At 59.8% G+C, this 56,707-nt stretch carries 56 protein-coding genes and 1 tRNA gene (2 of these 57 running past the window's edge); 40 read left to right on the top strand and 17 right to left on the bottom strand.

Features of this window, described 5'->3' with window-relative positions:
* The 8 genes from pgeF to Q0837_RS14140 form a co-directional block, all read left to right on the top strand.
* Positions 1–709, top strand: partial view of a peptidoglycan editing factor PgeF gene (gene pgeF / locus Q0837_RS14175; RefSeq protein WP_298470436.1) — the 3' portion only. Its footprint begins 47 nt before the window's first position; only the last 709 of its 756 coding nucleotides appear in the window; its start codon lies off the left edge, out of view; its stop codon occupies positions 707–709.
* Between the two features lie 134 nt (positions 710–843).
* On the top strand, positions 844–975 hold the full coding sequence (locus Q0837_RS14170) for a hypothetical protein (RefSeq protein ID WP_298470435.1): 132 nt from the start codon (positions 844–846) through the stop codon (positions 973–975).
* Entirely contained in the window at positions 968–1,501 is a 534-nt protein-coding gene (gene petA, locus Q0837_RS14165; protein ID WP_298470433.1) for a ubiquinol-cytochrome c reductase iron-sulfur subunit, read from the top strand. Before Q0837_RS14170 ends, petA begins: the two co-directional genes overlap by 8 nt.
* A 57-nt stretch (positions 1,502–1,558) precedes the next feature.
* Positions 1,559–2,920 (top strand): cytochrome b/b6, encoded by a 1,362-nt coding sequence (locus tag Q0837_RS14160; RefSeq protein WP_298470431.1) that lies wholly within the window; start codon positions 1,559–1,561, stop codon positions 2,918–2,920.
* Between the two features lie 51 nt (positions 2,921–2,971).
* On the top strand, positions 2,972–3,823 hold the full coding sequence (locus Q0837_RS14155) for a cytochrome c1 (RefSeq protein ID WP_298470430.1): 852 nt from the start codon (positions 2,972–2,974) through the stop codon (positions 3,821–3,823).
* Positions 3,824–3,901: 78 nt separating this feature from the next.
* Positions 3,902–4,453, top strand: coding sequence for an adenine phosphoribosyltransferase (locus Q0837_RS14150; RefSeq protein ID WP_298470429.1), 552 nt, complete (start codon positions 3,902–3,904; stop codon positions 4,451–4,453).
* 79 nt (positions 4,454–4,532) lie between these two features.
* Positions 4,533–6,431: a sodium:proton antiporter gene (locus tag Q0837_RS14145; protein ID WP_298470428.1), complete on the top strand. Its 1,899-nt coding sequence runs from the start codon at positions 4,533–4,535 to the stop codon at positions 6,429–6,431.
* Positions 6,432–6,457: 26 nt separating this feature from the next.
* Complete coding sequence (locus Q0837_RS14140; protein WP_298470427.1) at positions 6,458–7,060, top strand: OmpA family protein; 603 nt, start codon at positions 6,458–6,460, stop codon at positions 7,058–7,060.
* On the opposite strand, the gene Q0837_RS14135 is transcribed toward Q0837_RS14140, so the two are convergent.
* The 4 genes from Q0837_RS14135 to Q0837_RS14120 all read right to left on the bottom strand — a co-directional run bounded on the left by Q0837_RS14135 (position 7,040) and on the right by Q0837_RS14120 (position 10,778).
* Positions 7,040–7,777: a 3'(2'),5'-bisphosphate nucleotidase CysQ gene (locus Q0837_RS14135; protein ID WP_298470425.1), complete on the bottom strand. Its 738-nt coding sequence runs from the start codon at positions 7,775–7,777 to the stop codon at positions 7,040–7,042. The genes Q0837_RS14140 and Q0837_RS14135 overlap by 21 nt on opposite strands.
* Before the next feature lie 11 nt (positions 7,778–7,788).
* The gene (gene cysN, locus Q0837_RS14130) at positions 7,789–9,705 is read right to left on the bottom strand and encodes a sulfate adenylyltransferase subunit CysN (protein ID WP_298470423.1); all 1,917 of its coding nucleotides are present in this window, start codon (positions 9,703–9,705) and stop codon (positions 7,789–7,791) included.
* Positions 9,705–10,607, bottom strand: coding sequence for a sulfate adenylyltransferase subunit CysD (cysD, locus tag Q0837_RS14125; RefSeq protein WP_298470422.1), 903 nt, complete (start codon positions 10,605–10,607; stop codon positions 9,705–9,707). The genes cysN and cysD overlap by 1 nt, the downstream gene beginning before the upstream one ends.
* A 97-nt stretch (positions 10,608–10,704) precedes the next feature.
* Positions 10,705–10,778 (bottom strand) — tRNA-Gly (locus Q0837_RS14120).
* Between the two features lie 304 nt (positions 10,779–11,082).
* Between Q0837_RS14120 and Q0837_RS14115 the strand changes: the two genes are divergently transcribed.
* Both Q0837_RS14115 and Q0837_RS14110 read left to right on the top strand, forming a co-directional pair.
* On the top strand, positions 11,083–12,201 hold the full coding sequence (locus Q0837_RS14115; RefSeq protein ID WP_298470420.1) for a bifunctional nicotinamide-nucleotide adenylyltransferase/Nudix hydroxylase: 1,119 nt from the start codon (positions 11,083–11,085) through the stop codon (positions 12,199–12,201).
* A 60-nt stretch (positions 12,202–12,261) separates the two neighbouring features.
* Positions 12,262–13,644 carry a nicotinate phosphoribosyltransferase gene (locus tag Q0837_RS14110; protein WP_298470418.1) on the top strand — a complete coding sequence of 461 codons (1,383 nt, stop codon included), beginning with the start codon at positions 12,262–12,264 and terminating at the stop codon, positions 13,642–13,644.
* Here Q0837_RS14110 and panC read toward each other — a convergent pair.
* Positions 13,641–14,495 carry a pantoate--beta-alanine ligase gene (panC, locus tag Q0837_RS14105; protein ID WP_298470417.1) on the bottom strand — a complete coding sequence of 285 codons (855 nt, stop codon included), beginning with the start codon at positions 14,493–14,495 and terminating at the stop codon, positions 13,641–13,643. The two genes, Q0837_RS14110 and panC, sit on opposite strands and share 4 nt — an antisense overlap.
* A 122-nt stretch (positions 14,496–14,617) precedes the next feature.
* On the opposite strand from panC, the gene Q0837_RS14100 reads away from it, so the two are divergent.
* From Q0837_RS14100 to Q0837_RS14065, 8 genes are all read left to right on the top strand, one after another.
* Positions 14,618–15,427 carry a division plane positioning ATPase MipZ gene (locus Q0837_RS14100; RefSeq protein ID WP_298471764.1) on the top strand — a complete coding sequence of 270 codons (810 nt, stop codon included), beginning with the start codon at positions 14,618–14,620 and terminating at the stop codon, positions 15,425–15,427.
* Between the two features lie 4 nt (positions 15,428–15,431).
* Positions 15,432–15,788: a J domain-containing protein gene (locus tag Q0837_RS14095; RefSeq protein ID WP_298470414.1), complete on the top strand. Its 357-nt coding sequence runs from the start codon at positions 15,432–15,434 to the stop codon at positions 15,786–15,788.
* A 77-nt stretch (positions 15,789–15,865) separates the two neighbouring features.
* A complete protein-coding gene (gene pgmG, locus Q0837_RS14090; RefSeq protein WP_298470413.1) occupies positions 15,866–17,281 on the top strand; it encodes a phosphoglucomutase/phosphomannomutase PgmG in 1,416 nt (471 codons plus the stop codon).
* 54 nt (positions 17,282–17,335) lie between these two features.
* A complete protein-coding gene (locus Q0837_RS14085) occupies positions 17,336–19,042 on the top strand; it encodes an Hsp70 family protein (protein WP_298470411.1) in 1,707 nt (568 codons plus the stop codon).
* Complete coding sequence (locus Q0837_RS14080) at positions 19,039–20,685, top strand: hypothetical protein (protein WP_298470410.1); 1,647 nt, start codon at positions 19,039–19,041, stop codon at positions 20,683–20,685. Before Q0837_RS14085 ends, Q0837_RS14080 begins: the two co-directional genes overlap by 4 nt.
* Before the next feature lie 64 nt (positions 20,686–20,749).
* Entirely contained in the window at positions 20,750–21,595 is an 846-nt protein-coding gene (locus Q0837_RS14075) for a DUF2059 domain-containing protein (protein WP_298470409.1), read from the top strand.
* Positions 21,596–21,610: 15 nt separating this feature from the next.
* Complete coding sequence (locus tag Q0837_RS14070) at positions 21,611–22,549, top strand: DUF2059 domain-containing protein (protein ID WP_298470407.1); 939 nt, start codon at positions 21,611–21,613, stop codon at positions 22,547–22,549.
* A 7-nt stretch (positions 22,550–22,556) separates the two neighbouring features.
* Positions 22,557–25,028 carry a ligase-associated DNA damage response DEXH box helicase gene (locus Q0837_RS14065; protein WP_298470405.1) on the top strand — a complete coding sequence of 824 codons (2,472 nt, stop codon included), beginning with the start codon at positions 22,557–22,559 and terminating at the stop codon, positions 25,026–25,028.
* Here Q0837_RS14065 and Q0837_RS14060 read toward each other — a convergent pair.
* The 6 genes from Q0837_RS14060 to Q0837_RS14035 form a co-directional block, all read right to left on the bottom strand.
* Positions 25,025–25,564, bottom strand: coding sequence for a hypothetical protein (locus tag Q0837_RS14060; RefSeq protein WP_298470403.1), 540 nt, complete (start codon positions 25,562–25,564; stop codon positions 25,025–25,027). The two genes, Q0837_RS14065 and Q0837_RS14060, sit on opposite strands and share 4 nt — an antisense overlap.
* Positions 25,565–25,656: 92 nt before the next feature.
* Positions 25,657–26,103: a biopolymer transporter ExbD gene (locus tag Q0837_RS14055; RefSeq protein WP_298470402.1), complete on the bottom strand. Its 447-nt coding sequence runs from the start codon at positions 26,101–26,103 to the stop codon at positions 25,657–25,659.
* Between the two features lie 478 nt (positions 26,104–26,581).
* Positions 26,582–27,040, bottom strand: coding sequence for a biopolymer transporter ExbD (locus tag Q0837_RS14050; RefSeq protein ID WP_298470400.1), 459 nt, complete (start codon positions 27,038–27,040; stop codon positions 26,582–26,584).
* A gap of 33 nt (positions 27,041–27,073) precedes the next feature.
* Complete coding sequence (locus Q0837_RS14045) at positions 27,074–27,604, bottom strand: biopolymer transporter ExbD (protein WP_298470398.1); 531 nt, start codon at positions 27,602–27,604, stop codon at positions 27,074–27,076.
* 116 nt (positions 27,605–27,720) lie between these two features.
* The gene (locus Q0837_RS14040) at positions 27,721–28,500 is read right to left on the bottom strand and encodes a MotA/TolQ/ExbB proton channel family protein (RefSeq protein ID WP_298470396.1); all 780 of its coding nucleotides are present in this window, start codon (positions 28,498–28,500) and stop codon (positions 27,721–27,723) included.
* A gap of 71 nt (positions 28,501–28,571) precedes the next feature.
* Positions 28,572–29,228: an energy transducer TonB gene (locus Q0837_RS14035; protein WP_298470394.1), complete on the bottom strand. Its 657-nt coding sequence runs from the start codon at positions 29,226–29,228 to the stop codon at positions 28,572–28,574.
* 521 nt (positions 29,229–29,749) lie between these two features.
* Between Q0837_RS14035 and Q0837_RS14030 the strand changes: the two genes are divergently transcribed.
* Complete coding sequence (locus tag Q0837_RS14030) at positions 29,750–30,502, top strand: hypothetical protein (RefSeq protein WP_298470393.1); 753 nt, start codon at positions 29,750–29,752, stop codon at positions 30,500–30,502.
* Between the two features lie 60 nt (positions 30,503–30,562).
* Positions 30,563–31,885, top strand: coding sequence for a homoserine dehydrogenase (locus Q0837_RS14025; RefSeq protein ID WP_298470391.1), 1,323 nt, complete (start codon positions 30,563–30,565; stop codon positions 31,883–31,885).
* A gap of 3 nt (positions 31,886–31,888) precedes the next feature.
* Here the strand turns inward: Q0837_RS14025 and Q0837_RS14020 are convergent, their stop codons facing one another.
* Positions 31,889–32,536, bottom strand: coding sequence for a hypothetical protein (locus tag Q0837_RS14020; RefSeq protein ID WP_298470389.1), 648 nt, complete (start codon positions 32,534–32,536; stop codon positions 31,889–31,891).
* Positions 32,537–32,539: 3 nt separating this feature from the next.
* Complete coding sequence (locus Q0837_RS14015; protein ID WP_298470388.1) at positions 32,540–33,121, bottom strand: hypothetical protein; 582 nt, start codon at positions 33,119–33,121, stop codon at positions 32,540–32,542.
* A 130-nt stretch (positions 33,122–33,251) separates the two neighbouring features.
* Between Q0837_RS14015 and glpX the strand changes: the two genes are divergently transcribed.
* The 5 genes from glpX (at position 33,252) to Q0837_RS13990 (ending at position 37,261) form a co-directional block, all read left to right on the top strand.
* Entirely contained in the window at positions 33,252–34,268 is a 1,017-nt protein-coding gene (gene glpX, locus Q0837_RS14010) for a class II fructose-bisphosphatase (RefSeq protein ID WP_298471761.1), read from the top strand.
* Between the two features lie 333 nt (positions 34,269–34,601).
* Positions 34,602–35,123, top strand: a complete 522-nt coding sequence (locus Q0837_RS14005) for a hypothetical protein (RefSeq protein WP_298470386.1) — start codon at positions 34,602–34,604, stop codon at positions 35,121–35,123.
* Positions 35,124–35,173: 50 nt separating this feature from the next.
* A complete protein-coding gene (locus Q0837_RS14000; protein WP_298470385.1) occupies positions 35,174–35,854 on the top strand; it encodes a hypothetical protein in 681 nt (226 codons plus the stop codon).
* Between the two features lie 109 nt (positions 35,855–35,963).
* Positions 35,964–36,899 (top strand): ribose-phosphate pyrophosphokinase, encoded by a 936-nt coding sequence (locus Q0837_RS13995; protein ID WP_298470384.1) that lies wholly within the window; start codon positions 35,964–35,966, stop codon positions 36,897–36,899.
* A gap of 2 nt (positions 36,900–36,901) precedes the next feature.
* The gene (locus Q0837_RS13990; RefSeq protein ID WP_298471759.1) at positions 36,902–37,261 is read left to right on the top strand and encodes a ribose-phosphate pyrophosphokinase; all 360 of its coding nucleotides are present in this window, start codon (positions 36,902–36,904) and stop codon (positions 37,259–37,261) included.
* Positions 37,262–37,265: 4 nt separating this feature from the next.
* On the opposite strand, the gene Q0837_RS13985 is transcribed toward Q0837_RS13990, so the two are convergent.
* The gene (locus Q0837_RS13985; RefSeq protein WP_298470383.1) at positions 37,266–38,240 is read right to left on the bottom strand and encodes a helix-turn-helix domain-containing protein; all 975 of its coding nucleotides are present in this window, start codon (positions 38,238–38,240) and stop codon (positions 37,266–37,268) included.
* Positions 38,241–38,426: 186 nt separating this feature from the next.
* Between Q0837_RS13985 and Q0837_RS13980 the strand changes: the two genes are divergently transcribed.
* The 12 genes from Q0837_RS13980 (at position 38,427) to Q0837_RS13925 (ending at position 49,879) form a co-directional block, all read left to right on the top strand.
* Positions 38,427–39,206, top strand: a complete 780-nt coding sequence (locus tag Q0837_RS13980) for an inositol monophosphatase family protein (RefSeq protein WP_298470382.1) — start codon at positions 38,427–38,429, stop codon at positions 39,204–39,206.
* A 181-nt stretch (positions 39,207–39,387) separates the two neighbouring features.
* Complete coding sequence (locus Q0837_RS13975) at positions 39,388–40,086, top strand: hypothetical protein (RefSeq protein ID WP_298470381.1); 699 nt, start codon at positions 39,388–39,390, stop codon at positions 40,084–40,086.
* A gap of 253 nt (positions 40,087–40,339) precedes the next feature.
* Positions 40,340–40,543, top strand: coding sequence for a 50S ribosomal protein L35 (rpmI, locus tag Q0837_RS13970; protein ID WP_298470379.1), 204 nt, complete (start codon positions 40,340–40,342; stop codon positions 40,541–40,543).
* 55 nt (positions 40,544–40,598) lie between these two features.
* The gene (gene rplT, locus Q0837_RS13965; protein WP_298470377.1) at positions 40,599–40,958 is read left to right on the top strand and encodes a 50S ribosomal protein L20; all 360 of its coding nucleotides are present in this window, start codon (positions 40,599–40,601) and stop codon (positions 40,956–40,958) included.
* Positions 40,959–41,078: 120 nt separating this feature from the next.
* Positions 41,079–41,981 (top strand): AraC family transcriptional regulator, encoded by a 903-nt coding sequence (locus Q0837_RS13960; RefSeq protein WP_298470375.1) that lies wholly within the window; start codon positions 41,079–41,081, stop codon positions 41,979–41,981.
* A 24-nt stretch (positions 41,982–42,005) separates the two neighbouring features.
* On the top strand, positions 42,006–42,902 hold the full coding sequence (locus Q0837_RS13955) for an AraC family transcriptional regulator (protein ID WP_298470373.1): 897 nt from the start codon (positions 42,006–42,008) through the stop codon (positions 42,900–42,902).
* A 112-nt stretch (positions 42,903–43,014) separates the two neighbouring features.
* Positions 43,015–44,115 carry a phenylalanine--tRNA ligase subunit alpha gene (pheS, locus tag Q0837_RS13950; protein WP_298470371.1) on the top strand — a complete coding sequence of 367 codons (1,101 nt, stop codon included), beginning with the start codon at positions 43,015–43,017 and terminating at the stop codon, positions 44,113–44,115.
* Positions 44,112–46,490: a phenylalanine--tRNA ligase subunit beta gene (pheT, locus tag Q0837_RS13945; RefSeq protein ID WP_298470370.1), complete on the top strand. Its 2,379-nt coding sequence runs from the start codon at positions 44,112–44,114 to the stop codon at positions 46,488–46,490. Before pheS ends, pheT begins: the two co-directional genes overlap by 4 nt.
* Positions 46,491–46,508: 18 nt before the next feature.
* The gene (locus Q0837_RS13940; RefSeq protein ID WP_298470368.1) at positions 46,509–48,041 is read left to right on the top strand and encodes a peptide chain release factor 3; all 1,533 of its coding nucleotides are present in this window, start codon (positions 46,509–46,511) and stop codon (positions 48,039–48,041) included.
* A gap of 37 nt (positions 48,042–48,078) precedes the next feature.
* Complete coding sequence (locus Q0837_RS13935) at positions 48,079–48,960, top strand: alpha/beta hydrolase (protein WP_298470365.1); 882 nt, start codon at positions 48,079–48,081, stop codon at positions 48,958–48,960.
* Between the two features lie 50 nt (positions 48,961–49,010).
* Complete coding sequence (locus tag Q0837_RS13930; RefSeq protein ID WP_298470363.1) at positions 49,011–49,322, top strand: GFA family protein; 312 nt, start codon at positions 49,011–49,013, stop codon at positions 49,320–49,322.
* Positions 49,322–49,879 carry a pyridoxamine 5'-phosphate oxidase family protein gene (locus Q0837_RS13925; RefSeq protein WP_298470361.1) on the top strand — a complete coding sequence of 186 codons (558 nt, stop codon included), beginning with the start codon at positions 49,322–49,324 and terminating at the stop codon, positions 49,877–49,879. The genes Q0837_RS13930 and Q0837_RS13925 overlap by 1 nt, the downstream gene beginning before the upstream one ends.
* A 144-nt stretch (positions 49,880–50,023) precedes the next feature.
* Here the strand turns inward: Q0837_RS13925 and Q0837_RS13920 are convergent, their stop codons facing one another.
* The 3 genes from Q0837_RS13920 to Q0837_RS13910 all read right to left on the bottom strand — a co-directional run bounded on the left by Q0837_RS13920 (position 50,024) and on the right by Q0837_RS13910 (position 52,159).
* Positions 50,024–50,659 (bottom strand): hypothetical protein, encoded by a 636-nt coding sequence (locus tag Q0837_RS13920; protein ID WP_298470359.1) that lies wholly within the window; start codon positions 50,657–50,659, stop codon positions 50,024–50,026.
* A 129-nt stretch (positions 50,660–50,788) separates the two neighbouring features.
* On the bottom strand, positions 50,789–51,097 hold the full coding sequence (locus Q0837_RS13915; protein WP_298470357.1) for a hypothetical protein: 309 nt from the start codon (positions 51,095–51,097) through the stop codon (positions 50,789–50,791).
* Between the two features lie 78 nt (positions 51,098–51,175).
* Positions 51,176–52,159 carry an IS1595 family transposase gene (locus Q0837_RS13910; RefSeq protein ID WP_298470355.1) on the bottom strand — a complete coding sequence of 328 codons (984 nt, stop codon included), beginning with the start codon at positions 52,157–52,159 and terminating at the stop codon, positions 51,176–51,178.
* A 205-nt stretch (positions 52,160–52,364) separates the two neighbouring features.
* Between Q0837_RS13910 and Q0837_RS13905 the strand changes: the two genes are divergently transcribed.
* The 3 genes from Q0837_RS13905 to Q0837_RS13895 all read left to right on the top strand — a co-directional run.
* Positions 52,365–52,703 carry a P-II family nitrogen regulator gene (locus Q0837_RS13905; protein WP_298470354.1) on the top strand — a complete coding sequence of 113 codons (339 nt, stop codon included), beginning with the start codon at positions 52,365–52,367 and terminating at the stop codon, positions 52,701–52,703.
* 16 nt (positions 52,704–52,719) lie between these two features.
* On the top strand, positions 52,720–54,096 hold the full coding sequence (amt, locus tag Q0837_RS13900; protein WP_298470352.1) for an ammonium transporter: 1,377 nt from the start codon (positions 52,720–52,722) through the stop codon (positions 54,094–54,096).
* Between the two features lie 260 nt (positions 54,097–54,356).
* On the top strand, positions 54,357–56,707 hold the 5' portion of the coding sequence (locus Q0837_RS13895; RefSeq protein ID WP_298470350.1) for a TonB-dependent receptor. It continues 43 nt past the right edge of the window; only the first 2,351 of its 2,394 coding nucleotides appear in the window; its start codon is at positions 54,357–54,359; its stop codon lies beyond the right edge, outside the window.

Here is a 56,707-nt window from a genome sequence, read left to right as displayed (position 1 = left end):
TCCGCATGGCTTTTTTGGCCACGGAGGCGGGCTGCACCAATTCGGCTATGGCGGACCGGGTCTGGTGGAGGAGGTGGGCGCAACTCGTGCTGCCGCCGCGAGTGCTTTGGTAGCTGGCGCGCCAATTGTTACCCCGCATCAGGTCCACTCGCCCGATGTCGTAACCGTTACCGATGAATGGGATGATGCTCCCGAGGGCCGCCCCGTTGCGGATGCTGTGGTGACAGCGAGGCGCGGCATTGTGCTCGGCATAGTGACAGCCGATTGCGGCCCGGTTTTGTTTGCGGACAGGCAGGCAGGTGTTGTCGCTGCGGCCCATGCCGGGTGGCGCGGGGCGCATGGCGGCGTTCTGGAAAACACAATCGCGGCGATGGAAGCGCTCGGCGCGAGCCGCGCTACCATCGCTGCCGCGATCGGCCCGACCATCGCGCAGGCAAGCTATGAAGTCGATGCGCCGTTCCGAGAGAACTTTGGCGAGCAAGACGGCAAGCACTTCGCCGCTGCTCCGGATCGGGCTGGCAGTCCGCGCTGGCAATTCGACCTTCCCAGCTACATCACTGAAAAACTGGCGTTTTGCGGGATCGACAAAATTTCGGACTGCGCCTGGGATACATTCTCACATCCCGAGCGTTACTATTCCTACAGACGAGCCGTTTCCAGCGGTGAGCCAAATTATGGCCGCCAAATCAGCCTGATAGCTTTGGGTTGATCTGTCTCTCCCCGCTGGCTTGCAGCAAAGCGAACAAGGGATGCCGAAAAGACGGTTGGACTCTACGAAGATTGTGGTTATTTGCGCCGCGCCGACGTTTGCTAAAGGCCAATCAAAGGCTACGGACCGTTCCCATGGATGGTCCCATCGTTTCGGCGAGGGATGATTTCAACATGATGCCGCACTGGCGCTCGATCCAGCGTGGCAAGATGAGCAGGGTAAAGAACAATGGCTTCAGCTGGGGCTGGTACCGCAGACATGATTGAAGATGAAGGTGTCCGTCGTCGCGACTGGATCCACATCGCAGCAATTGGCACGGCCGGAGTTGGCGGCGCGGCGACATTGTTCCCGCTCGTAAGCCAGATGGCCCCGTCGAAGGACGTGCTCGCCGAAAGCACGACCGATGTTGACATCTCCGCGATCCAGCCGGGTCAGAGCATCAAGGCGGTGTTTCGCAAGCAGCCGTTGTTTGTAAAGCGCCTGACACCAGAAGAGATTGCCGCGGCCAAGGCCGATGACGGCGCCAATATGCGCGACCCTGAAACGCTGGCCGATAGGACGAAGGAAGGCAACGAAGCCATCCTCGTTACGCTCGGCGTTTGCACGCACCTCGGCTGTGTGCCGCTCGGCGCAGCCGAAGGCGAGAACAAAGGCGAATATGGTGGGTACTTCTGTCCCTGCCACGGATCGCACTACGATGTCGCCGGACGCATCCGTAAAGGACCGGCGCCGACTAACCTCGCTGTGCCGGAATTTGAGTTCACTACCGAAAGCACCATCCGCGTCGGATGATCGTGCGTATCTGATCCGATTATTTTGATTTCACGCTGAAAAAGTCGAGAGAACGTTATGAGTTTCGCCTGGGCAAAGCAGTACGAGCCGCAAACCGGTTTCACCAAATGGATTGACGAGAAGCTGCCGCTTCCGCGTCTGGTGTATAACGCGGTTGGTGCTGGCTATCCGGTGCCGCGCAACCTCAACTACATGTGGAATTTCGGCGTGCTCGCCGGGTTCTTCCTGGTGGTCCAGATTGTCACCGGCGTTGTCCTTGCGATGCACTACGCTGCCAACACCGAAGTCGCATTCGGCACCGTTGAGCACATTATGCGCAACGTGAACTCGGGTTGGCTGATGCGTTATGCGCACGCCAACGGAGCGAGCTTCTTCTTCATTGTGATCTACCTCCACATCTTCCGCGGGTTCTATTATTCGTCCTACAAGGCGCCGCGCGAGATGATTTGGTTGCTCGGCGTGGTGATCTTCCTGTTGATGATGGCCACCGCCTTTATGGGCTACGTGCTTCCATGGGGTCAGATGAGCTTCTGGGGTGCCAAGGTGATTACCGGCCTGTTCGGTGCGATCCCACTTGTTGGTGAGCCGCTCCAGGTGTGGCTGGTTGGTGGTTTCGCCCCTGACAACGCCGCTTTGAACCGCTTCTTCTCGCTGCACTTCCTGCTGCCGTTCGTAATCGCCGGGGTGGTAATCCTCCACATCTGGGCGCTGCACATTCCGGGCTCCTCGAACCCCACCGGCATCGAAGTGAAGAAGGAAAGCGACACTGTACCGTTCCACCCGTATTACACGGCCAAGGATGGCTTCGGGCTCGGTGTGATCCTGATCTTCTTCGCCTTCATGGTGTTCTTCCTGCCGAACATGCTCGGCCACCCGGATAACTATATCGAAGCGAACCCGCTTTCGACGCCGGCGCTGATCGTGCCCGAATGGTACTTCTACCCGTTCTACGCGATCCTGCGCGCCTTTACCGGCGACCTCACCATCCCGTTCACCGGCATCGTCCTGATCCAGGCCAAGCTTCTCGGCGTGATCGCCATGTTCGGCTCGATCCTGCTTTGGTTCTTCCTGCCATGGCTCGACAAGAGCCCGGTGCGTTCCGGCCATTACCGTCCGTTGTTCCAGCGCTTCTTCTGGTTCGGGTTCATCCCGTGCATGGCCGCGCTGTTCTACCTGGGCGGGGCGCCTGCTGAAGAGCCCTATGTGGTGCTCAGCCAGATCGCCACGGCATACTACTTCCTTCATTTCCTGGTGATCCTGCCGATCATCAGTCAGATCGAAGTGCCCAAGCCGCTGCCGTTCTCGATCACCGAAGCGGTGCTCGGCAAGGACGACGACGCTCCGGGTAAGCAGGCTGAAGCTCCGGCTTCAAAGCCCGCTGGCGATCTGCCCGACGGTTCTTTGCAGCCAGCCGAGTAATCGGCTGGTAAAGCCACCCATTCTGATCCGATAACGAGAAAGAATTCGGTCATGACAATTCGCCTTGGAGGCATCATCGCCGGTCTAGTGATCACAGGCATTCTGGTCTTGTGGTCGCTCATCCCCGGCCTCATCAATTACGCCCCGCCAGAGCGCGGAGACTATTACGTCTTCAAGCAAAAGCCGAAGGCGCCTGAGGGCGGGTTTTCGTTCGACGGGCCGCTGGGCAAGTGGGATGTAGCGCAATTGCAGCGCGGATATCAGGTGTACAAGGAAGTCTGCTCTTCCTGTCACAGCCTGAAATTTGTCGCGTTCCGGAACCTCCAGGAACTGACTTATTCCGAAGCCGAAGTGCGCGCCGAGGCAGCTACCTGGTTCGTACCGGGTGTCGACCCGGTCACCGGCGAAGCGACAACGCGCGCTGGCGAACCGACCGACTATTTCCCAAGTCCCTATCCCAACGATGTCGCTGCAGCTGCCGCGAACAACAACGCGATCCCGCCCGATCTTTCGTTGATCACGAAAGCGCGCAAAGACGGTTCGAACTATGTCTATTCGCTGCTCGCCGGGTATGGTGAGCCAGACCCGGAACTGCAGAAGCTGTCTCCCGAGTTTGAGACCCCCGCAGGACTTTACTTCAACCCGTACTTCCCGAACGTGAATCTCGCGATGGCACCGCCGATCGCGGTCGATGGTCTGGTAACCTATGCCGACGGGACCGAAGCGACCATTGATCAGATGTCGCAAGACGTCACCGCCTTCCTGACTTGGACCGCCGAGCCTTCACTGGTGCAGCGCAAGCAAACCGGCTGGTTCGTGATTGGCTTCCTGCTATTCGCTACCGCTCTGGCCTTCCTATCCTACAAGCAGGTCTGGGCCGGGAAGAAACCCAAGAAAAAATAGGCAAATTGTTGCGTTGAATTGAGCGGCGCTCCATCGTCCCAACCGGATGGTGGAGCGCTTTGCATTGGGGGACAGACGATGAACGCAGCGCCACTTTCACCAGCAGAATTGCAAGCTCTGGTTCGCACTGTTCCCGATTTTCCTGAGCCGGGCATTCAGTTCCGCGACATCACCACGCTGATTGGTCACCCTCACGGGCTTTCGTCCAGTATGCACCATCTTTCGGAGATGGCGCGCGCCGCAGAGGCGCAGAAAATTGCAGGGATGGAGGCGCGCGGATTCATCTTCGGCGCAGCGGTTGCAGTGCAGTTGGGCGTGGGATTTGTGCCGGTGCGCAAACCCGGCAAACTGCCGGTTGCAACCATCGGTGTCGACTACGCGCTCGAATACGGGACCGATCGGTTGGAGATGGATCCTGCGGGCGTCGAAGCCGATGAGAGCGTGGTCATCGTCGACGATCTGATTGCGACCGGCGGAACCGCACTGGCGACCGTACAATTGCTCCGCGATGCGGGCGCGAAGGTGGATCAGGCATTGTTCGTCATAGACCTGCCGGACCTCGGCGGTGCAGCAAAACTGCGCGACGCTGGCGTCCAAGTTCGCACGCTGCTTGAATTCGAAGGCGACTAACCGATAGACGCGTATCCGACTGTTTCGGAACCGTGCTCCCGGGCCAACCATTGTCTAAGCGAGGACGCTGACCAAACCTATGGAATCCCAAGCCCTAGTCATTGCCATGATCGGCGCTCTCGGTATCGGGGCGCAGTGGGTCGCTTGGCGCACGGGCTGGCCAGCCATCGTCTTGATGCTCGCGGCGGGTTTCCTTGCCGGGCCTGTTGCCGGAGAGTTCGGCTTCCGCTTGCTCGATCCCGAGGCCGCGTTTGGGGATCTGCTTGAGCCAGCGATCGGGATCGGCGTTGCGCTGATCCTGTTCGAAGGCGGGCTGAGTCTCGACTTGCGCGAATTGCGGCATTCTGGCGTCGCAGTTTGGCGACTTGCGACTGTAGGGGTCCTTGTGGGCTGGGCACTCGGTGCCGCTGCCGGGTTCTATATCGCGGGTATGGTCTGGCCCGTCGCAATCCTGTTTGGCGGCATATTGATCGTGACTGGACCGACCGTGGTGATCCCGCTGCTGAGGCAATCCAATATCCAGACAAGGCCGGCGTCGATCCTGAAATGGGAAGGGATCGTCAACGATCCGACCGGGGCGCTGTGCGCCGTGATCGCCTACGAGTATTTCCGCAAGGTCGCCGAAACGCCCGACGCCTCGCTGGTCGAAGTGGTGCCGCCGCTGATCATTGCCGCGATCATCGCGGGCTTGATCGGTTACGCCGCGGCTCGCCTGATCGCATACCTCTTCCCGCGCGGGGCCGTGCCGGAATATCTCAAGGTTCCGGTTCTCTTCACCACGGTGATCGGCGTGTTTGTGGTCACCAACAAGATCGAGCACGAAGCAGGGTTGGTCGCCGTGACGGTAATGGGTGTCGCGCTCGCGAATATGGGTGTCACCAGCCTGCGTTCGATCCACCCGTTCAAAGAGAATATCGCCGTACTGTTGGTGTCTGGCATCTTCATCCTGCTGGCATCGAGCCTGCAGGTCTCCGATCTCCAATATCTCAACTGGCGCTTCCTTGGGTTCCTGCTCGCCCTCCTGTTTCTGGTCCGCCCGCTCACGGTACTGGTCAGCCTGGCGTTCACGGACATTCCGTGGAACGAGCGCTTCTTCATCGCCTGGATTGCTCCGCGCGGAATCGTGTTGGTCGCGATCTCGGGCCTGTTTGCGCTGCGGTTGACCGACCTTGGCTATAGCGACGGCAACATCCTGATCGGGCTGAGCTTCGCGGTGGTGGTGACGACCATCATCGCCCACGGTTTCTCAGTCGACCTTGTAGCGAAGTGGCTCAAGGTGAAGGGAACGTCGCGTCCCGGCCTGCTGATTGTTGGTTCAACGCCATGGACGATTGCGTTGGCATTGCAGCTCCAGAAGCTTGGCACGCCGATCATGATTGTCGACCCCAGCTGGCAACGTTTGGGCGCAGCCCGGCGCGAAGGACTCCCATTCTATCACGGCGAAATCCTGAACGAAGCGACCGAGCACAACCTCGATCTTGCACCCTTTCAGGTGCTGGTCGCGGCCACCGATAACGAGGCCTACAACGCGCTCGTCTGCAACGAATTCGCGCATGAGATCGGCCGGGACAGCGTGTACCAGCTCGGCGAAAGCGTCGATGAGGACGACAAACACGCCTTGCCGGAAAGCATTCGGGGTCGCGCGCTGTTTGAAAGCGGGTTTGGGGTGACCGACGTCAACGACCGGCAGCAGCAAGGCTGGGTGTTCCGCAAGACCAAGCTGTCCGACGAGTTTGACTTCGAAGACGCGCAGGAAAAACTGCCCGACAGCGCCAACATGCTGCTGCTAGTTCGAAACAGCGGTACGCTGCGCTTTTTCACCCATGCCGCTGTGCCTGAGCCACGCGCGGGCGATACGATACTCTCGTTCTCGCCGCCGCAATTGAAGACGCCTGAAGATATGGCGGCGAAACGCGCGGCCAAGGAAGCGGGCAAAAGCAGCGGCGCAGAGGCGACAGCCAAGCCGCAATCGACGTAAAGGTCGCGGTGAGGAGCGAGGATGTCATGAAACCACAGTCGATCATAGCAGCGTGTGCGGCTCTGGGCTTGCTCGCAGCGTGTGACTCCCGGCCCGAAGGCGAAGACACTTCGCCGGAAGACACGACAGCCTCACCGAAGCCCGAAGAACCGGTTTCGATCCTGAGGCCTGATGTCGAGAAACCCGACCTGCCGCCTCCGCCATTGGAGCCGCTCAACGCGGTGATCGGATTTCCAGATGGCGGGACCAATCTTGATGCCGGCGCCGTGGCTGCGCTCGAGACAGTGCTGGCTTCGGAACAATTGAGCAGCGGCGCGCCGATTGTGCTGCGCGCACACAGCGATTCAGGTGGCACCGATGAAGCGAACGCCGATGCGTCGGAAGCGCGCGGTCTCGCCGTCGCTGGGTGGCTTATCGAGAAGGGCGTGGCTGAGGAACGCATCGATGTGATTGTGTTCGGAGAACAGAACCCGGTTGAGCCCAACGCGTTGCCCGATGGTTCGGCGAACGAAGCGGGGCGTGCAGCGAACCGCCGGGTCGAAGTGCTGATCGTGCCGCCCGCCGCTGCCAACGCAGAACCGGCTGCTTCGCAAGCCGATACCGAAGCGTCAGGCGCAGTCAGCGACTGATTGCAGCGCGCGTTCGGCCCATTCAGGGCGGCAGATCAGCAAGTCAGGTAAGTACGGGTCTTGCCGGTTGTAGACCATCGGCGATCCATCAATGCGCGAACAATGCAATCCGTGCGCAAGAGCCACCGCGACTGGCGCGCAGCTGTCCCATTCATACTGGCCGCCCGAATGCAGATAGATTTCCGCTTCGCCGCGTACGATCGCCATCGCCTTCGCTCCGGCTGAGCCCATCGGTACAAGATCACCGCCTATCAGTTCAGCGAACTCCACCGCTTCCTTGGCTGGGCGTGAACGGCTTACTACGAGCCGTGGTCGCGCGGGTGCATCGGGAAGCGGAGTAATCTGATCGGTCCGCAAGACAAGGCCGCCGTCCAAACCCGGCAGCGCAACCGCGCCGGTGGTTGCTACACCATCGATAGCTAGGCCGACATGCACCGCCCAGTCCGAACGTGCCTCGCCATATTCGCGCGTGCCATCAACCGGGTCGACGATCCATACGCGGCTTTGCGAACAGCGGGCGGTGTCGTCCTTTTCCTCTTCGGACAGCAAGCCATCCTCGGGCCGCGCTGCGCCGATAGCATGACAAAGGAACTCGTTGGCGGTCGCATCGCCCGCACTGCCGAGTGCCTTGCCTTCAAACACGCCGCTGCCCCGAACATCGAGCAGGATGCGTCCGGCGACCTCGGCAAGATGCGCGGCCAGTTCGGCGTCGGTCATATCGCTCGGCTTCATTTGAGCGGCATAATCTGCTGGACGATGTAATCCGCAGCTTCGGCAGGCGTCATCTCGACCGTGTTGACGCGGATCTCCGCCGTTTCCGGTTCTTCATACGGGCTGTCGATCCCGGTGAAGTTCTTTAGCTCACCGTCGCGTGCCTTCTTGTACAGGCCCTTCACATCGCGAGCTTCCGCGACTTCCAGCGGGGTGTCGACGAACACTTCGATAAACTCTCCTTCGCCCATCATCTCACGCACCATCCGTCGCTCGGCGCGGAAGGGTGAGATGAATGCGGTGAGGACAATCAGCCCGGCATCGGTCATCAGCTTCGCAACTTCACCGATACGACGGATATTCTCGATCCGGTCCGCTTCGGTAAAGCCGAGATCCTTGTTCAGCCCGTGGCGGACATTGTCGCCGTCGAGCAAGAAAGTGTGGCGGTTCATCAGGTTGAGACGTTTCTCGACCTCATTGGCGATGGTCGATTTGCCGGAACCGGAAAGGCCGGTGAACCACAGCACGCGCGGGGTCTGGTTCTTCAGGCCTGCGTGATCCTCACGCGAAACCGTGGTTGCCTGCCAGTGGACATTCTGCGCGCGGCGCAGGCTGAAATGGATCATCCCTGCTGCGACCGTCGCGTTGGTGAACTTGTCGATCAGGATGAATCCGCCGAGCTGGCGGCTGGTTGAGTAAGGTTCAAAAGTGATTGGCCGGTCGGTGCGCATCTCTGCGACGCCAATGCCGTTCAGCTCCAGCGTCTTGGCGGCCAAGTGCTCGAAACTGCCCATGCAGATTTCATATTTCGGCTCGGCAATTGTCGCCGTGACCATCTGCGATCCGAGCTTGAGCCAGTATCCACGTCCGGGCTTCAGCGCGGTCTCGTCCATCCAGACCAGCGAGGTTTCGAACTGGTCGGAGGCTTCGGGCGGATTGTCAGCCGCCGCGATCACGTCGCCCCGACTGCAATCGATTTCGTCTTCCAGCGTGATCGTGACCGATTGGCCGGCTACTGCCTCGTCCAGATCGCCGTCGAATGTCGCGATGGTCTTGACCGTGCTGGTTTTGCCCGCCGGGACCACGCGAACCTTGTCACCGGGCTTGATCGTACCCTGACTGATAAGGCCAGCAAAGCCGCGGAAGTCGAGATTGGGACGATTGACCCACTGCACGGGCATGCGGAAACTGCGTTCCTGAGCAGCGGTTTCTGCCAGCTCGACCGTCTCGAGGTGATGGATCAGTGAAGGGCCATCATACCAAGGCGTGTTCGCGGATGGAGCTTGGACAATATTGTCGCCCTTGAAGCCCGAAATCGGGATCGCGGTGAAATCTTCGATTCCGATCGTCTCGGCGAAGTCCCGGTAGTTGCTTACAATATCGTCGAAGGTGGCCTGATCGTAATCGACCAGATCCATCTTGTTCACCGCCAGCACCAAGTGCCGGATGCCGAGCATATGGGTGATGAAGGAGTGACGCTGCGTCTGTTCAAGCACGCCTTTGCGCGCATCGACGAGGATCACCGCGCAATCGGCGGTCGATGCGCCGGTCACCATGTTGCGAGTGTACTGCACGTGGCCGGGCGTATCTGCGACGATGAACTTGCGCTTTTCAGTCGTGAAAAAGCGATAGGCTACGTCGATGGTTATGCCCTGTTCTCGTTCCGCTGCGAGGCCATCGACAAGCAGGGCAAAGTCGATTTCGTCGCCCTGAGTACCGACCTTTTTGCTGTCGGTTTCGAGCGCGGCGAGCTGGTCCTCGAAGATCATCTTAGAATCGTAAAGCAGCCGTCCGATCAGCGTCGATTTGCCGTCATCCACGCTGCCGCAAGTGATGAAGCGCAGCAGGCTTTTGTGCTGATGCTGGTCCAGATAGGCGTCAATATCTTCGGCAATCAGCGCATCGGTCTGGAAGCTGGAATCCTGAGTATTCATCAGAAGTACCCCTCCTGCTTTTTGTCTTCCATCGAAGCGGACTGGCCTTTGTCGATCGCGCGGCCCTGTCGCTCAGACCCGGTCGCCAACAGCATTTCCTGAATGATCAAATTCATATCAGTCGCGTCGCTTTCAGTCGCGCCGGTCAGGGGGTAGCAGCCCAATGTTCGGAACCGCACCGAACGTTCGACCACTTCTTCGCCATCTTTAAACCGGAAGCGATCGTCATCGACCACCAGGATCAGCCCGTCCCGCGTCACAGTCGGGCGTTTCTCCGACATGTAGAGCGGCACGATGTCGATCTTCTCGAGCGCAATATATTGCCAGATGTCGAGCTCGGTCCAGTTCGAGATCGGGAAGACTCGGATGCTCTCATCCTTGTTCTTCTTGGCGTTGTAGAGGTTCCACAGCTCGGGGCGCTGGTTCTTTGGGTCCCAGCGGTGCGACGCGGTGCGAAAGCTGAAAACGCGCTCCTTCGCTCTCGCTTTTTCCTCGTCCCGTCGCCCGCCGCCGAACGCTGCGTCAAAACCGTGTTCAGTCAGCGCACGCTTTAGCGGATCGGTCAGTTGTGCCTGCGAATAAAGCGCGCTGCCGGTGTCGAACGGGTTGATCCCCTGTTCCTCGGCGTCCTCGTTCTGCGAAACGATCAGCTCCAGCCCGTATTCCTTCACCGTCTTGTCACGGTGATCGAGCAGCGCCTGAAAATCCCAACCGGATGCGACATGCAGCATCGGGAAGGGCGGCGGTGCAGGGTAAAACGCCTTGCGCGCGAGGTGCAGCATGACGGACGAATCCTTGCCGACCGAATACAGCATGACGGGCCTCTCAGCCTCGGCCACGACTTCGCGGAAGATATGGATACTTTCGGCTTCGAGCCGTTCGAGATGGGTGAGCGTGCGCATGAAAAGTCAGCTAGACGTGTTGCAGCGCAAAACAACCATAGAAATGGTTGCGCATCCCCAAGTTTGAGGCCCGGCATTGGTCGAAATGGGAATTCCTTGGAGCGGGTAGGGGGAATCGAACCCCCCTAGCCAGCTTGGAAGGCTGGAGCATTACCACTATGCTATACCCGCCCGCTCTGGAGCAGCGCCATTGCCATTGTTAGCGCCGCCGCGTCAATCTGGTTTTTGCCTCAAGCGCCGGCGTTCGCATCCGCTCACTTGGCTTTCCTCGCTCACGCGGCCTGAAGGCCGCATCGCTGCGGGCGCGCAGTCGCGCTTGCGGACCCTTGCGGGTCTGTGAACCTTTTCATCATTCACTTTTTTGCAACACATGCTCGTGATTGTGCGTTTGACCGGGCGCAGCGCCCGGCGCATATCAATCCAAGGTGATCGGGGAGTCTGATCGCCGCTTACATCAATCGAGGGAGTCTCGATCATGGCAGATAAGGCCAAAAGTCCCGCCAAGGCTGGCAAATCCAATGTGGCACCCAAGCAGACCAAAGCGTCTTTTGGAGTTTTCATCGGACGCTTCCAACCCCTTCACATCGGTCACGAACACGTCATCCGGCAAGCGCTGGAGCAAGTCGATCGGCTGATCGTTCTGGTCGGTTCCGCTAATGTCGCGCGTGACCCGCGCAATCCGTTCACATTCAAAGAGCGCGAGCACATGATCCGCTCTGCCTTCGCTTATGAGATGGCGAAAGAGCGGCTCATCGTCGAACCGCTCGACGATCACCTCTATTCCGACACCGCTTGGACCGCAGAAGTGCAGCGGCGGGTGCACGATATCGTTCTGGCTGAGGGCAACAATGGTTTCGCCGCCAACGGGCTTGATGATTTCGCGATCTCGCTCGCAGGGTTCGGCAAGGACAAGTCGTCCTTCTACCTCAAGCTGTTTCCGACCTGGGGCAATATCCAGATCGAAAGCCAGTTCGGCACTTTCAGCAGCTCTGACATTCGTGAGCGCTATTTCGCGCGGCTGTGCGATATTCCGGCGCAAGTGCTGTCCTCCGGGGTCATCGAACAGCTGGAAGAGTTCAAGCTAAGCGATGAGTTCAAGGCCCTGCTGGCCGAACGCGAATATCTCGACGCGTATCCAGAAGAATGGGGCGAAGGACCGTTCGTTACCGCCGATGCGGTGGTGATCCAGTCGGGTCATATCCTGTTGGTCGAGCGCGGACGGCTGCCGGGCAAAGGGCTGCTTGCGCTACCCGGAGGCTTCGTCAATCGCGACGAGCGCATTCGAGACGGGGCTGTTCGCGAGCTGCGCGAGGAAACCGGTATTTCGGACAACAAAGGCCAGATCCCGCCCGCAATGCTCGCGAGCTTTATCGAGGACAGCCGTACCCGCGTGTTCGATGCGCCGCAGCGCAGTTTGCGAGGCCGGATCATCACCCACGCCTTCCTGTTCCGCCTGCCAGAACGACGCAAATTGTTCGACGTGAAGGGCGGAGACGATGCCGCGCATGCGCGCTGGTATCGCCTTGGCGAGCTCGAACCGCAGATGCTGTTTGAAGACCACTGGTCGATCATCGAGCAGATGGCCGACCTCTAATTCCCAACGCTGCCGGGGAGCCCGGCGGCACATTCCCAAGCCATGTGAGGAGTTCACATCATGACCAATCTTATTCTCGCGACCGACAGCTACAAACAGAGCCACTTCCGCCAATACCCGCCCGAAGCGCGCGCGATCAGCGCCTATGGCGAAGCGCGACCCAATCCGTTTTCGGAAGAAGTGCTGTTCTTCGGCTTGCAGCCATTCCTGATCGACTATCTGAACAAACCGATCACACAGCGCGATATCGAGGAAGCCGCCGAGATTTGCGCCGCGCACGGCGTGCCGTTCAACCGCGAAGGTTGGCAGGCGGTGCTCGACGATCACGGCGGATACCTACCGCTGGAAATCAGCGCGCTGCCGGAAGGAACCATCGTACGGAGCGGAGTGCCACTGTTTCAGGCCGTCAACACCGATGACCGGATGCCTTGGCTCACCACTTTCATCGAGACAGCACTGCTGCGGAGCGTGTGGTATCCGACCACGGTAGCGACGCTCAGCTGGAAATGCGCGCAGATCATTGGCGCAGGGCTGGAGAAAAGCTCGGACGATCCGGAAGGCCAACTGCCGTTCAAGCTGCACGATTTCGGCGCACGCGGTGTCAGTTCTGGGGAGAGCGCAGCTATTGGCGGCATGGCGCACCTCGTCAACTTCGCCGGGACCGACACTCTCGAAGGGATAATGGCAGCGCGCCGATACTACGGGGCCGACATGCCGGGATTCTCGATTCCTGCGGCTGAACACTCGACCATGACAAGCTGGGGCAAGACCCGTGAGGAAGCGGCCTATGCAAACATGCTCGACGCATTCGAAGGTGAGGGCGCGCTCGTTGCCGTGGTGTCGGACAGCTACGATCTCGACAATGCGGTCGAGAATATCTGGGGCGGATCGCTTAAGGAGCATGTGCTCAGCCGCAAGGGCACTCTGGTCGTGCGGCCAGATAGCGGCGATCCCGTCGAGACCCCGGCCCGGACCTTGGCCAAGCTGTGGGATATCTTTGGTGGTACCACCAATGCCAAGGGATACCGCGTGCTCAATGATCGCGTTCGCGTGATTCAGGGAGACGGGATGAATGTCGATAGCATCGCCCGGCTGATCGACCGTGTGATCGCCGATGGCTTCGCGGTCGATAACATCGCGTTCGGCATGGGCGGCGGGCTGCTGCAATCGGTCACCCGCGACACTTTGCGCTTCGCGATGAAGGCCAACGCGATGCGCGATGGCGAGGGAGTGTGGCACGATGTGTCGAAGAACCCCGCGACCGATCCTGGTAAGGCTAGCAAGGCCGGGCGTCAGGCTGTGGTTGTCGAAGATGGGCGGTTGACTGCACGGCAGCTCGACAGCGTTGATGCGCCGCAGGATCAACTCCAGCCAGTATGGCGCAACGGAGAAATGCTGCGACGCTTCACTTTCGATGAGGTGCGTGAACGGGCGCGCCGCTAGTTCACCGCCATATTGTCGATCAGGCGGGTGCCTCCGATCCGGGCTGCAACGAGCAACCGGGCAGGGGCACCCGTCAGTGTGTCCAGCGACACCAGCGAACTCGCATCCGCGAGCTCGGCGTAGTCGACGCTCGCAAACCCTGCGTCGATCAGGGCACCTTTGAGCGCCTTAAGCGATTGCGCCACATTATCGCCGCCTTCGATCTGCGAAATTGCCTGCTTCATCGCCGCTGGGAGCCTCGCGGCTGCCGTCCGGTCCTTCTGCGACAAATACCGATTGCGGCTGCTCATCGCCAAGCCATCTGCCTCGCGGACAGTAGAGACCCCGATGATCGAGTGCACATGGGGCAAGACCAGATCGAGATCGCGCGCCATCGCTCTGATCACGGCCAGTTGTTGCCAATCCTTTTCACCGAAGAAAGCCATATCGGGTCGGACCTGATTGAACAGCTTGCACACGACCGTCGCCACCCCGTCAAAGTGTCCGGGCCTGTCCGCGCCGCAAAACCCGTCGCTGACGCCGCTGACCGAGATGTTGGTGACGAAGCCGCCCGGATACATCACATCAACCGTCGGAGCCCATAACAACGCGCATCCCTCGCTCTCGAGCATTGCGGAATCCTCCGCCAACTGGCGCGGATAGGCGTCGAGATCTTCGTTCGGGCCGAACTGCGTGGGATTGACGAAGATTGACGCGACCACATGATCGCACGCCTCGCGGGCGCGCCGGACCAATGTCAGATGCCCTTCGTGCAACGCGCCCATGGTAGGCACCAGACCGACGGTTTCGCCGCCTGCGCGCAATTTCGCTACCGATTCTCGTAATGCTTCGAGTGTGTTTGCTGTTTGCACCCGGGACACCCCTCCGATACGTGTTGACCATATGCTTAGCCCGCTGTCATGGCGCGGCCAAGTTTATGTGATCACTCCAGCCAAGAGGTTTCGTAGGCACCGTGACCGATGCCCATTCCGCAATGCCCAAGCCCGCGCATCGGATCGTGTTCGCCAATGAAAAGGGTGGCACGGGCAAATCGACGACGGCGGTGCACATCGCGGTGGCGCTGAGCTATCTCGGCGCGAAAGTCGTCGCGCTTGATCTCGATCCGCGGCAGCGCACGACGCACCGCTACATGGAGAACCGCGCGGCGACCCAGGAAAAGCGCGGTATCACGCTGCCGACGCCAGAATGCGAAGTGTTCAAAGGCCGCAGCGAGCAGGCGTTGATGCTGGCGATGGACCGGTTGGGGCAGGGCCAGGACTTCCTGATCATCGACAATCCTGGACGCGACGATCCATTTGCCCGTACTGCCGTCGAGAACGCCGACACGCTCGTTACGCCGATGAATGACAGCTTCGTCGATTTCGACCTGATCGGGCAAGTCGATGCCGAGACGTTCAAAGTCAAGAAGCTCTCGTTCTTCGCAGAATTGATCTGGGAAGCGCGGGTGAAGCGCAGCCGCGCTACGATTGAGCAGCGCCGCCCCGAAATGGACTGGGTGGTCGTCCGCAACCGCACTGGCCATGTCGAAGCGCGCAATCAGGCGAGGATCGAGAAGGCTCTTGCTGAGATGTCGAAGCGGGTCGGCTTTCGGGTCACTCACGGACTGTCCGAACGCGTGATCTATCGCGAACTATTCCCGTCGGGACTGACCTTGCTCGACAAGGGGCATCTCGGCGAGCTTGGTACCAGCCATCTGGTTGCGCGGCAGGAACTTCGGTCTTTGCTCAAGGCGCTGCATTTGCCCGAATTTTCTCGCGGCCAATCGCAAATGGCGCTAACCTGATCGCATGCTCAAAATTGCGATTATACTTGCCGTTGTCTGTTTGCTCTGGCGCTGGGCGCTTGGATCCTGGCCGTGGGAGGCGCTGCGCGGCAAGCCGACGCGCAGTCAGGCAATCTTCAAGGCGCGCAAGTTGCTTGGCGTTGAAGAAGGCGCCAATCACGAACAGATCAAGGCGGCCCACAAACGGCTGATCACCATGGTTCACCCGGATCGCGGCGGCAGTTCCTCGGCAGTCCATGAGGCCAATGCGGCACGCGATCTGTTGCTCGATGAATTACCGGATAAAGGGGCAGCTATCCGCGTCGACGCTGATGCTGAAGAACCTCCACGCGATCCACCGCGCGGCCCATCGCAGGATTGAAATATTTTGAGGCCGATCCTCAGCCGCGCTAGGACAAAGTGCATCAAGTAAACAATCACATCAGGACTTCCGCAGCCATGAAACACAATTTCGACCCGACCGTGCTGCGCGAATATGATATTCGCGGAATCATCGGAGAGACTTTGGGTCCTGACGATGCACGCGCGATCGGCCGCGGGTTCGGCTCGCTTTTGCGCGAGGCTGGAGGCGATACAGTCGCGGTTGGCTATGATGGGCGGGTCAGCTCACCCATGCTCGAACACGCATTGGTCGAGGGTCTGACTGCCAGCGGTTGCAATGTTGTGCGTATCGGCATGGGGGCGACCCCGATGCTGTATTACGCGGAGGCCTCATCCGAACAGGTGCACGGCGGCATTCAGATAACTGGCAGCCACAATCCCCCCAATTACAACGGCTTCAAAATGGTATTTCAGGGTCGGCCGTTCTTCGGGGCCGACATCCAGAAGCTCGGGGAAATCGGTGCTGCTGGGCAATGGCTCGATGGAGCCGGAAGTGTCTCCGAATGCGACATCCTGAGCGAGTATGTCGAGCGTATGCTCGAGGGGCTGGCTGGGATCGACGATGCGACGTTGAGTGATGTCAAGGTCGGTTGGGACGCTGGCAACGGGGCTGCCGGCCCCGCGCTCGAAGCGCTCGCCGCGAAGCTTCCCGGGGAGCATCATCTGCTCTTTACTGAAGTCGACGGACATTTTCCCAATCACCACCCTGATCCAACTGTTGAGGAGAATCTGGCTGATCTTCGCGCGCTCGTCGCGGAGAAGAACCTCGACTTCGGAGTGGCTTTTGACGGCGATGGCGACCGGATCGGTGCGATCGATGGCGAAGGCCGAGTGATCTGGGGCGATCAGCTGCTGATGATCTATGCCGAGGACCTGCTCAAAACTCACCAAAACGCGACGATTATTGCCGATGTGAAGGCCAGCCGCGCGCTGTTCGATCATGTCGCGGCGCATGGCGGGCAGCCGCTGATGTGGAAAACCGGGCACTCGCTAATTAAGTCCAAAATGAAGGAAACAGGCTCTCCGCTGGCGGGCGAGATGAGCGGACACGTGTTTTTCGCCGACACCTATTACGGGTTTGACGATGCGCTTTACGCCGGGTTGCGCCTGCTTGCCGCGTCCGCACGGTTGGGCAAATCGGTGACCGAGCTGAAATCGGCCATGCCGGATATGCTCAACACGCCTGAGATGCGGTTTCAGGTGGATGAGAGCCGCAAATTCCCTGCAATGGCAGAAATTTCCGAGCGGCTTACGACCAGCCCCGGCCCCGATGTCGAAGAGGTCAACGCAACCGATGGTGTGCGGGTGAACACCAAGGATGGCTGGTGGCTGCTGCGTGCATCCAACACCCAAGACGTGCTGGTAGCCCGCGCCGAAAGCGACAGCGAGGAAGGCCTCGAACGCCTGCTTGCTTCAATCGACGAGCAATTGGCGCTGTCAGGCTTGGAGCGCGGGGAAAGCGTGGGACACTGACGATCTGCAATTTTATTGGATTGTTCTTTACCGTCTTCGCGATAAGACACTGTCATGATTGTTGGAATTGATCTGGGGACGACCAACAGTGCGGTCGCGATCTGGCGTGATGGGGAAGCGCAACTGATTCCCAACGCGCTTGGCAAGGAATTGACGCCTTCTGCGGTGTCACTCGACAAGAGTGGGCAGAGCTGGGTTGGCGAAGCTGCGATGGACCGGATGGCCACGCATCCGCGCGACACGGCTACCAGCTTCAAACGGATGATGGGGACCGAGGCCGAGACGACGCTTGGCAAGACCACGCTTCGCGCTGAAGATCTCTCCGCGATGATTCTGCGATCCTTGGTCGATGATGTTGAGGCTCATACCGGAGAGCGCCCCAGCGAGGCGGTGATCACCGTTCCCGCCTATTTCAATGAAAAGCAGCGGCGGGCAACGCGGCGCGCGGGTGAGATTGCCGGGCTGGAAGTCAAGCGCCTGATCAATGAACCCACCGCTGCGGCGCTCGCATTCGGCCTGCATGACCGCGGTGACCGTCAACCATTCCTGGTCTTCGACCTTGGCGGGGGGACCTTCGACGTATCGATCGTCGAAATGTTCGCAGGGATCGTAGAAGTCCGCGCCTCGGCGGGCGACAACCGGCTTGGCGGCGACGATTTCGACAGCGTGATGGTGCAACTGGCCGAGCCGCTGCTGGGCGATCTTTCGGAGTTCGACAAGTTACCGACCGCACAGCGCGATGCGTTGATGCGGCTTGCAGCAGAGCGGACGCGCCGGGCATTGTCTTCCGCCGCAGCGGCCAACTTTACCGTCACGACCGGCGATATACAGGCCAATGCCACGGTCTCGACAGAGGCTTTCGAAGAAGCGGCGGCGGGGCTTGTCCGGCGCTTGCGCGATCCGGTGATCCGGGCCCTGCGCGATTGCCACATTGATGTGAAAACTCTTTCCGATATCGTCCTTGTCGGTGGAGCGACACGGATGCCGGTTGTGCGCAAGGCGCTGACCCGGATGTTTGGCCGATTTCCGAACAGTCAGGTTCATCCTGATCATGCGGTTGCCCTAGGTGCAGCGATCCAGGCGGGCCTCATTTCCGGGGGAGATGGGCTTGAGGAGATCCGCATCACCGATGTGGCGCCGTTTACCCTCGGCGTGGACACGGCCACGCAGGATCAGCATGGCCGCATGCATGACGGTATTTTCGCCCCGATCATCGAACGCAACACGCCTGTGCCAGTAAGCCGGATTGAAGTGTTCAACACGATTGCGGACAATCAGCGTGAAATCCGGTTTGGCATCTTTCAGGGCGAAGCACGCGATGTGACGAAGAACGTGAAGCTGGGCGAATTGAAAGCGCCGGTCCCGCCGCGCCCAGCCGGTGAAGTGCTGGCCGAAGTGCGGTTCACTTACGATACGAGCGGCCTGCTCGAAGTTGATCTCCATGTCCCTGCATCGGGATTGACCCGCAATCTTGTGATAGTCGACGACGATGACAAGCGCAGCCAGAAAGACATCACCAAGAGCCGGAAGATGCTCGAAAAGCTGAAAGTGCATCCGCGCGACGAGGCGGAGAATGTCGCCCTGCTGACGCGGGCGGAACGCGCTTATGAAGGCTTCATTGGTCCGCAGCGCGATTTCATTGGCCAGTGGCTGACAGAGTTCAAGGGCGCACTTGAAAAGCAGGATCCGCGCCTGATTTCGGAGGCCCGCGATGCGTTGGTCAAGGTGCTCGATGAGCTGGAAGGCAATTCCCCGCTATGAGCCGCTTTCCGTGGAAAGCACTGGGCATCGACGAAACGCGTGACGAAGGTGCAATCCGAAAGGCCTATGCCGATGCGCTGCGAAAGCTTGATCTCGACAAGGATGTAGATGGCTATGCGCAATTGCGCCGCGCGCGCGACGAGGCGCTTTGGCTGGCGTCGCAGGACGAAGCAGACGACGGTGATTATGGTCTCGGGTCGCTCGATGATGATCTTCCCGACCTTGATGCTTCGAACATTCGTTTTGGTGCCGGCGATCCAGTAAGTTCAGAGTCACTCGACTGGAGCGAAGTCACGGTTGAGTCTGCGGGATCGGGCAGTTTCGAAGATGGCGCTCTAGACCATGCACACGTGCCCGAGGAGGAACTCACCGAAACCCAAAAGCGTGCTCGTACCGCTTGGGAAGGGCTGTGGGACATCCTCTTTCCAGACGGTGAATACAGCGATGATGCCATCACGCTGGAGCAGCTCGACGATGGCAATGCTTCTCTAAAGACCCTGATCGAGCATGCCGATCAGTGCGAGATTTCAGAACACGACGCGCTAGATCATGGGCTCGCCCAATTGTTCGCGGAAACCTGGCCGCGATCCGCTCCGTTTGTCGAGCTTGCAGCGGCTTCATTTCATTGGCTCGATGAATCAGGCCAGATCGAAGAGCGCCCCGCGCTCATGTTCCTTAACCAGCGACTGCAGGGAATGCAGTTCCACGAAGAAGTCCAGCAGGAGGATCACCCGCTCAACAAAGCGTGGGTCGAACTGAGCAGACCGGGCAGCGTGACGTTCCTCGGTCGGCTCAAGGTAAAGCGCGACGAGATCGACAGGTTGCTGGTCGGAATTCGCGAGAGCTATCCCGAGATAGAGACCTTTCTCGATGGTGAGCGGGTGGCATCCTGGGAACGGGCACCCCATTCAGCCGGTCCAACGATCGTGCAATGGTTTGTTGTCATTCTGGTTGTGGTTCAGGCGCTCAGGTTCTTTGCTGGAATGGACAGCACCCCCGACTTTGACGCACCTCTGGTGTCAGCGCCTGCGCAGGTGCCAGCACCACCGGATTTGACCGAGGTGGAGATCAACGAGAGGTTGTCGGCGCTGTTTGGAGAGGGCACCACGATGCGGACTGTCAGTTCGATCGACCCGGTCTTTGCCGATCAGCTGCGCAATATCATCGACATGGAACGCTATGACTTGAGGACGATCGAGGGGTTCGTTCGCCGCCGCGCAGTCGAATCCGGTGCCATCGCCGAATTCGATGAACTGGTGGCCCTTGGCGAACTCAAGAGAATGTGGATGACCGTTGCTGCCTCGCAATCGGCGGATATGTGCAGGAATGTGATGGCAGCGGACTTTGAAAGCGTCCCTTTGGAACTGGGCGATGCGCAGCGCATGCGCGAAAGACAGCTGCTCCGGAAGATGCTTGACGCAGGCATCCTGAGTCATCTGGGCCGACCCGAAGCCAGCTCCTTCAGCGTGCCTGGCTGGGCGGTGGAAGAGACGATGAATCGGAGCAGGCTTTCGCAATCGCAGGTAAGCCGCGCGCTCAGCGATCCCAATGACAGCCTGCGTTGTCAGGTCGAACGCACGCTGTTGGGCATTGTGCTCGAACAGCCGGGCCGCATTTCCCCCGAACTGCTCCGCGCGCTTTAGTCGAGGACTGGAACGCAGCGGGCGCGTAGGGCATTAGAGTCACAAGACATACGGGAGCATTCCAATGATCAAGCGCGCCATTTTCGCAACCACCGCCAGCCTCGCACTCCTCGCCGCAGCGCCGCTCGCGGCGCAGGACGAGAGCGCTTCAGCGGAATCCGAAGAGCTTGCGAACATGTTCGGCAATATGTTCGGCAATGCCGAGCCGCTATCGCCTGAGCAGGAAGCGCGAATGCCGGCGGCGCAGCAGGTCGTGGAAAAGATCTTCCCGGCGGGCACCTATGCCAAGATGATGAACGATACGATGAAGCCGATGATGGACGGCATGATGGGATCGTTCATGGATTTGCCGATCAATGAGATCGCCAAGCTGACCGGGCTCTACACCGATGACATGCCGGAACTGGGCGAAGGCTCCGTGAATGAGATCATGGCGATCCTTGATCCTGCTTTTGAGGACCGCACCAAGCTGATCAGCGATGTAACGATCCAGTTGGTCACCGACACGATGACGCAGATCGAGCCGGGCTACCGAGCCGGTCTAGCGCGGGCTTATGCGGTGCGCTTTGAAGCATCGGAATTGGCCGACCTCAACGCCTATTTTACAACGCCAACCGGCGCGAAATATGCCGGGGAGTCGATGCTGATCTACACTGATCCGCAGGTCATGAGCGCAATGAATGAGATGATGCCCGCAATGATGGGCATGATGCCGGAGATGATGGAGCAGATCGCTGCGGCGAGCGAACAATTTCCGCCCGCCCGCACATTTTCGGATTTGAGTGACGAAGAGAAGGCAAAGCTCGCGGAGCTGCTTGGCACGACCGAAGACGCTCTGGCGGAGAAGGAACCCTCGAATGTTGAGGGTGAGGACGACGTGGCCGTCGATGCCACCTGTGCTCAGACTTGAACCGGGGGTGAGAAAATGAAGACCCAAATGTTTCGATCGATGGCGACCACCTGCCTAGCCATAGCGTTGCCACTAGCAGCGCAGGCGCAAGATGCCGTCGCCGAAGAAGAGTCCGTCAATATTGAGGCCGATGGTGACGTTGCCGAAGAGGACCCCACCTTTGTCTTCAAGACTGAAGAAGAGGAGGAGCTTGAATCTTTCGAGCGCGAAATGACCGAGGCTTTCGCCATCTTCAGCGAGATATTCAAAACTGAGCCGCTCACCCCTGAACAAGAGGCGCTGCTGCCACTGGCGCAGCAAGTAAGCGACAAGATCGTTCCCGAAGGCTCAATGGGCACCGCGATGGATCAGATGATGGAGCCGATGATGGAGCTCATCGCAGCCGAAGCAAGCGGTGATACTCACACGCGCCTGGCTGAAGTCAGCGGCGTTGAGCTGGACGAACTCTACCTGCTGGATGAAACGGCGACCGAAGCAGCACTGGCTGCATTCGACCCGAATTTCGACGAACGCAACAAGGCGCTTAGCGGAGTGATCGGCTCAATGGTCACTCAGATGTTCGAAGCGATGGAGCCGTCTTATCGCGAAGCGCTTTCGCGGGCGCTGACGCTGCGGTTTGACGAAGCTGAAATGAACGAGCTGCTTGGCTTCTTCGCGACGCCGATTGGAGCGAAGTTCGCCAAGGAGAGCTTTCTTGTCCACTACGATCCGCAGATGATGGCTGTGATGGAGCAGATGGGACCGGCGATGGTCGAAATCCTGCCGGGGATGATGGAGGAATTCGAAAAGATCGAATCCGATATCGGCAATACCCGCACCTTCAGCGAATTGAGCGAAGCCGAGCGGGCAGAGGTAGCGCGATTGCTTGAAAAGCCGGTGAGCGAACTGGATGCACTCGTGCCGCAGACGGACGTTGAAGTGCTCGAGGAGAGCGACGAAGAAGGCGTGGTCTGACGGTGCTATGAGCGGGGCAAGCGCGCCCGAAATCCCTCCCGAAATCGCCGATTGGTTCGACGCGCGAGGCTGGCGCGTGCGGCGGCACCAAGCCGACATGTTGGCAAAGGCTCGCGAAGGCCGCCACGCGCTGCTCGTTGCAGACACCGGAGCGGGCAAAACGCTCGCCGGATTTCTGGCCACTCTGTGCGATTTTACACCTTCCTCCGGGGAACTGCCGCCAGACGACCTGCACACGCTCTATGTCTCGCCGCTCAAGGCGCTTGCGCATGATGTGAAACGCAACCTGCTGACGCCGATCGAGGAGATCGGACTGCCGATCACGGTTGAGACCCGCAGCGGCGATACGTCGCCCGATCGTAAGAAACGCCAGCGCACCAAACCGCCGCATGTGATGCTGACGACGCCTGAGAGCTTGTCGCTGCTGTTGTCGTATCCGGAAAGTTTGGAGTTGTTTCGCGGTCTCAAGCGGATCGTGATCGATGAGGTGCATGCTTTCGCCACCGGAAAGCGCGGAGACTTGTTGGCGCTAGCACTCGCCCGGCTGAACACTATCGCACCCGACGCGCAGCGGGTGGCGCTCTCAGCGACGCTCGCCAATCCGCTCAGCTTTCAGGAATGGCTCGCGCCACAACCGGTGGACGTGACAGGCGAAATCCATGCAGCCGATCTGGTGCTGGGCGAGACGGGTGCCGAACCCGAGGTCGAAATCCTGCTGCCGATCGAAGAGCGCGTGCCGTGGGGCGGGCATGCGGGGCGTTGGGCGGTCGATCAGCTTTACGAGGCGATCAAGGCTAATCGCACCACCCTAGTCTTCACCAACACGCGCTTTCTGGCCGAGTTCATCTTCCAGTGCCTGTGGGATGTGAACGAGGATAACCTACCCATCGGTGTGCATCACGGCAGCCTGTCGAAGGAAGCGCGGCGCAAGGTCGAGGACGCTATGGCGGCGGGCGAATTGCGCGGCCTGGTGTGTACCGCCAGCCTCGATCTCGGCGTCGACTGGGGCGATATCGACCTCGTCGTTCAGATGGGGGCGCCCAAAGGCAGCTCTCGCCTGCTCCAGCGGATCGGGCGTGCAGGACACCGGCTCGATACGCCCAGCCGGGCGGTGCTGGTGCCCGGGAATCGGTTCGAATTCCTCGAGGCTATGGCGGCCAAAGACGCAGTGGACGAAGGCCAGCGCGACGGTGAGGAATTCCGCGCGGGCGGGCTTGATGTGCTGGCGCAGCACGTGATGGCGTGCGCCTGCGCCGCGCCGTTCCATGAGGATTATCTGCTCGCCGAAATCCGCTCGTCTCTGGCCTATGCATGGGTGGATGACGAGGTATTCCAGCGCGTCCTCTCCTTTGTCGAGAATGGCGGATACGCCCTGCGCGCCTATGACAAATTCAAGCGGATTGTGCGCAGCAAGGATGGCGTATGGCGGCTCGCGCATCCGCAGCAGGCGCAGCGCCACCGGATGAATGCCGGGATCATCGTCGATAGCGAGATGCTGACGGTGCGGTTCAAGAATGGACGGCAGCTGGGCAAGGTCGAAGAGCGGTTCGCCGCACAGCTATCGGCTGGTGACACGTTCTTCTTTGCCGGGATGAGCCTGGAGGTCGAAAGCGTGAAGGACATGGATGTGATCGTACGCGCTGCAAAAACGAGCGCCACAATCCCGTCCTATGGCGGCCTGCGCCTGCCGCTCACCACGCATCTGGCAAGCCGGGTGCAGGACATGCTCGATGATCGCGCGGGCTGGGGGCGTTTCCCGGACGATGTGCGCGAATGGCTTGAAGTGCAGGATTGTCGCAGCCGCCTGCCCAAGCCGGGTGAATTGCTGGTCGAGAGCTTCCCGCATGGCGGCAAGCACTACACGGCGTATTACACCTTCGAAGGATGGAACGCGAACCAGAGCCTCGGCATGCTGATCACACGGCGAATGGAAGATCGCGGGTTGCTGCCCGGCGGCTTCGTGGCGAATGACTACACTCTGGCTGTGTGGGGACTTAAGCCGGTGGCCGATCCCGCGCCGCTGCTCTCACCCGACATCCTGACACATGAATTTACCGATTGGGTGACGGAGTCGCACTTGCTGCGCCGCGCCTTTCGCGAAGTCGCGGTGATCAGCGGGCTGGTCGAACGCCAGCATCCCGGTAAGCGGAAGACTGGCAAGCAGGTCACTTTCTCGACCGACTTGATCTATGATGTGCTGAAGAAATACGAGCCGGATCATGTACTGCTGGAGGCCGCATGGGCCGATGCGCGGGCCCGGATGACGGACGTGGGACGATTGGCAGATTTGCTCGAACGTTCGCAGCGCGAATTGGTGCATGTCGAGCTTGAGCGGGTCTCGCCGCTGGCGGTGCCGGTGATGACGATGATCGGCCGCGAAGCCGTGCCGCAGGGTGCCGTCGATGACGAGCTGCTGCTGGAGGCTGAGACTTTGGTAGGCGAGGCTATGCGGATCGATCCTCCGTTGGAGGGGGACTAACGCGCTCCGTGCACCAAGAATCGAGGTTCGCACTCGCCCACACCAAGCGGTGCAGGGTAAGGCGTTACCGGCGTTGCATTTGGGTCGATCCAGATAACATGCGTCATCGCCAGTATCCCATTTGCGCCCCGACTGGACCATCGTCCGTTCCCAAAGCTGCAGTATTTCTCCATTCCAGCGATTCGAAAATGCGCTCCACTCTGCGTCAGGATTAGAAGGATCCGAGCGCTCAGGTCATAACTAGCGTCGGCTTCTGGCTCGAAGTCCACAACAGCTTTTCCGTCCATATCGGAAACTGCATCCAACAAGGTAACCAATTGACCAGCGCTGATGGGCTCTCCGTTCCAACGCATAGTGTCATCTTCTGCGAACGTCAGTTGATTGACGGTTGGAGCAAGCTCAGATTCCGTTTGAGCCTTCGAAACGATAAGCGGGTGCTGTGTTTCGCCGTCCCAGAGATCGACCATGAAAGCATGCGGGATAGGCTTGAACAGAATTACCCCGATCGCGCAGAGACAAACGGCGAGCAGAGCCATCGGCCGTGTATCGATTGTGCTGATCGGCGCTCCATGCTCGAACCGCTTGGGGTGGAAGGGGCGGCGTGGTGACCGCCCCTTGGGCCGGAAGCTCAAGAACCGAAATCCTTGTGCTGCGCGTTGCCGACGAATGCGAAGGTCTGTGCGCCTTCTTCCTTGATCAGCGCGATGGTGCGGGCCGACGTGTCATAGCTCGCGAGCGCAGCTGGCTCGAAGCGTAGCAGCGGTTGTTCTTCCATCGCGCTTGCTGCGGCGACCTGGGTGCGCAGTTGGTCCCGAGTAACTGCCGCACCGTTCCAAAGTAGCTCGTCATTGGCGGTGATGAAGACAGTGTTGGTTTCTGGGTCGAGGACGCATTGCGGGCAGGGCTTGTCAGTTGGTAGATCGACGGTCGTCTGGTGCGTCTGCACCGGGATGGCGAGGATCAGCATGATCAGCAGCACCAGCAGAACGTCGATAAACGGGGTGACGTTCATATCTCCCATTGCGCGGGCTTTCTTTGGGGCGAAGCCATTCGGACGGACGATCTTCTTTGGCATATTCTCTCTCCTCATCTGGCAACGGCTTTGCCATGCATCACCATCGCAAAGAGAGACTGTATATCATAACTAATAGGTTGCCTAACGCGTACCTTTTTTGTTGCGCACTCGCGTACGCGAGTGCGATTTCCTCGCTCACGCGACCTGAAGGTCGCGTCGCTGCGGGCGGGCGGTCGGCCTTGCAGCGGCTCACGCCGCCGGTTTAGTTTGCATTTGGTCGGTCACGAAGTGCCCGCAAGGCCGGAGCCGAAGTCGAAGACGCAGGCATGCAAAGCACACCTGCAAGGCCGTCGCGCCCTCTGGCGCGGGAAGCAAAGCTGGCCGTAGGCCTACCCACACGGGCCGGGTGGCCCGCGCCCGGCGGATGAGGGCGAAACACAGACTCCCCAAGATACGCTGCTCCTCGAAGAGCAAACAAAAAGGGCGGCTCCGATTGCTCGGGCCGCCCTTTTCAAATTCAGTGCAGATTTGATCCGCGTTAGCGGCTGCCGCCCACCGATGGGCCACCGCTGCCGAATTGACGGTACTTTTCGTTACCGACAAATCCGAACTTGGTGACGCCCGACTGCTTGATGATCTGCAGCACGCGGGCCGAGATATCGTAGCTGGCCAGCGCTTCCGGCTCGAACTGCAGTTCCGGTTCCACCGACATACTTGTTGTTTCTGCCAGCAGGGTGACGAGTTGGCCTTGGTTCACAGGCTCTGCGTTCCAGAGAATCTGATCGGTCGCAGTCAGAACGAGCTTGTTCTTGACCGGATCAATCTGGATGTCCTGCGGCGGCGGGTTGCCTTGCGGCAGGTCGATATCGACCGAGTGTGTCGCCACAGGAATGGTGATGATGAACATGATCAACAGCACGAGCAAAACGTCGATCAGCGGCGTCATGTTCATGTCGAGCATCGGCTCACCGTCGAGGTTGCCTCCGGACATACCCATGTCAGTTACTCCTTAAATCGGTTCGACGCTGCATCAGATACCCGGTTCGACCGGGTTCGAAATGAAGCCGACGGTTGGATAACCAGCCGCCTGAACGTTGTAGATGGCTCCGGCAACACAGCGCCACGGTGCGCGCTTGTCGGCACGAATGTGGACCTGCGGAATTGCGTCCGGATTTTCCATGATCGCTTCCGGACCACCAGCTGCCTGCACGATAGCGTCAAGTCGATTGAACGCCTGATCGTAGAGTTCTTGCGATGTCACCGGTGAGATATTGTTAAAATACACCCGGCACTCGCCGTTGCGCGCGGGTAGATCAAAACCCGGTTCACCAGCGCTAAGGCCGGCTGAGTCTGTCGTGCTGATCGTGAGAAGCAGGTTTTCAACCTTGTTCTTCGATTCGATCGATTCGAACACCGGGATCTCAAGCTTTTCGATCGTCTGGATCGCCACCGGAACCGCGATGAGGAAGATGATCAGAAGCACCAGCATGACGTCCACAAGCGGCGTCGTGTTGATGTCGGACATCGGGGTCTCGCCACCGCCTCCCGTCGAAATCGCCATTATGAATTCCTATCCTGAATTATCGTCATTTTTGAACGGCCAGTTGGCACGGTGCCTCAGCCTGGCTTGGTGGGGAGCGCACATTGGATGCGCTCCCCGCTCAATTCGTTCAGGCCTTACTTGGCGCCAGCAGGCTTGGCTGGGGCAGGCTTGGCAGCCGGCTTCTTGGCAGCAGGTGCAGCTGTCACGGCAGGCTTAACCGCGCCGTCCGAGCTGATGTACGCCAGGATATCGGTCGAGAAGCTGTTGAGCAGCTCGCCGATGCGGCGGTTACGGCTCTGCAGCCAGTTAAACGCAAGCACTGCAGGCACAGCCACGAGCAGACCAATCGCGGTCATGATCAGGGCTTCACCAACCGGACCGGCAACCTTGTCGATCGAGGCCGAACCTTCGATGCCGATGTTGATCAGAGCGCGGTAGATGCCGATCACGGTGCCGAGCAGACCGATGAACGGCGCGGTCGCGCCAACCGATGCGAGGAACGGCAGGCCGCCCGAAAGCGCGTAGTTGATCGAGTCTTCCGAACGCTGCAGCGAACCGTGCATGTAGTCATGCGCTTCGAGGCTGTCGGTCATTTTGCTGTGCTTTTCTTGAGCGTCGACGGCGTCGTCGGCGATCTGGCGCCATGCGCTGTTCTTCTCGAGCTTGGTCGCGCCTTCTTTAAGCGATCCGGCACGCCAGAAAGACGTCTGAACGCCCTTGTACTGACGCATCACCTTGTTCTGTTCGAACAGCTTGGTGAACAGGATGTAGAATGAGCCGACGCTCATAATGACCATGACGGCGAGGATCGACCAGGCGACCGGGCCGCCTTCTTCCATCGCTTCCCAGAAGCCAAACTTGCTCTCCGGTGCGGCTTCGGCGGCTGCAGCAGCCAACAGATAGGTTACGTTCATTGCGAAAAGTCCTCTTGAAAGAATAGTCCCGTTGGCCCCGGGCTCGCCTTGAGCCCGAAGCCGTTATGTTATCAATTTAAGCGGTATGTGATCCCGGTGCTGTATCGGCCCGTCGTCGGGTTTCCGGCGCGGTCAAGAGCCGGGTCGAACCTGGCATAGCGCTCCATCCCGCGGCAAGCCGCCTGATCGAGAACGCTTGAACCACTGGACCGAGTGACAGAGCAGCTGCTGACGCGGCCATTTGCACCAATAACCACTGCGACGCCGACGGTTCCTTCAACTTCCTCTCGCAAAGCGCGCGAGGGGTAGTTTTCCTGGATCCGGCGTGACCAGCGATTGAGACCTTTCGGCGATGCATCGCGAGCCAGCGAAGGTGCTGGAGGCGGCGGCGGCGGTGCTGGCGGCGCGATTGGAGCAGGCGGCGGAATCGTCAGCGCAGGCGGAGCAGGCGGCGGAATCGTCGGCTGCGTCTGAATCTGCGGAGGCGTCGGCGCGATGCTAATCGGCGGCGGCGGTGCTACTGGCGGCGGCGGTGCAACCTCTTCTGGCTGCTCCGGCGGCGGTTCGTCCGGTTCCTCAGGGGGCGGGGGCTCCTCAATGTCGACGGTGGTAACTCGCTCGATCACAGCCTGAGCGCCTTTAATCGCCAGGCCCGAGATGAGCAGCCACCCGATCAACACGTGGATCAGTGCCACGATCGCGATGGAAACAACTTTGTTTCCACCCATTTGTTGGTCAGCGTAGGCCATCCAGTCGCTTTCTCTCCATTATTCAGGCCGGTCGAAACCGGCACACCAATCACATTCGGTCATGGCGAACCGCAATGCGAATCCCAAATTCTTGGTCCTCCCGAACCGGGCCGTAAACCCCAATTGTCGAAGCCAGTCCCAGCTCGTTGGCCACTCTCACAGCTAACCGTGAAGTGCAGCCCTTGTCCCACGACGACCTTGTCCCCAACTTCGTCGCAAGCATCACGCGCTTTAACGGTCAACCCCTAGGCAATCAAACGCTTTATCGGTTCAGCGCTGATTCACTGCCTGTGCTCAGAGCTGTTTCTGGGCGATAATCAGGCACAAATTGAGGCACTGAGCAGGCACGGGATTTTTGCGATATGATGACCGTTAACCGAAATTTAATTAATAGATTCAGGACTCTGGCGGCTGTCGCGGCTTGTGCAATTTCACTGCCGTTTGCTGCAACTGAAGTTTCTGCACAGTCTTCGCAAGCTTTTGCCGCGACACCTGGCGATATGGCGACCTATGCGGACCTCACAGCGCTCGCCGAACGCAGTGAATTGGTCATCAGAGCAGAGATTCGGCGCCAATCGGTGGTCAAACCGGAACGCGCTCCGGGACTCCAGCCCGGATTCGCCCGCCTCTACATAGAGGCGAACACGATTGCGCTCATCGCCGGCTCCTCCAATGTTGGCGAATCGCTCGCCTATCTCGTCGACGTGCCGCTGAACGAGAAGGGTAAGCCCCCCAAGCTGAAGAAGCTTGAGATGTTGTTGTTTGCCAATTCCGTCCCTGGGCGGCCCGGTTCGGTGCAACTCGCCGGGAAAACCGCTCAGTTCGCCTACACACCCGCACTTGAGAATCGCCTGCGCCCGATTCTGCGCGAGCTGGTCGCGGCGGACAAACCGCCGACAATCACGGGAATTGCCGATGCGCTGGCCGTGCGCGGCACGCTTGTCGGCGAATCGGAAACGCAGGTGTTTCTCAGAACAAATGAAGGGTCGCCGGTTTCGATGAGCGTGATTCGCCGCCCTGGACAGTCGCCAGCATGGGGTGTGTCGTGGGGCGAGATCATCGATTCGTCCGCCCGCCCGCCAAACCCCGACACGCTTCAATGGTATCGCCTTGCCTGCGCTCTGCCCGAACGCTTGCCCAGCAGCGCGAATCTGGCCCGCGACCCCGCTGCGCGGCGTCTTGCCGCGCAAGACTATGAATTCGTAATCGGTGAGCTTGGCCCATGTACAAGGCGGGTGACCGAGGCGACCTGATCGCTTGACGGAGCGCCCGGCACGGCTAATCGCAACTCCGCCTTCACAGTGGAGTGATCCTTGACCGATACGCCTGCCTCCCCGCTTCGCATTGCCATCGCTGGCCTAGGAACCGTTGGTGCTGGCGTGATTCGCCTGCTCGGCACCAATCACGATCTCATTTCTGCGCGAGCTGGCAGGGCAATTGAAGTCGTGGCCGTGAGCGCGCGCGACCGGACCAAGGATCGCGGCATCGATATCGCGTCCTATGCCTGGGAAGACGACATGACCGCGCTGGCGAGCCGCGACGATGTAGACGTCGTTGTCGAACTCGTTGGCGGGTCGGACGGTCCGGCGCTGGCCTGTTCGCGTGCGGCGCTCTTGGCGGGAAAAGGCCTCGTTACCGCGAACAAGGCGATGATTGCGCATCATGGTCTGGCGTTGGCTGAGCAGGCCGAGCGAGCGGCAGTACCACTCAAATTCGAAGCGGCGGTCGCGGGCGGCATTCCGGTTGTGAAAGGTCTGCGCGAAGGCACCTCGGCCAATGCGCTCACCACGATCTACGGAATCCTCAACGGCACCTGCAATTACATCCTGTCAGAGATGGAAGCGACCGGCGCGGACTTTGCCGAGACGCTCGCGGAAGCACAGCGGCTCGGTTACGCCGAAGCCGATCCAACGTTCGACATCGAAGGGATCGACGCTGCCCACAAGCTAGCCATCCTCGCGGCAATAGGGTTTGGCGCGCGGATCGATTTCGATGCGGTGCGCACGACCGGCATCGTACAAGTCCGCGCGGCCGATATCGCGCAGGCCGATGCGCTCGGTTTCGTGATTCGCCTGATTGCGCAGGTCGATGTTGAAACCGGCACGGATGGTGAGGAGCGATTGCTCCAGCGCGTCCGCCCGTGCCTCGTTGCCAAGGATCATCCGCTTGCTCCGGTCGATGGTCCCACCAATGCCGTGGTCGCGGAGGGTAATTTCTCTGGTCGACTGCTGTTCCAAGGGGCTGGTGCTGGCGATGGGCCCACTGCCAGCGCTGTGGTTGCCGATTTGATCGATATTGCACGCGGAGAGGTTGGCGCGCCTTTCTCGATGCCCGTGGCACAGCTTTCGGCGATGCCTCCGGCTGAACCGGGCCACCGCATGGAGCGCACCTATCTGCGCTTTACCGTAAAGGATCGCCCCGGTGTTCTGGCCGAGATAACCGCCGCGATGCGCGACGCTGATGTATCCATCGAAAGCCTGATCCAGCCCGGCCGTGCCCGCGAGGGCGGTGAAGTGCTGGTGGCGATGGTCACGCATGAGGGGCGGGAGGGCAATATCGGCAAGGCGCTCGAGCTGCTGGAAGGCTCTGAAAGTCTGACGGCCCAACCTCTTGTTCTGCCGATTCTGCCGCACTGATCCCTATTCGTCGTCGACCGTGAAGCCGGGCGGAGGAAGGCCCAAATCCTCGCGCCGCCTGCGTAGCTCCTCTTCGTTCGGATCTTTGCCGAGCGGCGGCAGTCCACGCGCAATCCGGTCCGCATCCGAACCGGGCGGCGCTTCGGGCAGCGCGCCAACGTCGATCAAGAGTGCCGGAGGCGGAGCGCATGGCGGGACAGCGCAAACACCTCTGACCGTGAATGTGATCGTCGCAAGCGAGCCTTCGCCCGGGAACTGCAAACCGCTGCCGTCTACGTGCACGGGCTTCGGGCCCTGTGTCGCTTCAGCGTAGCGACGTTCCCAATCCGCCTTGTCCCAAGAGCCGTCGGTTGCCCGGTCCAGATCGCGGCAAACGATGATCTCGCCTGCGATCCGCGCAACATCAGCCTGGTCCTCGCATCGTTCCGAAACCACCGGATCGCGCTCGCGCTGCTCAAGCGCATCGGAAGTGTCGATGACCAGCCGACCTTCATCGGGTTCAAGCGCCGCAGGATCTTCTGCAGGCGGCGACGAATTGTCGCTCTCCTGCGCTGATGCCGGATCGGCAACCGGGGCAAAAATGAGTGTGGCGAGTGTCACCGCGATCCAGCAAATGCTGGATCGCCGCAGGAAGTTGAGCGCCCCGTTCAACTCTTACTTCGGGTCTTGCTCGAAGCGAGGCGGAGGAAGTCCCAGCGCTTCGCGGCGTTTGCGGATCTCATCCTCGGTCAGATTTTCATCCTGACCCAGCGGAGGCAGCCCGCGCGCAATCCGGTCTGCATCCGATCCTTTAGGAGCTTCCGGCAGAGCCTCGACGTCGATCAGCAAAGCTGGCGGCGGTGGGCAGGGCGGGATCAGGCACTGACCGGAAACGGTCGCCGGGCCGCGAAAGATTCCGCCACCGGCGACATCGGGGGCTTGGGGATCGCCTTCGAACGCGGTTTCGCGCGCGTAGCGCTTCTGCGCTTCGGAGCGGCTCCCGCTGTAGTAGTTCTCACCGCTCTCGCCGATCCTGCGGCACACCACGATATCGCCGCTGATCGTCCCAGCATCGGCATCGTCTTCGCATGCCTGCACCTGCGCTTCGTTCACGTCGCCGCGCGGCACAGTGATGAGGATGTTGATCGGTTCCGGGCGTTCGGCTGGCCGTTCTTCGGCAGGATCGCCATCCGCCTCGGCTTCTTCCGCCTGTGTCACGCCAGCGTCATCCTGCGCGCTCAGGGGAGCGGCACCCAAGAGCCCCGCAATGGCCACGCTCGCGCTGATGGCCAAAGTGCACAGGGAAGACGCGGCATTGCTCGACAAGCGCGTCTCCTTAGGCGTAAGCGCGGGGCACAAACCAATGCGTTCGGAGGCTGAATTTCGCATGAATAATCCTGATGGCACAGACGTTCTGGCGGCGAAAGAGCCGGACACTGAAAATGCAATTCAGCGCGTGTTGGTGCTGGAGATGGTCCGTGTAACCGAAGCAGCCGCTGTCGCCGCCGCGCAGTTGATCGGACGCGGTGATGAGAAAGCCGCCGATGCCGCAGCCGTGGAAGCGATGCGCCGTGCTTTCGACAACCTCTACATGGATGGCACAGTGGTGATCGGCGAAGGCGAGCGCGACGAAGCGCCAATGCTGTTCATTGGTGAGAAGGTCGGAATGGGCAAAGGGCCCAAGATCGACATCGCGCTCGACCCGCTCGAAGGCACCACCATTACCGCCAAGGCTGGCCCGAACGCGCTGGCGGTTCTGGCGGCGGCGGAAGAAGGCTGCCTGCTTAACGCGCCCGACGTCTATATGGACAAGCTCGCTGTCGGACCGGGCTATCCTGAAGGCGTCATCGATCTCGCCAAAAGCCCGACAGAGAATGTCGAATCGGTCGCCAAGGCCAAGGGCGTGAAGCCGTCCGAGATCATCATCTGCGTGCTCGACCGTCCGCGCCATGCCGATCTGATCGCTGAATTGCGCTCGATCGGGTGCGGCGTTGTCTTGATCGGTGACGGCGACGTGGCCGGCGTAATCGCTGTGACCGATGAAGACACCACTATCGACATGTATATGGGCCAGGGCGGCGCGCCAGAAGGTGTGCTTGCGGCGGCTGCCCTGCGCTGTGTCGGCGGGCAGTTCAACGGACGGCTCGTGTTCCGCAACGACGATGAAAAGGCCCGCGCAAAGAAGTGGGGTATCACCGATCTGAACCGCATCTACAAACTGGAAGACCTCGCCAGCGGCGACTGCATTTTTGCGGCAACCGGCGTGACCGAAGGCTCGCTGCTCGATGGCGTGAAGAAGCGCCGCATGCACACCGGCGAAACCGTGATGACCACCGAAAGCGTGGTTATGCGGGCTTCGTCGGGCACCGTGCGCTGGATCAAAGGTGAGCACCGCATCGGATAACCTGCTGTACTGCGCGAGCGGACAGTTCAGCGCGACGGTCCTCGCACGCGAAACAAGAATGCGTGATGGATCAAAGGCGAGCACTGGATCGGCTAGCTTGCGATTTGCGCTCGGCGGCGGGCAAAGTTGACATAGTTGACACCCTGTCAGGCAGCCTGCGTTGCCCTTACCTGCTGACTTTACAGCAGAAATCACGCTTGAAGCGAAGTTGACACTTGTCCAACTTGATTTGTGTGCGCCCAGCGGTTTCATTGCCTTTCGATTGCAGAATCATCGCGAGTAGGAAAATCGGTTCTCCTCAGGGTAATGGACCGCTCGCCTTGGAGGCCGTGAATGTCCGAAACGTTCGAAGCCATGCTCACCGGCGGTCACCCCAACTCATTGGGGCGGACCGAGGAAGTTGTCGCACTCGTCCTCGCCGATCCGGATCGTTTCGACGAGCTTTTCGAGTGCTACAAAAGCGAAGATGAAGTCGTCCGCCTGCGTGTATCCAGCGCGATGAAGCGGATTGAACCAGAGCGGCGCGATCTGATCATGGCCTATCTCGACCGCTTCATTAGCGAGATTGGCGCGCTGGATCAGGCATCGGCGCAGTGGACGCTTGCGCAATTGTTCGAGCGGATCGAGCCAGACATGTCCGCACAGCAAAAGCAGGGGGCGCTCGCGATCATGAAGCGCAATCTGGCCGAAAACAGCGACTGGATCGTGCTCAACATGACGATGGCGACATTGACCGATTGGTCCGCAGACGATGCCGATCTGCGGCAGTGGCTCAAGCCTCAACTTGAACGCCATGCCAACGACACGCGGAAGTCGGTCGCGAAGCGGGCCGGTAAACTGCTCAAGCGTTTGTGACTTCCTGCTCATCGCGCGTTCATTGGACGGCGCAAAGGAAAGTCTGAACTATGTCAATCAGCCTTCAGTGCTCCGGGGGATTGAGCGTGCTGCGCGCGTCTTTTGCTTCACTCTTGCTCTTGTCTGCGTGCGCGCTGTCTGCGCAGCCGCAGGCCCAACAGCAGATCGCAAGCCTGGTTGAGGTGGACGCAGAGCTGGACGCTATTCGCCCTTCGCTGCCCGATTGCGAGAACGGCTGTATCACTCCGGCCGAAGCGACAATCCTGGCATTCGAGGCGGGCGAAGGACGATCGCAGCCGGGGCGTTTCCTGCTCGACATTCGTGGCGGTGGCCGCAGCCTGCATGGCGAGCTTGAGGAGCTGTTCTTCATCAACTCGCGGCATGACTACGCGAAGCTTGGAACGCTCACGATCGCGTTCGAGCCCGATGCCTTGCGCGCGCTGCTCCGGCGCGCCCGAGTTTGCGGGGCGAACGAGGTGATCGATGGGCAGATCACTGTTAAAGGGTGCCGCACAAAAGGCATTTCGGACCTCAACATGTTCACGATGATGCAGCGGCTCGGCGGGCGGCGGATTGTGGTCGATGGCGAGGTCCGCCTGCAGTGGATCGATTCGCGCCTGGGTACACCGCGCCCGATTGCCAACAAGCGCGGCGAGAATGAGCTGGGCTACTATCAGGTCTGGGTTCGCGTCGAGGATGCCGACCAGGTGATCTTCGTCTATGACGACTGAACGCGAGATCTGCGACCAACCACCTGACGACAACCCCGTCCCGCTCTGTTGCGTTTCCATGACTGTCGGCTAGGCGAGTCAACGAAACGAAAAGCGGGGATTCGCAACCATGAAGATCATGTCCGGCAATTCGAACTTGCCGCTTGCGCGGGCCATAGCGGCCTATCTTGAAATCCCGCTGACCGACGCTAGCGTCCGCCGCTTCGCCGACGAGGAAGTGTTCGTCGAGATCCATGAAAATGTGCGCGGCGAGGACGTATTTCTGGTCCAGCCGACTGGCTTTCCGGCCAATGACAATCTGATGGAATTGCTGATCTGCATCGACGCGCTGCGCCGCGCTTCGGCCAAGCGGATCACGGCTGTGGTGCCATATTTCGGCTATGCGCGGCAGGATCGGAAGCCTGGACCGCGCACGCCGATCTCTGCCAAGCTGGTGGCGAACCTGATCACCGAAGCCGGGGCAGACCGGGTGCTCGCGGTTGATCTGCATGCGGGGCAGATTCAGGGGTTCTTCGATATCCCGACGGATAATCTTTACGCCGCGCCTGTGATGGCTGCGGATATTCAGGCGCGCTACGGCGATCAGGACCTGATGGTCGTCTCGCCTGATGTTGGCGGTGTGGTCCGTGCCCGCGCTCTGGCCAAGCGGCTCGACAACGCACCGCTGGCCATCGTCGACAAGCGCCGCGATCGTCCCGGCGAAAGCGAAGTCATGAACATTATCGGTGAAGTCGAAGGGCGGCACTGCGTGATGATCGACGACATCGTCGATTCCGGCGGCACACTATGCAACGCAGCCGATGCGCTGCTCGCCAATGGCGCGAAGTCGGTCGCAGCCTATATCACGCACGGCGTGCTATCGGGCGGCGCAGTCGCGCGGATCGACGGGTCGCAGCTCAAGGAGCTGGTGATTTCGGATTCGATCCGCCCGACCGAAGCGGCGGAAGCTTCCGACCGTATCCGGATACTCACCATGGCTCCGCTGGTCGGTGAGGCGATCCGCCGGATCGCCGATGAAAGTTCGGTTTCCAGCCTGTTTGATTGAGTGTGTTTGACCCGGATGAGGTCAAGGAAATCCTCATCGGCGTAGCGCGCGCTCGCGGTGCGCTGACCTATTCGCAAATGCTTGGCTTGCTCGGCCATCGCTTCACGCGTCCCCTGATGCGGCAGCTTTGCAGTGTGCTCGATGCCCTCGATGAAGAAGGGCGCGGCGCGGGCGAACCGGGACTTGCAGTTTTGGTTGTGCGGCAATCGGATGGGTTGCCGGGCCAGGGCTGGTTCGTGTCACGCTCGCATTTGAGCGAGGACCTGCCCGGTGAATGGCCGCTCGAATGGGAAGGCAGCGAAGCACGGGCCTATGTCAGCCTGCATCAGCAATTGGCGTATGAGTATTGGGCCGAGAAGTAGCGTCTTAGTCCGCGTCGCCGCCATGCCACGGGCGTTTTTCACCCGGACGCAGCCGGTCCAGCTCTTCAAGCCGGCGCGCTGCACGTGTTTCAAGATTGATCGTCAGCAGCAGCTTGGGCGATTTGCGGAACGCCTGCGGTGTCACGCCGAAGAACGCCTGAAACTCGCGGATGACGTGCGATTGGTCGAAATAGCGCAGCAGAAATTCCTGCTCCTCAGTCTCGTCAGAAATGCCAAGCAATTGCGCGGCGAGATCAAGCGCCCGCGCGCGCCGCAGCACCGTACGCGGCGGTAGGCCGAAATCGCGGCGCACCGTGCGCTCCAGCGTCCGGAGGCTGACGCCGTGAGATTCGGCAAATTCCCCCGGCGCGATGTTGGGGTTGGCGAAACTGGCATATTCGAACGCTGAGCTGAGTGGCTCCGGCGGGTCGGGCTGTACCCGCTCGACAAAGGCACGCACGCGCTCTTCAACGAGGCTGGCCCACTCCTCTGCGCTGGCATCTTTGGCGTACCGCGCCGCGCCGCCATCGGACAGCAGGCCAAGCGGGTCGCCAGGCTCCACCCGATCAACCAGTTCGGGAAGCTCGCGGCCTAAAAGCTTGCGCAGCGCGCCAGGCCTGAAACCTACGCCCAGCGTCGACATGGTGCCCCTGCACACGACCGGCATGTGCTTTGAATGCGGCCCAAGCAGGATCGGTTCGGAGCCAAAGCGTCGCGGGCCATCGGCGGTCTCTACCGTCCATTCCCCGCCGACCAGCAAGCGCTCGAATGCGATGTCATTGCACAGCCCGCAATCCAGTTTGAAGTCCGGTGTGGTTTCGACCTTGGCGATCACGATACGCGCGATCCACGGGTCGAGATCATCGGCAGCCGCACGGTTCAGGGATAACGGCATCCCCGAACGGGTCTCGCCCGATTGCGCCACCATGCCGGGTGGTTCGCTAATCTGCGATGTATTCAGAGCGGAACGCTCTGGCATTGTTCCCCAACCCCTGTTTTGTGGCTATGCGACAGCAACTATATTTCAGCCTTACCATAATTAGCGGCAAGTTGTGTGTGATACGGATCACGCAAAATTTCGCGAATATCGCATCGGTCACTTTCGCGTGTCGACGATTTCCCTATAGGCGAAGTCGAGGCGAAGCGCAAAATCAGAGGTTTAGTTATGAACGGGGTCGATCTTGGACGCGATATTGCACTGGCCGGCAGGCTCGCCGATGCCGCTGGAGAAGCGATCCGTCCGCTGTTTCGCGGTGACTGGAATTCGGAGCGAAAAGCCGATTCCTCTCCCGTGACCGAAGCGGACCGCGCGGCGGAAAGCGCGATCCGTGCAATCCTCGAAAGCGAGCGCTCCGATGACGGGATCATCGGCGAGGAATACGGGACCCGCAACGAAGGCGCGGGGCGTCAATGGGTGCTCGATCCGATCGACGGCACGATCAGCTTTATGGCGGGCCGCCCGATCTTCGGCACACTGATCGCGCTGTTGCAGGACGGCTGGCCGGTGCTGGGCGTGATCGACCAGCCGATTTCGGCAGAGCGCTGGGTCGGGGCGATTGGCGAAGGCACCACGCTCAACGGCCTGCCGGTGCGGACCCGAGCCTGCAAGGAATTGAACGAGGCAACGATCGCTTCATCCGGGCCGCAATATTTCACCGATGAAGCAGCGGGCGCCTTCATGTCGCTGGCCGCGCAGACCTCGCAAATCGTGGTCTGGGGCGGGGACTGCTACAATTACGGCCTGCTCGCGAGCGGGCATCTCGACATCGTGTGCGAGGCTGGGCTGAAACTCTACGATTACGCTGCGCTGGTCCCCATCGTCGAAGGCGCAGGCGGCATGATGAGCGACTGGCAGGGCAACCCGCTGGATGCAAACAGCGACGGCACAGTGCTAGCGCTGGGCGAACCCGCACGGTTGGAGAGCGTGCTGGAGGCGATGGGGTGAGGCGCGATCCCTAGTCACCCTTACTCGTCACCCCAGCGTAGGCTGGGGTCCAGGGCCACGGAGCGCACACCTCAACTGCCCGAGATCCCGGCTTTCGCCGGGATGACGGATACAGGGTGATGACCCTTTCGTAATCAAATCATGCGATTGGATGCGGGTAGCTAGAATGAGGCCCCCCAACATGCGCGCAATTTCGGGTCTATTGGCATTGTTTGCAGCCTTGCTGCTGGCAGGCTGCGACAGCCAGATTGGCGAGACATTCAACTATCGTCTGATTGTCGAAGTCGAGACGCCGGACGGTGTCGTTACTGGCTCGAGCGTGATCCAGGTCAAAGTTACGGAAAGTAACAGCCCATTTATCGCGCCCGAGGGACGCGGGGTGAATGGCAAGATGCGCGGAGAGGCGGTGGCGGTCGATCTTCCGGATGGGCAAGTGCTGTTTGCATTGCTGCGGAGCGAAAGCAGCGTCGATGCAGGCAACTGGTATGCGTTCAAGGGAATCGAAGGGCGTGCGCCGGGCGGACAGCCAGGCAGTCCTGAGCGAGCGCGGGCCTTGATGCGCACTAGCCGCGCTGGTGATCTGTGGCCGCGCGACTATCCGATGCTCGTTACATTTGCTGATCTTGATGACCCGACCAGCGTCGAAAGGGTCGATCCAAAGGATCTCGCCGCAACATTTGGTGAGGGTGCGAGCCTCAAGCGTATCGGTGTCGAGTTTACTGGTGAACCGGTGACAATTGGAATTGTGCAGCGGTTAGGTTGGCTGCCCGACTACTATGGCAAGATGCTAGACGGAAATCCATTGAGGCACATTGACGCAGAAAATCAGCTCGCCAATTCTCTGTCTCAGAACAGTTTTGCAGTAGGGACCATTCAATGAATCGCGATGTCTTTCTCTCATTGCTTGCGCTCGACGCGTACGATCGCGTCTATGGTCAACGTCAGCCGGTCGCATGCGCAGCCTGGAATGCTGCCTCGTACTAAGAGGCAAGCGATTCCCACGCACCCGAATCACTTGCATCCGCGCCCCAATTCGCTAAGTGCGCATCCTTCAACGACACGAATCAAGCGACCGGCCTGGCTGAAAGGGCTGCCAGGGCTGGCCAAGCGTGTCTCTGACCAAGGAGATGAAAATGCCCAAGCTTAAGACCAAAAGCGGTGTGAAGAAGCGCTTCAAAATCACCGCAACCGGCAAGGTCAAGCACGGCGTCGCTGGCAAGCGTCACCGTCTGATCAGCCACAATGCAAAGTATATCCGCCAGAACCGTGGCACCTCGGTCGCTTCCGACCCTGATGCGCGCACAGTCAAGAAATGGGCGCCCTACGGGCTGTCTTGATTCGATGGTTGAACGGGCTTTGGCCTGCTCCCTGACGAAATAAGGATATACGAAAATGCCACGCATCAAACGCGGCGTCACCACGCGCCAAAAGCACAAGCGGCTACTCGAGCAAGCCAAGGGCTATCGCGGTCGTCGCAAGAACACCATCCGCGTTGCGCGCCAGGCGGTCGAAAAGGCCGGCCAGTACGCTTATCGTGATCGCAAGGTTAAGAAGCGCAGCTTCCGTGCGCTCTGGATCCAGCGCATCAACGCCGCCGTTCGCGCCGAAGGCCTCACCTATTCGCAGTTCATGCACGGGGTGAAGCTCGCCGGGATCGAACTCGACCGGAAGGTTATGGCCGATCTCGCCATGAACGAAGAAGCAGCGTTCAAAACGATCATCGCGCAAGCGAAAGACGCTCTTCCCGCGTAATCGCGGACAGCGAATCCAAACATCAAAAGGGGCGTCAGACTTCGGGTTTGGCGCCCCTTTGCTTGTATATTCGCGCCATTTTCCTTGTAAAAACTCGCCATGTGGCGCAAAAGTCCGTTCATGGGGCAGGGAAACGAAGGCGCTTCGGGTGAACAGCCTGCAGCCGTTGTAGACAGTGACTTCTATCCGCCGCCGAGCCAGTTCGACGGCTGCTTCACTACGTTCTATCACGCCACGCTAAGCTCCGAAGAGGGCAGCATGGTCAGCGATTACCTGCAGCCGGAATGGTGCGGCATTCGCTTCTTTGCCGGAGGCACACCCAACGCCCGTATTGGGAACACCAGTGTTGAGGGCGCCCGCTTCACCGCGACCGGCCCCAGTTCATTGCCGTGCAAATTCGAAATCGGTGATGCGACGATGTGGGGAGTGGGTATTTTGCCGCTCGGCTGGGCTCGCTTTATCGATGGCGATGCCCGGGACCTGGCCAACGTCGTCTGCGATGGCGCCAAGCATCCAACCTTTGCGAAGTTCGATTGCATGTCCGATGTGCTATGCGATCCAGACGCCGACACAAATGCGCAATTCGAAGCGCTCATCGAAGACCTCACCCGCCTGATGCGCCCCAATCGTGACGAACCCAAGATCATGCGGGTTCACGAGGCGATGGTGGATGTGTCCTACACTGCGGTTGGCGATCTAGCCGACGCTTGCGGAATGAGCATCCGTACGCTCGAGCGCGTCTGCCGGCGCTATTTTGGTTTCACGCCCAAATTGCTGATGCGGCGTCAGCGTTTCATGCGCAGCCTGACCAGTTTCATGCTCCATCGCGGAACACGCTGGACGGAAGCAATGGACGGACACTATCACGATCAGGCACAGTTCACGCGTGAGTTTCACGAATTCATGACTATGAACCCCAGTGAGTATGCCGCACTTGATCATCCGATCCTGTCCTCCTTCATGGAAGCGCGCGCCCGCGTATGGGGCAGTGCGGCGCAGACGCTGGACAAGCCCTCCCGGTAAACTTTTCGCGCAGGGGGCGGTGCGATGACCCGTTCCGTCGGCGGTCCAGCGGTCAAGGTTCGCTTTGCGCTTCCTGCCGAGGAATTGCGGCCTTTCGTCACAACCTATTACCGCACCGAGGTACAATGCTCGGCCAATGAACCCTGGCTCGAGGACTATCTCCATCCCGAATGGCCCAATCTGCGCTTTCTCGCCGAAGGGTGGTCTGAAGCGGCAATCGGCCCCGGCGCCCTTGAGCCGGTTCCGGCATTCTCGGTCTCCGGCCCGACCAGCTATGCCAGCCGGTTCCGGATCGGATCGGGGTCGAGCTGGGGTATCGGATTGATGCCGCTTGGCTGGGCGACATTCGTCGACGCGCAGGCGGGTGACTATGCCGATCAGGCTGTCGATGGCGGCGCTGACCAGGCCTTTGCGGCTTTCCACCCGCTCGCCCATGCACTGCAAGCGAGCGGCGGAGATGCGAACGCCGAACTCGAACTGATCGAGAGCCACATGGCCGAGCTCGTCGGCAAGATGGCAAAGAACGCGGATCAGATTACGGCCATCAACACCGCCCTGGTCGATCCTGAAATCGCGACTGTCGCCGACTTCGCAGAGCGGGTGTCAATGAACGTGCGCTCGCTCGAACGCCTTTGCAATCGCGCATTCGGGTTCACGCCCAAGCTGTTGCTGCGCCGTCAGAGGTTCTTGCGAAGCCTTGCGCAATTCATGCTCGATCCCTCACTCAACTGGCTGAGTACGCTCGATCATCATTATCATGATCAAGCCCACTTCGTACGCGACTTCAAACGTTTCATGGGTATGGCGCCGAGCTTCTACTCCAAGCTCGAAAAGCCGCTGTTGATCGCAGCGGCACGGGCCAGAATGGAGATTGCAGGGGAGGCAGTGCAGGGCCTGCACGATCCCGAAGCGTCCGAGTGACGTAAGGCGAGACTTCGGGAATCCCAGAGCGATACTCAAACGCGCTTTGCAAGTGCGCCCAATTGACGCTAGCGGACGCGCTCAATTCACTGGACACATCGTCGCACAAACTATGACCGATCTGACACCGCAAAAAGAGGCCGCGCTGGCGGCAATTGATGCCGCCGATACGCTAGAGGCGCTTGACGCCGAGCGCGTGGCCGCGCTTGGGAAGAAGGGCTGGGTCAGCCTTGCCCTCAAGACGCTTGGCGGAATGTCGCCTGAAGAGCGGCAGACCGCTGGCCCCGCGATCCAGGCTGTGCGTGCCGACATTGCCGCCGCGATTGAGGACAAGAAAGCCGCTCTCGAAGCCGCGGCTCTCGAAGCGCAGTTGGCCAATGAAACAATCGACCTGACCCTGCCTGCGCCCGATCTGCCAAAAGGTTCGGTGCATCCCGTCAGTCAGGTGATGGACGAACTGGCAGAGATCTTCGCCGATCTCGGCTTCGCCTTGGCGACCGGTCCGGAGATCGAAGACGACTGGCACAACTTCACTGCGCTCAACATGGATGAGAGCCATCCAGCCCGCGCGATGCACGATACGTTCTATTTCCCGAACGCTGCTCCTGACGGCGGGCAAATGCTGCTGCGCACGCACACGTCGCCGGTTCAGATCCGCTCCATGAAAGAACAGGGCGCGCCGATCCGTTTGATCGCGCCAGGCCGTGTCTATCGCAGTGACAGCGACGCCACGCACACGCCGATGTTCCACCAGGTTGAAGGCTTGGTTGTCGACCGTGACATTCACCTTGGGCATTTGAAATGGACGCTTGAAACCTTCTTCAAGGCATTCTTTGAGCGCGAAGATATCACCTTGCGTCTGCGGCCATCCTACTTCCCGTTCACTGAACCGAGCGTTGAGGTAGATGTCGGCTATTCCAACGAAGGCAACCGCCGTGTCGTTGGCGGGCATGGCGATGCCGAGGGTCATGATTGGATGGAACTGGGTGGCAGCGGCATGGTCAATTCCCGGGTTCTTGAAATGGCCGGTGTCGACCCGAACGAGTATCAGGGCTTTGCCTTTGGTCTCGGGATCGATCGCATCGCGATGCTGAAATATGGCATGAACGATCTGCGAGCCTTCTTTGATGGCGATCCGCGCTGGTTGGCGCATTACGGCTTTTCGCCCTTCGACCAGCCGACCCTCTCCGCTGGTGTGGGAGCGCGGCCATGAAGTTCTCGATCACCTGGCTGAAAGACCACCTCGAAACCGAAGCAACGCTTCAGGAAATCACCGATACGCTGACCGCAATCGGGCTGGAGATCGAAGGCGTTGAAGACCCGGCACAGCGGCTGGCGGGCTTCACCGTCGCCGAAGTGCTAACCGCCGAAAAGCACCCTGATGCTGACAAGCTGCAAGTGCTCACCGTCAACACGGGCGAGGGCGATCCGCTGCAAGTCGTATGCGGTGCGCCCAATGCACGCGCGGGGATGAAAGGTGTGCTGGGACAGCCTGGCGCGGTTGTTCCGTCAAACGGAATGCAACTCCGCAAAAGCGCGATCCGAGGTGTCGAATCCAACGGCATGATGTGCTCGGTACGCGAGCTGGAATTGGGCGACGAGCATGACGGCATCATCGAACTGCCCGAAGACGCGCCGGTCGGGCACAGCTTTGCCGATTATCACGGCTCTTCGCCGATTATCGACGTGGCGATCACGCCGAACCGCCCGGATTGCATGGGCGTTTACGGGATCGCGCGCGATCTGGCAGCGGCTGGTCTCGGCACGCTGAAACCGATTGCCTTCCCTAAGTTTGAGGCAAGCGGGGAGTGCCCGGTTGAAATCCGCACCGAGGACGCGCAAGGCTGTCCGGCCTTCTATGGCCGCGTGATCAAGGGCGTGACCAACGGTCCATCGCCTGACTGGATGCAGCAGCGTCTTGCTAGCGCGGGCCAACGCCCGATTTCGCTGCTGGTCGATCTGACCAACTACCTGATGCTAGCCTTTGGCCGTCCGGCGCACGTCTATGACCTTGCCAAATTGCAGGGCGCGGTCGTGGCGCGGCGCGCCAAGGATGGCGAGCAGGTCGTGGCGCTCAACGAGAAAATCTACACGCTCGATGCCAGCATGATGGTGATCGCCGATGATGTGCAGGTGCACGATATCGCCGGGATCATGGGCGGCGAGCATTCCGGCGTGCAGGACGATACAACCGACGTGCTGCTCGAAATCGCCTATTTTGATCCGGCCAGTATCGGGGTGACCGGGCGCAAGCTTGGCCTCGCGTCGGACGCACGCACGCGGTTCGAGCGCGGTGTCGATCCCGATTTCTTGGAAACCGGGCTGGACCTGCTGACTGGGCTGATTGTCGAACTGGCTGGTGGCCAGGCATCCGAAGCCGTCCACGCCGGTGCGCCGCCTAGCCAAGCCAAGATTGTGTCGTTCGACACCGGCCTGACCGCTCGGTTGGGCGGAGTAGACGTGCCTGCTGACGAGCAGCGCCGCATCCTCGAAAGCCTCGATTTCGTTGTCGGTGATGATTGGCAGGTGACCTGTCCGCTGCGCCGTCATGATATCGAAGGACCAGCCGACCTCGTCGAAGAAGTCGTTCGTATCCACGGTCTCGACAAGGTCGAAAGCGTTGCTCTGCCGCGTATGGAAGGCGTTGCCCGGCCAACCGCGACGCCGGAGCAGAAGCTGGAGCGCAAATTGCGCCGTGCGGCGGGTGGCAGCGGGTTGGATGAAGCAATCACGTGGTCGTTCATCTCTGAGGATGAGGCCGATGCGGTCGGCGGCGGGCATTGGTCGCTCGACAATCCGATCAGCGAAGATTTAAAAGTGATGCGCCCGTCATTGTTGCCAGGCCTCCTGTTGGCGGCGCGGCGCAGTTTTGATCGTGGTTCTTCCAGTGTGCGCTTGTTCGAAATCGGTCGGCGCTACCTCGCAGATGGCGAATATCCGGCGCTTGTCGCGGTGATGGCGGGCGATGCTGCGCCGCGTTCATGGCAACATGGCAAAGCGCGGAGCTTCGATGCCTATGATGCCAAGGCCAAGTGCCTGGCTCTGCTGGAAGCAGCAGGAGCGCCGGTCGACAGATTGCAGGTCATGGGCGAGGCGGGCGATATCTATCACCCCGGCCAGTCTGCGACTTTGCGCCTGGGCCCAAAGAACCGTATCGCCAGCTTTGGGATGGTCCACCCGACGGTGCTTAAGGCCTTTGGGATTGGCGTACCGATCGCCGCGTTCGGTATTCACCTAGACGCGATCCCGGCCAAGAAAGCGGCCAAGGGCTCGGTCAGCTTCGCCAGACCCAGTTTCACTCCGCCTGCACTGCAAGCGGTGACTCGTGATTTCGCATTTCTCGTGCCGTCGGAACTGCCAGCGGGAGACTTGCTGCGCGCAGTGAAAGGCGCGGATAAGGTCAACATCGTGGACGCCCGGATCTTCGATCAGTTCACCGGCGACAGCCTGCCCGAAGGCACAAAGTCGCTCGCGCTAGAAGTGACGCTGCAACCGCAGGACAAGAGCTACAAGGACGCTGACCTGAAAGCGATCACCGATGCGATTGTTGCGGCGGCGGCCAAGCAGGGAGCGGAATTGCGCGGGTAATCTGCGCTCCGATCACTCATGTCCAATCGCCGCACCTTCGCGATCATTTCGCACCCTGATGCTGGTAAGACCACGCTGACTGAAAAGCTGCTGCTGCAAGGCGGCGCGATTCACCTTGCGGGCGAGGTCAAAGCGCGCGGGCAGGCGCGGCGTGCGCGGTCGGACTGGATGAAGATCGAGCAGCAACGCGGCATCTCGGTCACTTCGTCGGTCATGACCTTCGAGAAAGAGTACGAAGGAGAGACGATCACCTTCAACCTGCTCGATACGCCGGGGCACGAGGATTTTTCCGAAGACACCTATCGCACGCTGACGGCGGTCGATTCCGCAGTGATGGTGATCGATGCCGCGAAAGGGATCGAGCCGCAGACGCGCAAACTGTTCGAAGTCTGCCGCTTGCGCAGCGTGCCAATCATCACCTTCGTCAACAAAGTCGACCGCGAAGGCCGTCCGGGCTTTGAGTTGATGGACGAGGTTGCGGATATGCTCGCGCTCGACGTCTCACCGCAAGCCTGGCCAATCGGTATGGGCGGACAGTTCGAAGGGATTCTCGATTTTGCGAGCGGCACAGTCAGTCGCCCGGAAGGCCCTTCAAAGGAGTTTCTCGGCACGCGCGACAGCGATCCCACCATCCCGGAGGAATGGGCCGAGGAAATCGAGCTTGCGCAGATCGGATATCCCGAATTCGATCTCGAGGCCTATCGCAATGGTGACCTGACGCCGGTCTATTTCGGATCGGCGCTCAAGAATTTCGGCGTGACCGAACTGATCGACGCTATCGCCAAACACGCGCCCCCGCCGCGCCCACAACCGGCTGGCGAAGAGCAGATCGCGCCGAGCCACGATGAGGTCACCGGCTTCATCTTCAAGGTGCAGGCCAATATGGACCCCAACCACCGCGACCGGATCGCCTTCATGCGGCAGGTTTCGGGCACGTTCAAACGCGGCATGAAGCTGACGCCGTCGGGCCATGGTAAGCCGATCGCGATCCATTCGCCGATCCTGTTCTTTGCGCAGGACCGCGAGATCGCCGATACCGCAGAGGCAGGCGATATCATCGGCATTCCTAACCATGGCACGTTGCGCGTCGGCGATACCCTGTCGGAAAAGGACGAAGTCCGCTTTACCGGCCTACCCAATTTCGCGCCGGAAATACTGCGCCGCGTGCAGTTGAAAGACCCGACCAAGACCAAGCAATTGCGCAAGGCGCTCGATGACCTTTCTGAAGAAGGCGTGATCCAGGTGTTCTACCCGGAGATCGGCGCGCAGCATGTCGTTGGCGTGGTCGGACAGTTGCAGCTTGAAGTGCTGATTTCGCGGCTTTCGGCTGAGTACAAGGTCGAGGCAGCGCTTGAGGCAGCACCGTTTGCTACTGCGCGCTGGATCAAGGGTGATCAAAAGGCGCTCGACGAATTTGAGGGCTTCAACCGCGCCAATCTCGCCCGCGACCGCGATGGTGATCTCGTTTTCATGGCCAAGAGCCCGTGGGACGTGAACTATCAGGTTGAGAAGAACCCCGAACTGATCTTCTCGGCAACCAAGGAACGGTAAGGTTGCGGCCCGCGAAAGTTCGCGGCATTGGGTTGGCATGAACGGAACGACTTTCTCTTCTGGTCCAACCTCCCAGACTTTCATCTCGCAGCGTCTCAAGCTCAATTACTTCGATTGGGGCAACGATACGAAGCCGCCGCTGGTGCTCGTCCATGGCGGGCGCGATCATGCTCGCAATTGGGACTGGACCGCAGAGGCTCTGCGCGAGGATTACCACATTGTCGCCATGGACCACCGCGGCCACGGCGACAGCGATTGGGTGTCGGACGGGAACTACAACTCCAACGACATGGTCTATGATCTGGCGCAGCTAGTGCACCAGCTGGGTCGCGGGCCTGTGAGTATCGTCTCGCACTCGATGGGCGGCAATGTCGCGCTACGCTATGCCGGGATGTTCCCCGACATGGTCACCAAGCTGGTGGCTATCGAGGGTCTTGGTCCATCGCCCGAATGGAAGGCCGAACAGCGCAAGACCCCGTATCCCGAGCGTATGCGCGAATGGGTCGAGAAGAAGCGCAAGGCCGCCGGGCGCACGCCGCGTAAATATGACAGCATCGAAGCCGCCTTTGCGCGGATGATTGAGGAAAACTCCTACCTCACCGAAGATCAGGCCCGGCACCTCACCATCCACGGGGTCAACCGTAACGAGGATGGCACTTACAGCTGGAAGTTCGACCCGCATCTCAATGTCTGGGGTGTCGAGGATGTGGCCGATGAATTCATGGTAGCAACGTGGGGGGCGATCACCTGTCCTACGCTCTTGCTGTATGGCGCGGACAGCTGGGCCTCTAACCCGGAGAAAGACGGCCGGGTCGAGCATTTCAACACTGCCAAGGTGATCGAATTCGAGAAGGCTGGCCACTGGCTCCACCACGACCAGTTCGACAAGTTTGTTGAGGTGCTGAGGGATTTCCTTTGAGTGGTCCGCGTCCGCTCAAACGTTTGACTGGCAGTTGCCATTGCGGCGCAGTGCAATTCGCGATCACCACCGACTTCCCCGAACTCACCACCTGCGATTGTTCAATCTGTGTGCGCAAGAACGCGCTGATGGTGAAAGTGCACGAAAGCGAGTTCGAATTGCTGGCGGGCGAGGGAGCGCTCAGCGAGTATCCATTCCATACCAAGACAGCGCGGCACTTCTTCTGCTCGAACTGTGGTATCTACCCATTCCACCGCAAACGCGTGACACCCGATTATGTCGGCATCAACGTGTTCTGCCTCGATGACTTTGACCCGGCGGGTATCCCAGTGCGCGCCACGATAGGGAAGGAAATGGACTGATGGCTGCCTTTTTCGATGCGCTTGAGCCGAAGCATACGGCGATGATCGAGAAGCAGCCGGTGTTCTTCGTCGCCACCGCTGCGCCTGATGCGCGGATCAATCTCAGCCCCAAGGGGTATGATGCGTTTCGGGTCATATCTCCCTCGCGAGTGGCTTATCTCGACCTTGGTGGGTCCGGCAACGAGACCCACGCCCATGTCATCGCCGATGGGCGGATCACGATAATGTTCTGCAATTTCGACCGTCCCGCGCTGATCCTGCGCATCTATGGAACGGCCAAGCCTGTTCTGCCACAGGATGCCGGCTGGGACGAGCTAGCTGAGCGCTTCACCATGATGCCGGGGACGCGGCAAATCTTCGATATTGAGGTCGAAAGCGTGCAGACATCGTGCGGCTGGGCCGTGCCGTTCATGAGCCTCGAAGGCGAGCGCGAAACACTCAAAAAGGCGCACCGGCAGAGTGATCCTGCCGAATGGGAAGCCAAGATGGCGGGTCGCACCGAGAGCATCGACGGGCTGCCAACGCGCCCGACGGATCGGTATATTGCGGGCGAATAGGCTCGCTCGGAATATTGCGTCAAAGTTGGGTGCCCTGACCTAACTCCGCGCAAGTGACTGCCTAAATTGTGGCAATAGTATACTTGACAAAGCAGGGTAAAATGGATTCTGATTCGTCGGGACAGGCCGGCACTCTAGAGTTACCTATTTCATCGGATCGGTTAGACGCGGCAGTTGCCCTTCTGACAGGCTATGATCCCAATTTTGATCGGTCAGAGGACGTTGTGCTTGCCATTGTTGGAACCATTCTGGGGCTTCCTCCTCTCGACCATGAAGAAAACGACCAACAACCTTAGGCGGCGTGAAGCCCCATATCTGGCAGGCGGCCTTTAGGGCTTCCGCCACAGCCTCGTGGAGCGCCTTTTCTAAGGCTGGCAGGTCTTCAGCCTTTGGCGGGTCGTTGAGGGACTTTGGGTGGCGTGCACAGCGTTCGACAATTTGCTTTCTGGGGTGTGCGCGCCAACCCCAGACACCATGAAATATGGAATTTCTTTTCGATTTCGTGAGGTCCAGCCCCTGTACGAATTTCTTGGCGGCCTCTTGGGCTTCGGGTGGGTTCACGTCCTTCAGATGCGGTTTGAGCAGATTGATCTTGGGACCGAGAGGTTTCTCGCCAATCAAGGCCTTGTGTTGCTCTCTGGTGATCTTGAGCGCCCCAAGGATGATCTCATCAATGAGCCAGTCCGCTTGGCCCCACAGTATGGCAATCCGACCTAGTTGTGCATGTTCTTCGTCAGTGAGGGGCGACACGAAGACTTGAGGTGTGTATTTTTCAGTCATGGAAGACACCAATCAAAAGCAAGAGGACGCGGTTCTGAAGCGGATGCTGCGGACAAAGCCAAAGCCGCACGGCGTTGAAACCAGTCCAAAGGACGCGAAGATTGAACGCAAAAAAAGCAAGCGCCCTGGTTAGTCTGGCGGATACTTGCTCCCCTCGGCTTTTTCTGTTGCTTCCAGAGCGCGACCAATCATCAGGTCAACCTCTTGCTGTGCTAGGACAACTAGATCGGCAAGGCGCTCGGCATGAGATTCTGTGCGAGAAACGCCGCCGAGCCATGAAGTGTCTTCTGAATGGTTCAGCAGCGTCTCAGCAATTTGAAGTCGTTCTGGCTTCGGAATTGTTAAAAAGAGATGCTTCAAAACATAATCGAGTATGAAACGCTGGGCTGCGACTTTTGAGACAAGTTCGCGCCATCGCTGCTCAAATTCTTCATCCATGGGCTAAGACTATTTACCGACTACCGTTGAGTCCAGCGCTTGCGCTTCTCTCCGATCAAACGGGGAGCTTTGAATGGGTCAGGCTGCGACTGCGCCAGTCCGCCGATAGGTCAGATAGGTCAGGCGCTTGCCAGCAATACCCTTTAGGGCTTCGTCGGCACGTTCAAAGTCAGTCAGCTTGCGTGTATTATAGCGGAAGTCGAACTCTGTGACGTAGCGGCGCAGATGTTGCTCGCTGACGTGATGATAAACGCCAGTGATGCCGCGTTTGAGGATCGAGAAGAAGTTTTCGATGGTGTTGGTGTGGAAAATACCCGCACGGCCATATTCGCCGCGCGAGTGAACAACCACACCATGCCCGGTGAACTCGTCGCCAACCTTTTCATAGGCGCGGTGTTCGTCGGTCATAAGCCAGCTACCGCGATGCACGTTAGTAACGATAGCGCCGCGCAGCGTGTTGGAATTGACCTTGGCAACGTGGAAGGAACGAACCTTACCGTCGCGTTCTACAAGCGAGAACACAGGCTGCTTGCCTTTGAAGGGACTGTCGCCTTTCTGTTTGCGCTTGTCAGCGTGTTTGTTTGAGACCTTGCCGCCGACATAGGTTTCATCGGCTTCCACGGTCTTACCGTAGCCACCAAGGCTATCACCATCGGTGTCGATCATGGCTTCACGAATGCGGTGCATCATAAACCAAGCGGTCTTGTAGGTGACACCAAGCATACGCGCCATCTGATGGCCGCTAATGCCCTTTTTGGAAGCGCAAAGCAGGTGCGTGGCAAGCAGCCATTTGTTGAGAGGAACTTTGGAGCGCTCAAACACGGTGCCAACGGTGACGGTGTATTGCTTGCGGCAGTTGTTGCACTGGACAACGCCCTTGCGGACGGTGCCGCCCGGATGCGCTTTGGTAGCCTTACGCTTTTGCGGGGGAAGCCGTTTCGCGTCAGCCGATCCGCAGTGAGGACACACAGGACCGTCAGGCCAGTGAAGGCCCTCTAAGTGAGCGCGCGCTGCGTCTTCCGATTGGAAGCGAGGGGCAAAAATATCGACTGCGTTTTCCATGGATTATGGATAGCAGATACCCTTGCTGTGTCAAGTATACAATTGCCTAAATTGTAAACAGAAGATTAAAAAATAGGCACATGTATTTGTGCAGGCGCGAAGGAATTGTCAGATTCCGCGACGTCACCCTCTCTCCTGCGAAATGGCACACCTCTTGCTGTCTTTAGCCTGCCGGGAAAAATCCGGTGAGCCAAAGGGGGCACGGATGAAGTTCATCATCGCCATCATAAAACCATTCAAGCTTGATGAGGTCCGCGAAGCGCTGGGCACCATCGGGGTCGCCGGGATGACCGTTTCCGAAGTCAAAGGTTTCGGCAGGCAGAAAGGCCAGACCGAGATTTATCGCGGGGCCGAATATTCCACCAACATGCTTCCGAAAGTGAAGCTGGAAATCGCTGCGAGCGACGACATCGCCGAGCAGGTGGTGGAGACAATCCAGCAAACCGCCAACACCGAAGCCATCGGCGACGGCAAGATTTTCATGCTCGATCTCGCATCGGCAACCCGCATTCGCACCGGCGAGTCCGGCGAAACCGCACTCTAAAACAGGGGAAAGACAGATGAAGCGTTCTGTTCTTACATTTGCTGCCCTCGCCAGTGGTGCGGGCTTGATGGCGCAGCCGGCATTCGCCGCTGTGCCGGATGCGGAGGTCGTCTCAGGCGGCACCGCCTATATTCTCAACACGCTGCTGTTTCTGATCGGCGGCTTCCTGGTGATGTGGATGGCGGCTGGTTTCGCCATGTTGGAGGCGGGTCTTGTCCGCGCCAAGAACACCTCGACCCAGTGTCTCAAAAATATTGGCCTCTATTCGATTGCCGGTCTGATGTTCTGGGTGATCGGTTACAACATCGCCTATCCCGGCTTTGCCGAAGACAGCCTTGGCCTGATCGGCGGGTTCACGGGCATCTATTCGATGCAGGAAGTAGGCGCTGCGGACACGGAGACCGGCTATTCGGTCGCTTCCGACTGGTTCTTCCAGATGGTGTTCTGCGCCACGACGGCATCAATCGTCTCGGGCACGATTGCCGAACGCGTGAAGATCGTTCCGTTCTTCATCTTCGTCACCGTGCTGACCGGCGTGATCTATCCGGTCGTCGTCAGCTGGGAATGGGGTGGTGGTTACCTCGACAGCGTCCACGGCTTCAGCGATTTTGCCGGTTCCACTCTGGTCCACTCGACCGGCGGCTGGGCTGCTCTGATGGGGGCAATCATCATCGGTGCGCGGCTCGGTCGGTATGGTCCGGACGGCAAGGTCAACGTGTTCCCGGGGACCAACATCCCGCTGGCAACGCTCGGCACCTTCATCCTGTGGCTCGGCTGGTTCGGCTTTAACGGCGCGTCGCAGCTTGCGATGGGCACCGTGGGCGATGTGTCCGACGTGTCGAAGATCTTCGTGAACACCAACATGGCCGCTGCTGGCGGCGTGGTGACCGCGATCATCTTGACGCAGGTTCTCTACAAGAAGGCGGATGTGACCATGGCGCTCAACGGCGCGCTGGCTGGCCTCGTTTCGATTACGGCAGAGCCGCTTGCGCCCAGCGTAGGTGCCTCAATCGTGATCGGCGGTATCGGCGGAGCGATCGTAGTCTTCACCGTGCCTCTGCTCGACAAATTCAAGATTGACGATGTTGTCGGCGCGATCCCGGTCCACCTGTTCGCAGGCATCTGGGGAACGCTGGTTGTCGCTTACAGCACGCAGACCACCTTTAACGAAGGCGAAGCGAACGAGTACACCAACTCCGTGCTCGAACAGCTCGGCGCTCAGGCTGTTGGCGTTGCGCTTACCGCCGTGTGGGTCTGTGCGGCATCGGCCATCGTCTGGCTTGCTCTCAAATACACCATCGGGGTGCGCCCGTCCGAAGAGGACGAAATTGGCGGGCTCGATCATGCCGAGATCGGTGTGGAAGCCTATCCCGAATTCGCTCGCGGAACCTAAGCGAGCCACCAGTTTGGCGGGGGAAGATCTCTCTCCTCTCCCTCTTTCCCCGCCTCACATTGTTCCTCCTGCGAACAAACAACTGACGAAGGCCGGAGCGGCATGTTCGCTCCGGCCCTTTTTTTGCACAGTTCAGGTGTGTCTGGCGCGATACAGTTGTAAGAAATCTGCAACACACTTCGTCGCAGGCGATTGCATTTGATGGTAATGAAGCGTCAATTCCCGCGTCACGGACCAAGATCCGACAAAGGAGAGAGACGATGCGTTGCCTCGAACTTCGTTCTACTTCACTATTTCGCCGTGCACTATTGTGCGGTTGTGCAGTTTCCCTGACTTCCACTCCGGTCTTCGCGCAGGTCGATGAAGATGACGAGCCGATACCTACCGGCAACGTGATTGTCGTGACCGCGACCAAGCGGGATGCGACTATTCAGGACGTGCCGTTTTCGATCAACGCGCAGACACAGGAAGACATTCAGCGTTCGGGCGCCGTCACGCTCGAAGATCTTTCTCGCAATGTCGCGGGGCTTACGGTGCAGAACCTCGGCCCGGGTCAGAGCCAGGTTTCTGTCCGCGGCGTTTCGGCTGGGCAGATCGTGCGCGATCAGCCCGGCGTGAAGGAGCAGGTCGGCGTCTATCTCGACGAGTCGGTGATCTCGCTGTCGCTGTTCACGCCCGATCTCGACCTGTTCGATCTCAATCGCGTGGAAACCTTGCGCGGTCCGCAGGGCACTCTGTTCGGGTCCGGTTCGGTTGGCGGCACGATCCGCTACATCACCAACCAGCCGCAGATTGGCGTTTCTGAGGGTTTGGTGGAAGCCAATGTGAATGTCGTCGAAGAAGACGATATTGGCTGGCATCTGAAGGGTGCGGTCAACCTGCCGCTCGGCGATGTCGCGGCCATTCGTGCGGTGGGTTACTACACCGAGTATGCGGGCTTCATCGACGCACAAGGCCCGGGTGGCGGCGAGAACGTGAATAGCGGAGAACGCTATGGCGGCCGGATTGCTCTGCGAGTTGACACCGGCACTGGCTTCAGCCTGACCCCGCGTATCATCTATCAGAAGATTAGCGCAGACGGATTCAACCGTCAGGAACTCTTCAACCTGTTTGCCAATCCGTTCCTGACCAACCCGGTCCAACTGGGTGAGCGCGAGCAGTTTCTCCAGCTACGTGAAGAGTTCGAAGACGAGACCTTCATCGCCGACATGGTGGTCGAAGCCGATCTGGGCGGCGTGACGATGACCTCGGTCAGTTCGTTCACCAGCCGAGACATCCTGGTCAGCCGCGATGCAAGCGCACTGTCCGGCTCCGTCTCGGTCGATCTCGGCTATCCCGATGAAGCGGTGCCGTTGCCATCCAACCTGCGCGATACAACCGATGTCGAATCCTTGACTCAGGAAATCCGGTTTGCGTCCGATTATGACGGGCCGCTGCAATGGGTGATCGGCGGGTTCTATTCGGAGACCGATCGGTTCTATCGCCAGCGCCTTCCAACTCCCGGTTACGCGGCGTTTACGGATGCCACTTTGGGTGCAGGCACATCGGCGGCGGTGGCCAATGGCTTCGCCGACCTCGATTCCCCGTTCAACTCGGACCTGCCGTACAATATCGAGCAGCTCGCGATCTTTGGCGAGGCTTCTTACGAGATCACCGACGCGCTGACCTTTACCGCTGGCGGCCGGTATTACGATTTCGAAGAAACGCGCACTATCACGACCGGCGGCCTGTTCGCCAATGGCGATGCAGGTGTCGTGGATGAAACCTCATCCGACGGGTTCACGCCGCGCTTCCTGCTCAGCTACGAAGTCAGCCCCGACGTTACGGTCAACGCGCAGGCATCGCAGGGCTTCCGGCTTGGCGGGGTGAATGACCCGCTCAACGTCCCGCTCTGCAATGCGCAGGATCTGGCGCTGTTCGGTGGGTTTCAGGACTATGAGGACGAAACGCTCTGGAACTATGAGGTCGGCGTGAAAGCGCAGGGCAACGGTTTCACGTTCAATGCCGCTGGCTTCTATAACGACATCAGCGATCTGCAGGTGACGCTTGATGCCGGCAGCTGTTCTTCGCGGATTGTCTTCAACGTTCCAGATGCGCATTCGGCGGGGGTCGAAGCGGAGATCGGGTTCAACCCGGTCGCTGGCCTGAACCTCAATCTGTCGGGCAGTTGGATCGAAGCCGAATTCGACACCACCCTACCTGGGCCATTGGCCGAAGCGACTGGCATTCGTGAGGGCAACCGCTTGCCATCGGTGCCGGAGTTCCAGTTCACCGCAAGCGGTAGCTACGAATTCCCGGTCGGCGATAATGCTGAGGCCTATATCGCGGCGTCGGTCCAGCATGTCGGATCGCGGTTCACGCAGCCTGCCGATCAGGAAAACAACCCGCGCACGTTCGTGCATGGCCTGCCGTTTGGCGGTGCTCCAGCGGATGCGGCTACCACAGTTGATCTGCTGCTGGACGACTACCAGCTGGTCAATCTGAGCGCGGGCGTGGACTTCGACAGCGGACTGAGCTTTGCGATCTACGCCAACAACATCCTCGATGAGAACGCACTGCTGTCATTCGACCGTGAGCGTGGTGGTCGCGCGAGGCTTGGGTTCCGAGTGGG

The organism is uncultured Erythrobacter sp., assembly GCF_947499705.1.
Taxonomy (GTDB): domain Bacteria; phylum Pseudomonadota; class Alphaproteobacteria; order Sphingomonadales; family Sphingomonadaceae; genus Erythrobacter.
The sequence above is the reverse complement of the archived record's forward strand: the minus strand, read 5'-3'. Positions and strand labels throughout refer to the sequence as shown.

Excerpts from the sequence above, each read along its gene's own strand:
- Q0837_RS14170 (WP_298470435.1), top strand. The coding sequence starts at position 844 with ATGGATGGTCCCATCGTTTCGGCGAGGGATGATTTCAACATGATGCCG.
- petA (WP_298470433.1), top strand. The coding sequence starts at position 968 with ATGATTGAAGATGAAGGTGTCCGTCGTCGCGACTGGATCCACATCGCA.
- Q0837_RS14160 (WP_298470431.1), top strand. The coding sequence starts at position 1,559 with ATGAGTTTCGCCTGGGCAAAGCAGTACGAGCCGCAAACCGGTTTCACC.
- Q0837_RS14155 (WP_298470430.1), top strand. The coding sequence starts at position 2,972 with ATGACAATTCGCCTTGGAGGCATCATCGCCGGTCTAGTGATCACAGGC.
- Q0837_RS14150 (WP_298470429.1), top strand. The coding sequence starts at position 3,902 with ATGAACGCAGCGCCACTTTCACCAGCAGAATTGCAAGCTCTGGTTCGC.
- Q0837_RS14145 (WP_298470428.1), top strand. The coding sequence starts at position 4,533 with ATGGAATCCCAAGCCCTAGTCATTGCCATGATCGGCGCTCTCGGTATC.
- Q0837_RS14140 (WP_298470427.1), top strand. The coding sequence starts at position 6,458 with ATGAAACCACAGTCGATCATAGCAGCGTGTGCGGCTCTGGGCTTGCTC.
- Q0837_RS14135 (WP_298470425.1), bottom strand. The coding sequence starts at position 7,777 with ATGACCGACGCCGAACTGGCCGCGCATCTTGCCGAGGTCGCCGGACGC.
- cysN (WP_298470423.1), bottom strand. The coding sequence starts at position 9,705 with ATGAATACTCAGGATTCCAGCTTCCAGACCGATGCGCTGATTGCCGAA.
- cysD (WP_298470422.1), bottom strand. The coding sequence starts at position 10,607 with ATGCGCACGCTCACCCATCTCGAACGGCTCGAAGCCGAAAGTATCCAT.
- Q0837_RS14115 (WP_298470420.1), top strand. The coding sequence starts at position 11,083 with ATGGCAGATAAGGCCAAAAGTCCCGCCAAGGCTGGCAAATCCAATGTG.
- Q0837_RS14110 (WP_298470418.1), top strand. The coding sequence starts at position 12,262 with ATGACCAATCTTATTCTCGCGACCGACAGCTACAAACAGAGCCACTTC.
- Q0837_RS14100 (WP_298471764.1), top strand. The coding sequence starts at position 14,618 with ATGCCCAAGCCCGCGCATCGGATCGTGTTCGCCAATGAAAAGGGTGGC.
- Q0837_RS14095 (WP_298470414.1), top strand. The coding sequence starts at position 15,432 with ATGCTCAAAATTGCGATTATACTTGCCGTTGTCTGTTTGCTCTGGCGC.
- pgmG (WP_298470413.1), top strand. The coding sequence starts at position 15,866 with ATGAAACACAATTTCGACCCGACCGTGCTGCGCGAATATGATATTCGC.
- Q0837_RS14085 (WP_298470411.1), top strand. The coding sequence starts at position 17,336 with ATGATTGTTGGAATTGATCTGGGGACGACCAACAGTGCGGTCGCGATC.
- Q0837_RS14080 (WP_298470410.1), top strand. The coding sequence starts at position 19,039 with ATGAGCCGCTTTCCGTGGAAAGCACTGGGCATCGACGAAACGCGTGAC.
- Q0837_RS14075 (WP_298470409.1), top strand. The coding sequence starts at position 20,750 with ATGATCAAGCGCGCCATTTTCGCAACCACCGCCAGCCTCGCACTCCTC.
- Q0837_RS14070 (WP_298470407.1), top strand. The coding sequence starts at position 21,611 with ATGAAGACCCAAATGTTTCGATCGATGGCGACCACCTGCCTAGCCATA.
- Q0837_RS14065 (WP_298470405.1), top strand. The coding sequence starts at position 22,557 with ATGAGCGGGGCAAGCGCGCCCGAAATCCCTCCCGAAATCGCCGATTGG.
- Q0837_RS14060 (WP_298470403.1), bottom strand. The coding sequence starts at position 25,564 with ATGGCTCTGCTCGCCGTTTGTCTCTGCGCGATCGGGGTAATTCTGTTC.
- Q0837_RS14055 (WP_298470402.1), bottom strand. The coding sequence starts at position 26,103 with ATGCCAAAGAAGATCGTCCGTCCGAATGGCTTCGCCCCAAAGAAAGCC.
- Q0837_RS14050 (WP_298470400.1), bottom strand. The coding sequence starts at position 27,040 with ATGGGTATGTCCGGAGGCAACCTCGACGGTGAGCCGATGCTCGACATG.
- Q0837_RS14045 (WP_298470398.1), bottom strand. The coding sequence starts at position 27,604 with ATGGCGATTTCGACGGGAGGCGGTGGCGAGACCCCGATGTCCGACATC.
- Q0837_RS14040 (WP_298470396.1), bottom strand. The coding sequence starts at position 28,500 with ATGAACGTAACCTATCTGTTGGCTGCTGCAGCCGCCGAAGCCGCACCG.
- Q0837_RS14035 (WP_298470394.1), bottom strand. The coding sequence starts at position 29,228 with ATGGGTGGAAACAAAGTTGTTTCCATCGCGATCGTGGCACTGATCCAC.
- Q0837_RS14030 (WP_298470393.1), top strand. The coding sequence starts at position 29,750 with ATGGCGACCTATGCGGACCTCACAGCGCTCGCCGAACGCAGTGAATTG.
- glpX (WP_298471761.1), top strand. The coding sequence starts at position 33,252 with ATGAATAATCCTGATGGCACAGACGTTCTGGCGGCGAAAGAGCCGGAC.
- Q0837_RS14005 (WP_298470386.1), top strand. The coding sequence starts at position 34,602 with ATGTCCGAAACGTTCGAAGCCATGCTCACCGGCGGTCACCCCAACTCA.
- Q0837_RS14000 (WP_298470385.1), top strand. The coding sequence starts at position 35,174 with ATGTCAATCAGCCTTCAGTGCTCCGGGGGATTGAGCGTGCTGCGCGCG.
- Q0837_RS13995 (WP_298470384.1), top strand. The coding sequence starts at position 35,964 with ATGAAGATCATGTCCGGCAATTCGAACTTGCCGCTTGCGCGGGCCATA.
- Q0837_RS13985 (WP_298470383.1), bottom strand. The coding sequence starts at position 38,240 with ATGCCAGAGCGTTCCGCTCTGAATACATCGCAGATTAGCGAACCACCC.
- Q0837_RS13980 (WP_298470382.1), top strand. The coding sequence starts at position 38,427 with ATGAACGGGGTCGATCTTGGACGCGATATTGCACTGGCCGGCAGGCTC.
- Q0837_RS13975 (WP_298470381.1), top strand. The coding sequence starts at position 39,388 with ATGCGCGCAATTTCGGGTCTATTGGCATTGTTTGCAGCCTTGCTGCTG.
- rpmI (WP_298470379.1), top strand. The coding sequence starts at position 40,340 with ATGCCCAAGCTTAAGACCAAAAGCGGTGTGAAGAAGCGCTTCAAAATC.
- rplT (WP_298470377.1), top strand. The coding sequence starts at position 40,599 with ATGCCACGCATCAAACGCGGCGTCACCACGCGCCAAAAGCACAAGCGG.
- Q0837_RS13960 (WP_298470375.1), top strand. The coding sequence starts at position 41,079 with ATGGGGCAGGGAAACGAAGGCGCTTCGGGTGAACAGCCTGCAGCCGTT.
- Q0837_RS13955 (WP_298470373.1), top strand. The coding sequence starts at position 42,006 with ATGACCCGTTCCGTCGGCGGTCCAGCGGTCAAGGTTCGCTTTGCGCTT.
- pheS (WP_298470371.1), top strand. The coding sequence starts at position 43,015 with ATGACCGATCTGACACCGCAAAAAGAGGCCGCGCTGGCGGCAATTGAT.
- pheT (WP_298470370.1), top strand. The coding sequence starts at position 44,112 with ATGAAGTTCTCGATCACCTGGCTGAAAGACCACCTCGAAACCGAAGCA.
- Q0837_RS13940 (WP_298470368.1), top strand. The coding sequence starts at position 46,509 with ATGTCCAATCGCCGCACCTTCGCGATCATTTCGCACCCTGATGCTGGT.
- Q0837_RS13935 (WP_298470365.1), top strand. The coding sequence starts at position 48,079 with ATGAACGGAACGACTTTCTCTTCTGGTCCAACCTCCCAGACTTTCATC.
- Q0837_RS13925 (WP_298470361.1), top strand. The coding sequence starts at position 49,322 with ATGGCTGCCTTTTTCGATGCGCTTGAGCCGAAGCATACGGCGATGATC.
- Q0837_RS13920 (WP_298470359.1), bottom strand. The coding sequence starts at position 50,659 with ATGACTGAAAAATACACACCTCAAGTCTTCGTGTCGCCCCTCACTGAC.
- Q0837_RS13915 (WP_298470357.1), bottom strand. The coding sequence starts at position 51,097 with ATGGATGAAGAATTTGAGCAGCGATGGCGCGAACTTGTCTCAAAAGTC.
- Q0837_RS13910 (WP_298470355.1), bottom strand. The coding sequence starts at position 52,159 with ATGGAAAACGCAGTCGATATTTTTGCCCCTCGCTTCCAATCGGAAGAC.
- Q0837_RS13905 (WP_298470354.1), top strand. The coding sequence starts at position 52,365 with ATGAAGTTCATCATCGCCATCATAAAACCATTCAAGCTTGATGAGGTC.
- amt (WP_298470352.1), top strand. The coding sequence starts at position 52,720 with ATGAAGCGTTCTGTTCTTACATTTGCTGCCCTCGCCAGTGGTGCGGGC.